53 protein-coding genes, 2 tRNA genes and 1 other RNA gene (1 of these 56 only partly in view) are annotated in these 56,384 nt (G+C 67.2%); 18 read left to right on the top strand and 38 right to left on the bottom strand.

The annotated features are described in order from the left end of the window. The 4 genes in view from coaD to ACSZL9_RS10690 are tightly spaced (at most 24 nt apart) and all read right to left on the bottom strand, a layout consistent with a single transcriptional unit that may run on beyond the window. On the bottom strand, positions 1–13 hold the 5' portion of the coding sequence (gene coaD / locus ACSZL9_RS10705; RefSeq protein WP_446665477.1) for a pantetheine-phosphate adenylyltransferase. The gene continues 488 nt to the left of window position 1, outside the view; only the first 13 of its 501 coding nucleotides appear in the window; the start codon lies at positions 11–13; the stop codon falls past the left edge of the window. Between the two features lie 24 nt (positions 14–37). Then, positions 38–613 (bottom strand): 16S rRNA (guanine(966)-N(2))-methyltransferase RsmD, encoded by a 576-nt coding sequence (rsmD, locus tag ACSZL9_RS10700; protein ID WP_446665476.1) that lies wholly within the window; start codon positions 611–613, stop codon positions 38–40. Then, positions 610–2,820, bottom strand: coding sequence for an ATP-dependent DNA helicase RecG (locus ACSZL9_RS10695; protein WP_446665475.1), 2,211 nt, complete (start codon positions 2,818–2,820; stop codon positions 610–612). The genes rsmD and ACSZL9_RS10695 overlap by 4 nt, the downstream gene beginning before the upstream one ends. Next, positions 2,821–4,371, bottom strand: coding sequence for a DAK2 domain-containing protein (locus ACSZL9_RS10690; RefSeq protein WP_446665474.1), 1,551 nt, complete (start codon positions 4,369–4,371; stop codon positions 2,821–2,823). It abuts the gene before it with no gap. 194 nt (positions 4,372–4,565) lie between these two features. Between ACSZL9_RS10690 and rpmB the strand changes: the two genes are divergently transcribed. Next, a complete protein-coding gene (rpmB, locus tag ACSZL9_RS10685; RefSeq protein WP_166118878.1) occupies positions 4,566–4,760 on the top strand; it encodes a 50S ribosomal protein L28 in 195 nt (64 codons plus the stop codon). Between the two features lie 215 nt (positions 4,761–4,975). Here rpmB and ACSZL9_RS10680 read toward each other — a convergent pair whose 3' ends face one another. The 3 genes from ACSZL9_RS10680 to thiL all read right to left on the bottom strand — a co-directional run bounded on the left by ACSZL9_RS10680 (position 4,976) and on the right by thiL (position 8,085). Next, positions 4,976–5,290, bottom strand: a complete 315-nt coding sequence (locus ACSZL9_RS10680) for a hypothetical protein (protein ID WP_446665473.1) — start codon at positions 5,288–5,290, stop codon at positions 4,976–4,978. A 28-nt stretch (positions 5,291–5,318) separates the two neighbouring features. After that, positions 5,319–6,986, bottom strand: coding sequence for a sodium:solute symporter family protein (locus ACSZL9_RS10675; RefSeq protein WP_446665794.1), 1,668 nt, complete (start codon positions 6,984–6,986; stop codon positions 5,319–5,321). A 124-nt stretch (positions 6,987–7,110) separates the two neighbouring features. Continuing rightward, the gene (gene thiL, locus ACSZL9_RS10670; protein ID WP_446665472.1) at positions 7,111–8,085 is read right to left on the bottom strand and encodes a thiamine-phosphate kinase; all 975 of its coding nucleotides are present in this window, start codon (positions 8,083–8,085) and stop codon (positions 7,111–7,113) included. Between the two features lie 124 nt (positions 8,086–8,209). On the opposite strand from thiL, the gene ACSZL9_RS10665 reads away from it, so the two are divergent. Together ACSZL9_RS10665 and ACSZL9_RS10660 are read left to right on the top strand one after the other, a co-directional pair. Next, on the top strand, positions 8,210–8,443 hold the full coding sequence (locus ACSZL9_RS10665) for an Lrp/AsnC family transcriptional regulator (RefSeq protein ID WP_446665471.1): 234 nt from the start codon (positions 8,210–8,212) through the stop codon (positions 8,441–8,443). A 31-nt stretch (positions 8,444–8,474) separates the two neighbouring features. Then, on the top strand, positions 8,475–8,906 hold the full coding sequence (locus tag ACSZL9_RS10660; RefSeq protein WP_446665470.1) for a DUF3515 family protein: 432 nt from the start codon (positions 8,475–8,477) through the stop codon (positions 8,904–8,906). Between the two features lie 18 nt (positions 8,907–8,924). On the opposite strand, the gene ACSZL9_RS10655 is transcribed toward ACSZL9_RS10660, so the two are convergent. Further along, positions 8,925–10,079, bottom strand: a complete 1,155-nt coding sequence (locus ACSZL9_RS10655; protein ID WP_446665469.1) for a D-alanine--D-alanine ligase family protein — start codon at positions 10,077–10,079, stop codon at positions 8,925–8,927. Between the two features lie 70 nt (positions 10,080–10,149). On the opposite strand from ACSZL9_RS10655, the gene ACSZL9_RS10650 reads away from it, so the two are divergent. Further along, entirely contained in the window at positions 10,150–11,247 is a 1,098-nt protein-coding gene (locus tag ACSZL9_RS10650) for a trans-sulfuration enzyme family protein (protein ID WP_446665468.1), read from the top strand. 29 nt (positions 11,248–11,276) lie between these two features. Here ACSZL9_RS10650 and ACSZL9_RS10645 read toward each other — a convergent pair whose 3' ends face one another. Continuing rightward, positions 11,277–12,278: an NAD(P)H-dependent glycerol-3-phosphate dehydrogenase gene (locus ACSZL9_RS10645; RefSeq protein ID WP_446665467.1), complete on the bottom strand. Its 1,002-nt coding sequence runs from the start codon at positions 12,276–12,278 to the stop codon at positions 11,277–11,279. Beyond that, positions 12,275–13,051: a lysophospholipid acyltransferase family protein gene (locus ACSZL9_RS10640; RefSeq protein ID WP_446665466.1), complete on the bottom strand. Its 777-nt coding sequence runs from the start codon at positions 13,049–13,051 to the stop codon at positions 12,275–12,277. Before ACSZL9_RS10640 ends, ACSZL9_RS10645 begins: the two co-directional genes overlap by 4 nt. A gap of 208 nt (positions 13,052–13,259) precedes the next feature. On the opposite strand from ACSZL9_RS10640, the gene cofC reads away from it, so the two are divergent. Next, the gene (gene cofC, locus ACSZL9_RS10635; RefSeq protein WP_446665465.1) at positions 13,260–13,892 is read left to right on the top strand and encodes a 2-phospho-L-lactate guanylyltransferase; all 633 of its coding nucleotides are present in this window, start codon (positions 13,260–13,262) and stop codon (positions 13,890–13,892) included. A 9-nt stretch (positions 13,893–13,901) separates the two neighbouring features. Further along, complete coding sequence (locus ACSZL9_RS10630) at positions 13,902–14,114, top strand: hypothetical protein (RefSeq protein ID WP_446665464.1); 213 nt, start codon at positions 13,902–13,904, stop codon at positions 14,112–14,114. Positions 14,115–14,235: 121 nt separating this feature from the next. Here ACSZL9_RS10630 and ACSZL9_RS10625 read toward each other — a convergent pair whose 3' ends face one another. From ACSZL9_RS10625 to leuC, 3 genes are all read right to left on the bottom strand, one after another. Then, on the bottom strand, positions 14,236–14,847 hold the full coding sequence (locus ACSZL9_RS10625) for an HU family DNA-binding protein (protein WP_446665463.1): 612 nt from the start codon (positions 14,845–14,847) through the stop codon (positions 14,236–14,238). A 315-nt stretch (positions 14,848–15,162) separates the two neighbouring features. Further along, positions 15,163–15,756, bottom strand: coding sequence for a 3-isopropylmalate dehydratase small subunit (leuD, locus tag ACSZL9_RS10620; RefSeq protein ID WP_446665462.1), 594 nt, complete (start codon positions 15,754–15,756; stop codon positions 15,163–15,165). 20 nt (positions 15,757–15,776) lie between these two features. Next, the gene (leuC, locus tag ACSZL9_RS10615) at positions 15,777–17,177 is read right to left on the bottom strand and encodes a 3-isopropylmalate dehydratase large subunit (protein WP_446665461.1); all 1,401 of its coding nucleotides are present in this window, start codon (positions 17,175–17,177) and stop codon (positions 15,777–15,779) included. A gap of 132 nt (positions 17,178–17,309) precedes the next feature. Here leuC and ACSZL9_RS10610 point away from each other — a divergent pair, with 132 nt between their 5' ends. Further along, positions 17,310–18,056, top strand: a complete 747-nt coding sequence (locus ACSZL9_RS10610) for an IclR family transcriptional regulator (RefSeq protein WP_446665460.1) — start codon at positions 17,310–17,312, stop codon at positions 18,054–18,056. Between the two features lie 13 nt (positions 18,057–18,069). Here ACSZL9_RS10610 and ACSZL9_RS10605 read toward each other — a convergent pair whose 3' ends face one another. Continuing rightward, positions 18,070–18,579, bottom strand: coding sequence for a DUF4188 domain-containing protein (locus tag ACSZL9_RS10605; RefSeq protein ID WP_446665459.1), 510 nt, complete (start codon positions 18,577–18,579; stop codon positions 18,070–18,072). A gap of 88 nt (positions 18,580–18,667) precedes the next feature. Between ACSZL9_RS10605 and ACSZL9_RS10600 the strand changes: the two genes are divergently transcribed. Then, positions 18,668–19,282 (top strand): MerR family transcriptional regulator, encoded by a 615-nt coding sequence (locus tag ACSZL9_RS10600; RefSeq protein ID WP_446665458.1) that lies wholly within the window; start codon positions 18,668–18,670, stop codon positions 19,280–19,282. Positions 19,283–19,294: 12 nt separating this feature from the next. Here ACSZL9_RS10600 and ACSZL9_RS10595 read toward each other — a convergent pair whose 3' ends face one another. The 8 genes from ACSZL9_RS10595 to clpS form a co-directional block, all read right to left on the bottom strand. Continuing rightward, positions 19,295–19,561 (bottom strand): hypothetical protein, encoded by a 267-nt coding sequence (locus ACSZL9_RS10595; protein ID WP_446665457.1) that lies wholly within the window; start codon positions 19,559–19,561, stop codon positions 19,295–19,297. A gap of 10 nt (positions 19,562–19,571) precedes the next feature. Then, entirely contained in the window at positions 19,572–20,177 is a 606-nt protein-coding gene (locus ACSZL9_RS10590) for a histone deacetylase (protein ID WP_446665456.1), read from the bottom strand. Positions 20,178–20,278: 101 nt separating this feature from the next. Continuing rightward, positions 20,279–20,351, bottom strand: a tRNA-Glu gene (locus ACSZL9_RS10585). 61 nt (positions 20,352–20,412) lie between these two features. Beyond that, positions 20,413–20,487, bottom strand: a tRNA-Gln gene (locus tag ACSZL9_RS10580). A 60-nt stretch (positions 20,488–20,547) separates the two neighbouring features. Continuing rightward, on the bottom strand, positions 20,548–21,324 hold the full coding sequence (locus ACSZL9_RS10575; protein WP_446665455.1) for an HAD family hydrolase: 777 nt from the start codon (positions 21,322–21,324) through the stop codon (positions 20,548–20,550). Next, complete coding sequence (gene gltX / locus ACSZL9_RS10570; RefSeq protein ID WP_446665454.1) at positions 21,311–22,840, bottom strand: glutamate--tRNA ligase; 1,530 nt, start codon at positions 22,838–22,840, stop codon at positions 21,311–21,313. The genes ACSZL9_RS10575 and gltX overlap by 14 nt, the downstream gene beginning before the upstream one ends. A 65-nt stretch (positions 22,841–22,905) precedes the next feature. Continuing rightward, on the bottom strand, positions 22,906–23,487 hold the full coding sequence (locus ACSZL9_RS10565; RefSeq protein WP_446665453.1) for a DUF2017 domain-containing protein: 582 nt from the start codon (positions 23,485–23,487) through the stop codon (positions 22,906–22,908). Continuing rightward, positions 23,487–23,789, bottom strand: coding sequence for an ATP-dependent Clp protease adapter ClpS (gene clpS, locus ACSZL9_RS10560; protein WP_446665452.1), 303 nt, complete (start codon positions 23,787–23,789; stop codon positions 23,487–23,489). The genes ACSZL9_RS10565 and clpS overlap by 1 nt, the downstream gene beginning before the upstream one ends. 192 nt (positions 23,790–23,981) lie before the next feature. Between clpS and ACSZL9_RS10555 the strand changes: the two genes are divergently transcribed. The 5 genes from ACSZL9_RS10555 to ACSZL9_RS10535 all read left to right on the top strand — a co-directional run bounded on the left by ACSZL9_RS10555 (position 23,982) and on the right by ACSZL9_RS10535 (position 29,371). Further along, positions 23,982–25,229 carry a nicotinate phosphoribosyltransferase gene (locus ACSZL9_RS10555; RefSeq protein WP_446665793.1) on the top strand — a complete coding sequence of 416 codons (1,248 nt, stop codon included), beginning with the start codon at positions 23,982–23,984 and terminating at the stop codon, positions 25,227–25,229. Between the two features lie 33 nt (positions 25,230–25,262). Then, positions 25,263–25,781 (top strand): N-acetyltransferase family protein, encoded by a 519-nt coding sequence (locus tag ACSZL9_RS10550; RefSeq protein WP_446665451.1) that lies wholly within the window; start codon positions 25,263–25,265, stop codon positions 25,779–25,781. A gap of 197 nt (positions 25,782–25,978) precedes the next feature. After that, entirely contained in the window at positions 25,979–26,581 is a 603-nt protein-coding gene (locus ACSZL9_RS10545; RefSeq protein WP_446665450.1) for a GNAT family N-acetyltransferase, read from the top strand. Between the two features lie 9 nt (positions 26,582–26,590). Further along, positions 26,591–27,157, top strand: a complete 567-nt coding sequence (locus tag ACSZL9_RS10540; RefSeq protein WP_446665449.1) for an isochorismatase family protein — start codon at positions 26,591–26,593, stop codon at positions 27,155–27,157. A gap of 105 nt (positions 27,158–27,262) precedes the next feature. Beyond that, positions 27,263–29,371 carry a HelD family protein gene (locus tag ACSZL9_RS10535; RefSeq protein ID WP_446665448.1) on the top strand — a complete coding sequence of 703 codons (2,109 nt, stop codon included), beginning with the start codon at positions 27,263–27,265 and terminating at the stop codon, positions 29,369–29,371. Here the strand turns inward: ACSZL9_RS10535 and ACSZL9_RS10530 are convergent. Both ACSZL9_RS10530 and ACSZL9_RS10525 read right to left on the bottom strand, forming a co-directional pair. After that, a complete protein-coding gene (locus ACSZL9_RS10530; RefSeq protein WP_446665447.1) occupies positions 29,368–31,206 on the bottom strand; it encodes a bifunctional metallophosphatase/5'-nucleotidase in 1,839 nt (612 codons plus the stop codon). The genes ACSZL9_RS10535 and ACSZL9_RS10530 overlap by 4 nt on opposite strands. A gap of 165 nt (positions 31,207–31,371) precedes the next feature. Then, a complete protein-coding gene (locus ACSZL9_RS10525) occupies positions 31,372–32,604 on the bottom strand; it encodes a homogentisate 1,2-dioxygenase domain-containing protein (protein ID WP_446665446.1) in 1,233 nt (410 codons plus the stop codon). Between the two features lie 100 nt (positions 32,605–32,704). Between ACSZL9_RS10525 and ACSZL9_RS10520 the strand changes: the two genes are divergently transcribed. Next, a complete protein-coding gene (locus ACSZL9_RS10520; protein WP_446665445.1) occupies positions 32,705–33,517 on the top strand; it encodes a hypothetical protein in 813 nt (270 codons plus the stop codon). Then, positions 33,514–34,719, top strand: a complete 1,206-nt coding sequence (gene fahA, locus ACSZL9_RS10515) for a fumarylacetoacetase (RefSeq protein WP_446665444.1) — start codon at positions 33,514–33,516, stop codon at positions 34,717–34,719. Before ACSZL9_RS10520 ends, fahA begins: the two co-directional genes overlap by 4 nt. Here fahA and ACSZL9_RS10510 read toward each other — a convergent pair. Together ACSZL9_RS10510 and ACSZL9_RS10505 are read right to left on the bottom strand one after the other, a co-directional pair. Continuing rightward, the gene (locus tag ACSZL9_RS10510) at positions 34,716–35,567 is read right to left on the bottom strand and encodes an RDD family protein (protein WP_446665443.1); all 852 of its coding nucleotides are present in this window, start codon (positions 35,565–35,567) and stop codon (positions 34,716–34,718) included. The two genes, fahA and ACSZL9_RS10510, sit on opposite strands and share 4 nt — an antisense overlap. A 114-nt stretch (positions 35,568–35,681) precedes the next feature. Continuing rightward, positions 35,682–37,385: an APC family permease gene (locus tag ACSZL9_RS10505; protein ID WP_446665442.1), complete on the bottom strand. Its 1,704-nt coding sequence runs from the start codon at positions 37,383–37,385 to the stop codon at positions 35,682–35,684. Between the two features lie 224 nt (positions 37,386–37,609). Between ACSZL9_RS10505 and ACSZL9_RS10500 the strand changes: the two genes are divergently transcribed. Together ACSZL9_RS10500 and ACSZL9_RS10495 are read left to right on the top strand one after the other, a co-directional pair. After that, a complete protein-coding gene (locus tag ACSZL9_RS10500) occupies positions 37,610–38,131 on the top strand; it encodes a hypothetical protein (protein WP_446665441.1) in 522 nt (173 codons plus the stop codon). After that, the gene (locus tag ACSZL9_RS10495; protein WP_446665440.1) at positions 38,131–38,433 is read left to right on the top strand and encodes a hypothetical protein; all 303 of its coding nucleotides are present in this window, start codon (positions 38,131–38,133) and stop codon (positions 38,431–38,433) included. Before ACSZL9_RS10500 ends, ACSZL9_RS10495 begins: the two co-directional genes overlap by 1 nt. Positions 38,434–38,583: 150 nt before the next feature. On the opposite strand, the gene hppD is transcribed toward ACSZL9_RS10495, so the two are convergent. Next, positions 38,584–39,789, bottom strand: coding sequence for a 4-hydroxyphenylpyruvate dioxygenase (hppD, locus tag ACSZL9_RS10490; protein WP_446665439.1), 1,206 nt, complete (start codon positions 39,787–39,789; stop codon positions 38,584–38,586). Between the two features lie 159 nt (positions 39,790–39,948). Here hppD and ACSZL9_RS10485 point away from each other — a divergent pair, with 159 nt between their 5' ends. Further along, the gene (locus ACSZL9_RS10485) at positions 39,949–40,425 is read left to right on the top strand and encodes an Lrp/AsnC family transcriptional regulator (protein ID WP_446665438.1); all 477 of its coding nucleotides are present in this window, start codon (positions 39,949–39,951) and stop codon (positions 40,423–40,425) included. Between the two features lie 947 nt (positions 40,426–41,372). On the opposite strand, the gene ACSZL9_RS10480 is transcribed toward ACSZL9_RS10485, so the two are convergent. The 11 genes from ACSZL9_RS10480 to ACSZL9_RS10430 all read right to left on the bottom strand — a co-directional run bounded on the left by ACSZL9_RS10480 (position 41,373) and on the right by ACSZL9_RS10430 (position 56,303). Further along, complete coding sequence (locus ACSZL9_RS10480; RefSeq protein WP_446665437.1) at positions 41,373–43,127, bottom strand: DEAD/DEAH box helicase; 1,755 nt, start codon at positions 43,125–43,127, stop codon at positions 41,373–41,375. Between the two features lie 68 nt (positions 43,128–43,195). After that, complete coding sequence (locus ACSZL9_RS10475; RefSeq protein ID WP_446665436.1) at positions 43,196–43,519, bottom strand: DUF3039 domain-containing protein; 324 nt, start codon at positions 43,517–43,519, stop codon at positions 43,196–43,198. Between the two features lie 32 nt (positions 43,520–43,551). Then, a complete protein-coding gene (locus tag ACSZL9_RS10470; RefSeq protein WP_446665435.1) occupies positions 43,552–44,121 on the bottom strand; it encodes a YqgE/AlgH family protein in 570 nt (189 codons plus the stop codon). Between the two features lie 45 nt (positions 44,122–44,166). Continuing rightward, positions 44,167–46,344, bottom strand: a complete 2,178-nt coding sequence (locus tag ACSZL9_RS10465; protein ID WP_446665434.1) for a DEAD/DEAH box helicase — start codon at positions 46,342–46,344, stop codon at positions 44,167–44,169. Between the two features lie 393 nt (positions 46,345–46,737). Beyond that, positions 46,738–48,147 carry a malic enzyme-like NAD(P)-binding protein gene (locus ACSZL9_RS10460; protein ID WP_446665433.1) on the bottom strand — a complete coding sequence of 470 codons (1,410 nt, stop codon included), beginning with the start codon at positions 48,145–48,147 and terminating at the stop codon, positions 46,738–46,740. An 88-nt stretch (positions 48,148–48,235) separates the two neighbouring features. Next, positions 48,236–49,660 carry a Re/Si-specific NAD(P)(+) transhydrogenase subunit beta gene (gene pntB / locus ACSZL9_RS10455; RefSeq protein WP_446665432.1) on the bottom strand — a complete coding sequence of 475 codons (1,425 nt, stop codon included), beginning with the start codon at positions 49,658–49,660 and terminating at the stop codon, positions 48,236–48,238. 13 nt (positions 49,661–49,673) lie between these two features. After that, entirely contained in the window at positions 49,674–51,200 is a 1,527-nt protein-coding gene (locus tag ACSZL9_RS10450) for a Re/Si-specific NAD(P)(+) transhydrogenase subunit alpha (protein ID WP_446665431.1), read from the bottom strand. 103 nt (positions 51,201–51,303) lie between these two features. Then, positions 51,304–52,677: an FAD-binding oxidoreductase gene (locus ACSZL9_RS10445; RefSeq protein ID WP_446665430.1), complete on the bottom strand. Its 1,374-nt coding sequence runs from the start codon at positions 52,675–52,677 to the stop codon at positions 51,304–51,306. Between the two features lie 214 nt (positions 52,678–52,891). Further along, positions 52,892–53,259: a transfer-messenger RNA gene (ssrA, locus tag ACSZL9_RS10440) on the bottom strand. A gap of 366 nt (positions 53,260–53,625) precedes the next feature. Next, complete coding sequence (locus ACSZL9_RS10435; RefSeq protein ID WP_446665429.1) at positions 53,626–54,912, bottom strand: class I SAM-dependent methyltransferase; 1,287 nt, start codon at positions 54,910–54,912, stop codon at positions 53,626–53,628. Next, positions 54,909–56,303 carry an FAD-binding oxidoreductase gene (locus tag ACSZL9_RS10430; RefSeq protein ID WP_446665428.1) on the bottom strand — a complete coding sequence of 465 codons (1,395 nt, stop codon included), beginning with the start codon at positions 56,301–56,303 and terminating at the stop codon, positions 54,909–54,911. Before ACSZL9_RS10430 ends, ACSZL9_RS10435 begins: the two co-directional genes overlap by 4 nt. Positions 56,304–56,384 lie beyond the last annotated feature (81 nt).

Below are 56,384 nucleotides of genomic sequence, written 5' to 3'. Positions count from 1 at the left end.
GGTTGCCGCTCATGCCAGGCACTGTAAATCACCGATCTCAGGCCGTGTCGCCGTCGGGGACGTATTCGGCGAACCAGCAGGTGGTCTCGCCGTAGCGGCGCGGCCCGATCAGCTCGACGTCCTCGGGCCACACCGGCTCCGCGGAGCGACTGGACCGCTCGACGACCAGCACGGCGTCGACGGCCAGGGACCCGTGCCGGACCAGTCCGGCCAGCACGTCCGCCAGCGCCTCCTCCCCCACGGCGTATGGCGGGTCGACGAACACCAGGTCGGCAGGCTGCGACAACGGAGCGCCGACCACTGACTCGACGCTCCCGGCGCGCACCGACACCCCCGCCAGCCCGAGATGCCGCACGTTCTTGTCGATGGTCGCGGCGGCCTTCCGGTCCGATTCGACCAGCAACGCCGACGCCGCCCCCCGCGAGACTGCTTCCAGCCCGAGTGCACCGGAGCCGGCATACAGGTCGACGACGTGGGACCCGGCGATGGCGTCCAGATGCTCCAAGCGACCGAAGACGGCCTCCCGCACCCGATCCGACGTGGGGCGCGTGCCGGACCCGCTCGGGGTCAGCAACCGCCGCCCACCGGCGCTGCCCGCGATGACGCGCGTCATCCGCGCTCCAGGAACGCGGCCTGCTCGTCGCTCAACCGGTCGGCGACCAGCTCGGCCAGGCGAGGGTAGGCAGTCAGCGACGGGTCGGTGTCGACGATCGCGGTCGCGTCGTGCCGGGCGAAGTCGATGAGCTCGACGTCGGACGGATGACTCAACCGCAGCAGCCGCAGCTGGCTGCGGGTGCCGCTCTGCGAGGCGCCGAGCACGTCCCCCTCGCGCCGCAGCGACAGGTCGAGGTCGGCCAGCCGGAAGCCGTCCGCGGTCGCGGCGACCGCCTCCAACCGCTCGACCGTGTCGGGGTTCTCGGTCTCGGTCACCAGCAGACACAACCCGGCGGCCGCTCCACGCCCGACCCGGCCGCGCAGCTGGTGCAGCTGGGAGATGCCGAAGCGGTCCGCGTCCATCACCACCATCGCCGTCGCGTTGGGCACGTCGACGCCGACCTCGATCACGGTGGTCGAGACCAGGACGTCGATGTCGCCGGCACCGAATGCCTGCATCACCGCGTCCTTGTCCTCGGCCGATATCCGACCGTGCAGCATCTCGACCCGCAGGCCGTGCAGCGCGGGCTCCTCGCGGAGGCGTTCGAGCTGCTGGTGCACTCCGATCAGCTCGCGCGGGGTCTCGGGCTCCTCACCCCCGCCATAGGGCTCGAAGTCGGGCGGCGGCTCGCCGTCGAAGTCCCCGGGCACCTCGAGCGAGGCATCCATCGGATCGCCGATCCGGGGGCAGACGACATACGCCTGATGACCGGCGCGGACCTCCTCGGCCACCCGCTGCCAGGTGCGCGCCATCCACGACTCGCGGTTGCCCGGCACGACGTGGCTGGCGATCGGCTGTCGCCCGCGCGGCAACTCGCTGAGCACGGAGGTGTCCATGTCGCCGAAGACGGTCATCGCGACCGTGCGCGGGATCGGCGTTGCCGTCATCACCAACACATGCGGTGGGCGAACCGCCTTCGCACGCAACGCATCTCGCTGCTCGACGCCGAAGCGGTGCTGCTCGTCGACGACCACCAGGCCGAGGTCGGCGAACATCACGTGCTCCTGGATCAGGGCATGTGTGCCGATCACGATGCCGACCGGGCCCGTCGCGATGTCGAGCAGGACCTTCTCCCGCTGCGACTTGGTCATCGATCCGGTGAGCAGCGCGACGCGGGTGGCGTTGTCCGCCCCGCCGAGCATCCCGGCCTGCCCGAGCTCGCCGAGCATGGCGGAGATGGATCGCTCGTGCTGCTGCGCGAGAACCTCGGTGGGAGCCAGCAACGCCGCCTGCGCTCCCGCGTCGATCGCCGCGAGCATCGCGCGCAACGCCACGATGGTCTTGCCGGAGCCGACCTCGCCCTGCAGCAGACGATGCATCGGATGGCCCTGCGCCATGTCGTGCGCGATCTGCTCACCGACCTGCCGCTGCCCGTCGGTCAGCTCGAACGGCAGCCGGGCGTCGAATGCCTCCAGCAGCCCGCCGGACACCGCGGTGCGCGGCGTCGCCTCCTCCTGGCGAGCCTGTGCGCGTCGTTGCGCGAGGACCGTCTGCACGACGAGCGCCTCGTCATACCGCAGCCGGCGCTTGCCGCGCCCCCAGTCGGCGTCCTGCTGCGGGAAGTGCACGTGCTCGTATGCCGCCCGCAGGTCGAGCAGCTTGCGGTCCTGGCGGATGTCCTGCGGCACCGGGTCGTCCAGCTCGACCTGCTCCAGGACCAACCGCATCGTCTGCGTCAACTGCATGTCGGTGACGCCCTTGACCGAGGGGTAGAGCGGGATCAGGCCGCCCCGGTAAACGGGGTCGGTCTCCCCTCCGGTGAAGAGCGTGTATTCCGGGTGCGCGAGCTGCAGGGTGCGCCCGTAGGTCTGCATCTTGCCGCGGAAGACACCGTGTGCCCCCGACACCAGCCGCTCCTCGTGACCCCACGCGCTGAAGAAGACCAACGACGCCTGCTGCCCGTCGGCGTCCTGCAGCACCGCGGTCAGCATCCTGCCCTTGCGACCGCGCATCGGCCGGGTCTGCGCCGACACGATGGTCGCGACCAGCACGGCGTCCTGACCGGGGTGGAAGTCCGACAGCCGCCCGCTCTTGCTGGCGTCGAGATATCGCCTGGGCAGGAAGTCGAGCAGGTCGCCCACAGTCCGCAGACCACGGGCCTTCTCCAGCTTGGTCGCGACCTTGCCCACGACCGGTTTGAGCGAGCTGCTGCGCGTGATCGGCATCTACTCGACCCCGATGGTGAGCAACGGCTCGCCGATCCCGCCGGAGACGTGCGTGACCTCGAGCGCGGCGTGATCGGTCGCGAGCGTCCGGAGCAACCGGTCGATCCGGTCCGCGGCCAGGCCGTCGCCGGTCACCAAGGTCACCAGCTCCGCACCCGGCACACCGTCGATGACCTCCCGGATCTGCTGCATGAGCGCATCATCCCCCGGATCACCGACAACCCTGCGACTGGCGACGCCACGGACGACGTCCCGGGCGGCCGCACAGGACTGGTCGAAGCCGAGGTCCGGGTCGAGGACGGCCGCCGCCGCGAGCGCCTGCGCCGCGTCATGACCCACCGCCACGATCATCCCGTCGTCCATCGCGTCGTCCGCCGCGCTGTCCCCCACTCCGTCGCTCAGCGCGGCCGCCACGTCATACGCCTCGGGGCAGGCACACAACAGCAACGTCCCGACGCGTCCTAGCTGGCCCGTCAGCGCCCGCCGATCACTCCAGTCCGTGATCGCGGTGAACCCGGCGCGCTTGAACTCGTGGGCGACCCCCTGTCCGTGGGTCAGCGCGAGGATCACGAATTCCGGTGTCTGCTCGGCGGATCCGTCCGCGACCTGGTCGGCGAATCGAGTGATCCGGAAACGGTGTGCCCGCCCCGCGTCCACGCCGGCATTCACCGCGGCGGCCACGTCGTCGACGTGCACGTGCACCGAGTAGTGCTCCGGTCCGCCCGCCACCACCAGTGAGTCACCCAGGTCGTGCAGCACCGTCTTCAGCTCACCCACGGCGTCCCCATCTGCCTGCTCCAGCAGGAACATCACCTCGTATGCCGGTCCGTCGACCGGCGCGTCATCGGCACAGTCCACCGGCACATCGGCGGCCGCGCGACTGGTCACCAACCACTCGGGCTCGGCGGACGCATTGACCGCGAGACCGCCGACGCCGTGCACCACGCGTTGCAGTGCTTCGAGCACCAGCAGATATCCCGCTCCGCCGGCATCCACGACTCCTGCGCGGCACAGCACCGGATTGTCGATGCGAGTGCGCAGCAGCGCGGCGGCGGCACCGGCCACAGCCTGATCGATCACCTCGAGCAACCCGGCACCACGCCGGTCGGTCCGGTCTGCGGAGCGCGCTGCGGCGTCCGCCACCGTGAGGATCGTGCCGGGCACCGGCGCCGAGACACCGTCCTGGGCGAGCTCCGCCGCCCGACTCAGCACGCGGGCGAGCTGATGCCCGCCGAGAGCGCCACCGTCCGCAGCGACGACCTCGCTCACGCCACGGGACAGCTGACTGAGGATCACACCGGAATTGCCGCGGGCCGCGGTCAGCATCGCGCTGGCCATCTCCGCGGTCGCGGCTGCGATGGTGTCCGGGGCACGCCGGTCGAGTTCGTCGACGGCGTCGCTCATCGTCATCAGCAGATTGCTGCCGGTGTCACCGTCGGGCACCGGGAAGACGTTGAGGCCGTTGAGCGCCTCTGCGTATGCCGCGAGGTCGGCACGCGCGGTGATGACCCACCGGCGCAACGCTGCCAGGTCGAGGAGTTCGAGCGGCATGGGACGCTGGAGAGCCTTTCCTGGTCGACACGGGCAGCCTCAAGCCTATCCTGGCCCGTCCGCCGGCTCACTCCCCCGTTTTGGAGACCGGACCCCGTCTCGGCTACGATCGTGCAGTTCCCGTATGCGACATGTCTTGCGGCATGCCCGCGGAGCAACTTGTTCTTCAACCATTTACTCCAAGGAGATTCACCGTGGCTGCCACCTGCGACGTCTGCGGCAAGGGACCCGGCTTCGGTCACAACATCTCGCACTCGCACCGCCGCACCAAGCGTCGTTGGAACCCCAACATCCAGCGCGTCAAGGCGCTCGTGGGCGAGGCCGGTGTGACCCCGAAGCGTCTGAACGTCTGCACCTCCTGCCTCAAGGCGGGCAAGGTCAAGCGTTGATAGTCCACGCTGACAACTGACAACGGGTCGTCCCACGTGGGACGGCCCGTTTCTGTATGCCGAGAGGCACTCCTTTGTGCCGAGAGGCACTCCTTTGTGCCGAGAGGCCCCCGGATCCAGGCGAGATCGACCTGAATCCGGGGGCCTCTCGGCAATGGAGGTGCCTGTCGGTGGAAGGGCCGGCGAGGACTACCTCCGTGCGGACGTCACGCGGGTCAGTCGTCCGTCGGCAGGTTGGGGTTGCTCATCTCGGCGGCTGCCTTGTCCCGCTCGAGCTCCACCTCGTCGACCACGATCGGCCGCAGGTAGCACCACAGCGCCATACAGACGGCGAAGATGAACATCCCCAGCCCGCACCACAGGTTGAGGTTGAAGTCGTCGGCCTTGCGCTTGTCCTCGTCGGTGAAGTTGACCAGGCCCATGACGAACAGCACGATGCCGTAGATGCCCATCAGCGCGGCGATGATGTTGCGCACGTCGAACAAGCCGGCGGTGTGCTTGTGCGGATCGGATGTCGTTTCAGCAGTCATGACTCTCAGCTCCTTTCGATCAGACCGGTCAGTGGAAGATGACGTTGAGGATGATGACCATGGCAAGCGAGACGCCGGCCAGCTTCACCGGCGACAGCCACCAGTGGGCGACAGCCTCCTCGGCGTGGTCCTCCTTGGGGGTCAACGACTTCACCAGACCGCGCAGCTCCGACTCCGGCTTCGGTGCCGTGAAGCCGGTGACGATCACGCTCACGATGATGTCGATGACGAACGCGGCACCGGCGCACACGAAGCTCGCGCCCTGCCCGGACAGTCCGATCCAGCCCTGTGAGGCGCCACCGAGTGCGTCCTCGGAGGCGATACCGACGAGCACCGCACCGAGCGTGCCCGCGACCAGGCCGGTCCAACCGGCAGCCGGCGTCATCTTCTTCCAGAACATGCCGAGGATGAACGTCGCGAACAACGGCGCGTTGAAGAAGCCGAACAACGTCTGCAGGTAGTTCATGACGTTGCTGTACTGGCTGGCAAAGGCGGACGTGCCGATCGCGAGCACCGTCGCGCCGACGGTCGCTATGCGCCCGAAGTCCAGGTAGTACTTGTCGTCACGATCCTTGACGACATACGTCTGCCAGATGTCGTAGGACATGACGGTGTTGAACGCCGAGATGTTCGCCGCCATACCGGCCATGAACGCGGCGAGCATGCCCGCGATCGCGACACCGAGCAGACCGTTGGGCAACAGGTCCCGCATCAGGAACAGCAGCGCGTTGTTGTAGTCGTGCTCCCCCGAGCCGGAGAACGCGCCGAGGCCGGCGGCCGCCATACCGGGGATGATGATGATGAACGGAATGAACATCTTCGGGAAGGTGCCGATGATCGGCGCGCGCCGTGCGGAGTTCATGTCCTTGCTGACCATCGCACGCTGGACCTCGACGAAGTTCGTCGTCCAGTAACCGAAGGACAGCACGAAACCGAGACCGAAGACGATGCCGATGACCGACAAGGTCGCACTGCCGAAGTTGGTCAGCCCTTGACCTGGCCACGACTGCATCGGGTCGTGCGCGAAGTTCTGCGCCTGCAGCTTGTCCTTCAGGCCGCCCCAACCGCCGATCTTGTGCATCGCCACCAATGTCAACGGCAGCAGGGCCGCGACGATGACAAAGAACTGCAGCACCTCGTTGTAGATGGCTGCGGACAGCCCACCGAGGGTGATGTAGGACAACACGATGATGGCGGCAATGACCGTGGACAGCCAGATGCTCCATCCGAAGAGCGTGTTGACGATGGTCGCCAGCAGATAGAGGTTGATGCCGGCGATCAGCACCTGGGCGACGGCGAAGCTGATCGCGTTGACCAGGTGTGCCTCCGGCCCGAAACGGCGCCGCATGAACTCCGGGACACTGCGCACCCCGGAGCCGTAGTAGAAGGGCATCATCACCACGGCGAGGAAGAGCATCGCCGGGATCGCGCCGATCCAGTAGTAGTGGAACGTCGCCATACCGATCTGCGCACCGCTGGCGGACATCCCCATGATCTCCGTGGCACCGAGGTTCGCCGAGATGAAGGCGAGTCCGGTGATCCAGGCCGGCAGCGAGCGGCCGGAGAGGAAGAAGTCGACACTGCTGGACACCTGGCGGCGAGCCACCAGTCCGATGCCGATGACGAAGACGAAGTAGAGCGCGATGAGGATGTAGTCGACCGGTCCGGCATCGAGTCTCAACGCGGACGAATCCATAGGCATGGGGCACCTGCGGCTTTCTGTGGGGCCACCGAGCGACTCGATGGGACGCGGCGGATTGCGCGACTCCGCCGAAGACTACTCCGTATGTCACACAATCCAACGTTCGGTGTTGAGCGTTTCAGTCGGTCTTTGCCGAACCGAAATGATCCCAACCCACCCGGACGTGTTCGCGGCCGCCCACGGTGACCCCCGCACCGGCGCCGACGACCCCGATCTGTCGCCAACCGGACGGCACCGAGCCGATCGGGAACGTCGCCAGGAGACTGTGCTCCTCGCCTCCCGTCAGCACGCACTCCTCGGCCTCCGCCGTGTCCAGCGCCGGAGCGAGAGCCTGTATGTCGCCGGCGAGCGCCGCCGGATCCAGGTCGATCCGGACACCACTGGCACGGGCGATCCGGCCGGCGTCCCGCAGCAGCCCATCGGAGATGTCGATCATGGCCGTCGCGCCGGCGTGTGCCGCCCGCGGCCCCTGGTCGTATGGCGCAGCCGGACGACGTTGCGCGAGAACGAGATCCGGGCCCGCTTCCGGCGTGCCACGCTGCAGCAGCACCAGCCCCGCGGCGGCCCTGCCCAGCGTTCCGCACACCGCCACGACGTCCCCGGCACGAGCTCCCGAACGCAGCACCGGTGCGACGCTGTCGAGTTCGCCCAGAGCGGTGATGCTGACCATCCGGACACCCGCGGGTGCCGAGGACAGGTCACCGCCGATCACCGCGGTCGCTGCGGCCTGCGCTGCCGCTGCGACGGCATCGGTGAAGTCGGACACCCACTGCAGCGTCGTGTCCTCGTCGGCGACCAGCGTCACCAGCAGCCCGGTGCACCGACCGCCCATCGCAGCGATGTCGGCGACGTTCTGCACCACGAGCTTGTGCCCCACATCCGCCCCGGTCGACCAGCCGTCCAGCCAGTCCCTGCCGAGCACCATCGTGTCGGTCGTCGCGAGCGCCGCACCGGACCGCAACCGCAGCAGCGCGGTGTCGTCGCCCGGGCCGACCAGCACGTCCCGGCGCGTCGCGAATCTCGGCAGCACCGTGTCCAGGAGTTCCTGCTCCTCCACATCGGCCAGGGTGCGCGGGTCCGGTGAGTGCGTCATACCTGTGGTTTCCACCCTTCATCACCGCTGGAATACCCCGGCACGGTAGCGTTTCCGCCAGACGCGGCGATCGCGCCGGGACCCCGCAGCGCGGGGTTCGCAGACTCACTCGGGAGACTACGCAATGGTTCAGGCCTACATCCTCATCCAGGCGGATCTCGGCAAGGCGACCGCCGTCGCCGCCGCGGTGCGTGAGATCCCCGGGGTGCTGTCCTCGGAGGACGTGACCGGGCCCTACGACGTCATCGCCCGGGCCGAGGCGGAGAACCTCGACGAGCTCGGCTCGCTCGTGGTCGCGAAGATCCAAGAGGCGCCGGGCATCATGCGCACGCTGACCTGCACCGTCGTGCACCCCTGAGGCGAGATTGAGGCGAAGCACAGCACTCCCCATGGCCGTGTGCGCCCTGACGCTCACGGCATCCCTCGCGGCGTGCGGTGATGACACTGTCAAGGCGACACCGGCCGACAACGCGTCAAACCCGTTGTGCGCCAAGGTAGCTCAGCACTGGCCGACGACTGTCTCCAACCAGAAGTCGCGCAAGGTGAGCACCGACTCCCCCACCGTCCACGCATGGGGTGACCCGGCGATCATCGCGCGCTGCGGAGTGACGCCTCCGCGTCCGACGTCCACCGGCTGTGTCTCCGTTGACGGCATCGACTGGGTCGGCAGCAAGCTGTCCGACGGCGGCCGTTATGTCACCTACGGCCGCACGCCGGCCATCGAGGTGCTGGTCCCCACCAAGTACAACTCCCTGCCGCCGCTGGGTGCGTTCACGGCCGCGGCGAAGCAGATCAAGCAGGGCCCGCACCGTTGCAGCTGAGGCTTCGGGCCTGACCCGTCAGCGCAGACCGACCCGCCGTTCCAGGGCCAACTCGATGAGCTCGGTGATCAGCGACGGGTAGTCCAGGCCGGACTCCGCCCACACCCGCGGGAACATCGACTGCGGGGTGAAACCGGGCATCGTGTTGATCTCGTTGAGCATCAGGCCACGGCCGGGCTCGTAGAACCAGTCGACCCGCGAAAGCCCTTCACAGCCAGCGGCTTCGAACGCCTTCACCGACAGCTCGCGGATCTCCTCGGAGACCTCGGGCGGCAGGTCGGCCGGGCAGCTCAGCTGCGCATCGGTGTCGAGGTATTTCGCCTGGAAGTCATAGAACGTATGCCGGTCCCCGGTCACGGTGATCTCGCCGACCTGACTGGCTCGTGCGGGATCACAGCCGTGTCCCTCGAGCACGCCGCATTCGACCTCGCGGCCGGCGATCGCCGCTTCGACCAGCACCTTCGGGTCCGACTCGCGTGCGGTCTCGATCGCGGCTTCCAGGTCCGCGGGCTCGTCGACCTTGACCACGCCGACGCTGGACCCGGCGCGGGCGGGCTTGACGAAGACCGGCATACCCAGGCCGTTGGCCGTCTCCAGGCAGACGGCCTTGTCACGTCGCCATTCCTTGTCCGTGATGACCACATGGGGACCGACGGGCAGTCCCGCAGCAGCGAAGACGACCTTCATCAACGCCTTGTCCATCATCACCGCGGAAGCGGACACACCGGACCCGACATAACGGGTGTCGGCGAGCTCGAGCAGTCCCTGCAGCGTGCCGTCCTCGCCGAACGGCCCGTGCAGCAGCGGCAGGACCACGTCCACCGCCGTGAGCCGGCGCGGTGGTTCGTTCGGCGGGAATATCATCACTTCACGCGCGGCTGGGTCGGTCGACAACACGGCGGTCGTCTCACCGTGCACGCTCGGAGTGTGATCGGCGGTCAGCCGCAACGGCTCCGGGTCGTCCGCGACCAGCACCCACCTGCCGTCCTGGGAGATCCCGATCGGCACGACGTCGAAGCGGTCGCGATCGATCGCGCTCAGCACACTCGCAGCAGTCGCGCAGGACACAGCATGCTCACTGGAGCGACCGCCGAAAACAATTGCGACAACGGGCTTCCGGTGGGGTTCGTCGGCCGCTGCGTGGAGTTCGGGGGCCGGGCTGTTGTCGTTCATCGCCAGCAGCCTAACCGTTCGGCCGTGGACGCTCAGGTTGCCCGACGGATCGGCGTGGCAGGGTGTGCGCATGCCAGATCAGCCCATGAGCAACGCCACCGATCACCACGCCCTTGCTCCGGCCACCCGCCTGGTCGGTCTCGGCCGCCCGGCCCGCGCGCCCGGGGCACCCGCGGGGCCGGGGATCGAGCTCAGCTCGACGTATGTCGCCGGTGAGGGCCCGACCTACGGCCGCTTCAGCAACCGCACGTGGGAGTCGCTGGAGCGGGTCCTCGGCGACCTCGAGGGCGGCGCAGCACTCAGTTTCGCCAGCGGTATGGCGGCCATCAGCGCCTGCGTCGACCTGGTGCCGCACGGCGGGGTGATGGTGCTGCCGCAGCACGTCTACAACGGCAGCTCGTCCCTCGTCGACCAGTTGGCCGAGGCCGGGAGGCTGACGGCCCGCCGTGTCGACCCGGCGGACACCGCGGCGACGGTCGCGGCGCTGGACGGCGCGGACATGATCTGGCTGGAGTCGCCGACCAATCCGATGTTGGAAGTTGCCGATCTGCCGACGATCCTGGCAGCGGCCGGGCAGCGCGGCGTGGTCTCGGTGGTCGACAACACCTTCAACACCCCGCTGCTCGCCCGCCCTCTGGAGTTGGGGGCAGATGTGGTCGTGCACTCCGTCACCAAATACCTCGCCGGCCACTCCGATGTGGTGCTCGGTGCGACGGTGACCGGTGACGACGACCTGCTGGCCCGGCTGCGCAACCACCGCACGTTGCACGGCGCCATCCCCGGCCCGCACGAGGCGTGGCTGGCGCTGCGCGGCATGCGGACACTGCACCTGCGGATGGAGCGCGCGTGCGCCAATGCCGCCGAGCTCGCGACCCGACTGGCCGAGCACGACGCCGTCGCCCGGGTCCGCTACCCCGGGCTGGGCGCCATCGTGTGTCTCGAGCCCACCGGCGGTCAGCCGGCCGCCGAGCACATTGAGCAGAGCGTCGAATTGTGGCTTCCGGCAACGAGTCTCGGCGGTGTGGAGTCGTCGCTGGAGCGCCGTCGGCGGCACGCCGGTGAGCCGGAGAGCGTGCCGGACGCACTCGTCCGACTGTCGGTCGGTGTCGAGGACGTCGACGACCTGTGGCGGGACCTGGACGCGGCGCTGCGCAGTTTCAGCGCCTGACCGCGGGCAGATCGGGCAGATCGGCCCGGTCAGTTCGTCTCGTGCTTGCGGGCACGGGACATCAGCGGTCCGACGACGTCCTGCGGCGCGCGGCCCTCGTGCACGACGGCGGTGACGTTCTCCACGATCGGCACGTCGACGTCGACTCCCTGCGCCAGCTGCAGGATCGACTCGCACGACTTCACGCCCTCGGCGGTCTGCTTCGTGCTGTCGATGACCTCCTGGAGCGACAGGCCCTGTCCCAGCCGGTAGCCGAAGGTGCGGTTGCGCGACAGCGGCGACGTGCAGGTCGCGACGAGGTCACCGACGCCGGCGAGACCGAGGAAGGTCTGCGGGTCGGCGCCCAAAGCTGTTCCGAGACGGGCGGTCTCGGCCAGCCCGCGGGTCAGCAGCGTGGCCATCGTGTTGTTGCCCATGCCCATGCCGGACGCCATGCCGACGGCGAGCGCGATGACGTTCTTGGTGGCTCCGGCGATCTCGGTGCCGACGACGTCGGTGCCGAGATAGGGGCGGAAATAGCCGGTAGCACTGGCTTCCGCGACCTTCGCCCGGGCGCGCGGACTGGCCGATGCGACAACGGCCGCCGCCGGCTGCCGGGCAGCGATCTCCTCGGCGAGGTTCGGCCCCGACACCACGACGATCCGGTCCGGCTCGATCTCACCGGCCTCGGCAATGACCTGGCTCATGCGTTCGCCGGTGCCCAGCTCGATGCCCTTCATCAGGGAGACCACGGGTGCGTCGGACGGCAGTGACTCGCGCCAGTCGGCCAGGTTGGTCCGCAGCGTCTGCGACGGCACCGCCACCACCACGATCTCGGCACCGTCCAGGGCCTCGGCGTATGACGTCGTCGCCGAGACTGCTTCCGGCAACACGCGATTGGCCAGGTAGCCGGAGTTGACGTGATCGGTGTTGATCTCGTCGACGATCTCTGCCCGCCTGGCCCACATGCGGACTGTGCAGCCGGCATCCGCCATGATCGCGGCGTATGCCGTGCCCCAGTTGCCGCCGCCGAGCACTGCCACCCGTGTCATCGATCACCCTTCGTCTCGGTCGGTCGCCCATCGCGGCCGCCCCCTCGCGCAGGCGTCTGCTTACGCGGGTCGAACCGGGTCTGCGGCGCGCTCTCGTGACGGACACCCTCCAACAATCTGGTGATCTCGTCCATCAGGCGGTCGGTCGCCACGCGCAGCTTCTGTCCGTCGACCGGCCCGTCCCGCAGGTCGTCGAGATCGATCGGCGGACCGGCCACGACGTGAACCAGCTTGCGGGGAAACAACTTCGGAACCTTGTCGCGGTAGGGCCACATCATCTCGCGGGTGCCCCAGATCGCGAGCGGGAGCAGCGGGACGTTGCCCTCGAGCGCGAGCCGCGCGGCACCGGACTTGCCGACCATCGGCCAGAAGTCGGGTTCACGGGTGATCGTCCCCTCCGGGTAGACACAAACGCATGCGCCACGCTCGAGCGCCGCAGTGGCTGCCGACAGCGCCGACGTCGCCCGGGACGTGCCTCGATAGACGGGGATCTGTCCGGTGCCGTTCAGGATCTGCCGCACGCCCGGTGGCTTGAACAGCGATGACTTAGCCAGGTAGTGCGGTGCCCGGCCGTGCTCGACGAGAAAGTGAGCCAGCGGGAAGTGATCCATGTTGGAGATGTGGTTCGCCGCCGCGACGAAGCCGCCTTCCCGGGGGATGTTCTCCGCACCCGCCCAGTCGCGCAGCGTGATGCGTTGCATGACCGGGTAGAGCGTCGTGATCACCTTGGAGTACATCGGCTCGATGTTCTCGGTCATCGGGGGACGTGACACGAGTGCTGGCTCCTTCTCATCAGTGCGCTCGGCGGGCTCGCTCGGCCTGGCATCCCGGTCCGTTCCGGGCGAGCGTCATACCTCGCACGCGACGCACGCGACATTACCTGCTTCCACCTGTCTGAGCCTGTATCTAAACCCACCACGCCGTCGCCGCGGAAGTGAGCCGCCTCCCGGTCGCAACCGGGACGGATGAGAACATCATGGCGTGGAGTCCACAGTCACTTCGACCTGGCGCGTCATCGTCCCGGTGAAGCACAGCGCCCGAGGCAAATCCAGGTTGCGCCCTCCGGCCGGCGTCCAGCGACAGGACCTCGCACTCGCGATCGCGCTCGACACGTTGCAGGCCGTCCTCGACGTGGTGCCGGCCAGTCAGGTGTTCGTGGTGACTGCCGACCCCGAGGTCCGTTTGCAGATGGGCGAGCCGGGCGCGGTCCTGGTCGACGACCCGAGCCGCGGCCTGAATGCCGCTGTGGCCGCAGGCATTTCGGCAGTCGCTGCGGTGGCGCCGCACAGTCCCGCGGCGGTCCTGCTCGGCGACCTGCCCGCACTTTCTGCTCGAGAGCTGACCGACGGGCTTGCTGCCTGCGCTGCGACGGAAGCTGCGATCGTCCCGGATCACGAAGGCACCGGCACGGTGTTGTTCACCCACCACGACGTCTCCCGTCTCGTCCCGCGTTTCGGCACCGGCTCCGCCGCACGCCACGCCCGGGCTGCGACGACGCTCGACCTGGACCTTCCGCGGCTGCGCACCGATGTCGACAACGACGCGGCTCTCGACGTTGCCCGCGGCCTGGGTGTCGGGCCATGGACCCGACGTCTGCTGGACGACCGGCCGTAGGCTGCTGCCATGCAGGCGACGATCCACACCTTCGACGAGGAGACCGGCACCGGCGCGGTCCTGACCGACAACGGACGGTTGCTCACGGTCGAGCACTCGACCTTCGCCAAGTCCCACCTGCGCCATCTGCGGGTCGGCCAGCGGGTCAGCATCGAGGTCGACGGAGGTGGCGTGAGCCGTCTCTGGATCGAGGGCATCGGCACCGGGCAGCGCATTCGCTGAGTCGTCGGGCCGACCCTGACGGTCGTCCCTGACAGACACGGACGGGCCCTGACGGATACACACAGACCGGCGACCCGTCCCGTGCACAACGGGTGGGCCGCCGGTCTGCGGTGATGCCGTGTCAGCGGCGCGATGCGCGCTTTGCCGTGGTCTTCTTGGCCGTTGCCTTCTTCGCGGTGGTCTTCTTCGCAGCGGTCTTCTTCGCCGGAGTGACCTTCTTCGCGGTGGTCTTCTTGGCAGCCGCCTTGGCCGGGGTGGCCTTCTTCGCGGTGGCCTTCTTGGTCGTCGTCTTCTTGGCAGCCGCCTTGGCCGGGGTGGCCTTCTTCGCGGTGGCCTTCTTGGCCGTCGTCTTCTTGGCCGTCGCCTTCTTGGCCGCGGACTTCTTGGCGGCCGTCTTCTTCGCCGGCTCAGCAGCACTCGAGGCGCGGCCACCGGCGTTGCCAGTCTTGGGCAGCGACCGCGGGTTGGCGACGACAGTCTTGAATGCGGTGCCAGGCTTGAACTTCGGCACAGCGGTCTTCTTGATGCGGACGGTCGTGCCGGTCCGCGGGTTACGTCCGGTGCGGGCGGCGCGAGAGATCTTCTCGAAGGTGCCGAAGCCGGTGATGCCGACCTTGTTGCCCTTGGCGACCTCGCGGATGATCGCATCCACGACAGCCTCCAGAGCGTCGCTGGCTGCCTTCTTACTGCCGAGACGAGTTTCCAGGCTCTGGATGAGCTCTGCCTTGTTCATGGGTCGTATCCCCTTCAATGGTGCCGGCTTCCGACCGGGCGTCCGGTGTGATTCCTCAAGCTGACGCTCGATTGGGAATAGACGGTATGCCCACCACGTCCAGTCGGCAACCAGCAACGCCGCTCTATTCGCCCATGGCACAACAGCTTTGGGCGGTCCGAGGCTGCCTTGTCAAAGGCTCTGGCGGCAGCTGCACAACGTGGGTATCGAGGACCACAGTGCAACGCTGATTCGCCAATTCGATTACATGCCAAGACAATTCACGCGGGTGCCCCATTTGGGACACCCGCGTGAGGGGGTATGGCGCAAAAGCCGTCAGGCAGTCTGAGTCGTCGGCTTCCAGCTCGGCCGGACGTTTTCGAAATTTGTGATCTGATCCGCGTGTCGCAGCGTCAGACTGATGTCGTCCAGACCCTCCAGCAAGCGCCAGCGAATGTAGTCGTCAACCTCGAAACCGAAGGTGTGCTCACCTGCCGACACGAGCCGCTGCTCGAGGTCCACCGTGACCTGGGTGCCCGGCTCGTTCTCCAAGAGCTTCCAAAGCAATTCGATGTCTTCCTGCCGAAGCTGGGCCGCCAACAGCCCTGCCTTGCCGGCGTTCCCGCGGAAGATGTCGGCGAAGCGTGAGGAGAGGACCACCTTGAAGCCGTAGTCCATCAACGCCCAGACCGCGTGCTCACGCGACGATCCGGTGCCGAAGTCAGGACCGGCAACAAGCACCGAACCATGAGTGAAATCAGGGTTATTCAGCACAAACGTCTCGTCACCGCGCCAGGCGGCGAAGAGTCCGTCCTCGAAGCCGGTCCGGCTGACCCGCTTCAGGTAGACCGCCGGAATGATCTGGTCGGTGTCGACATTGCTGCGCCGCAACGGAACTCCGACTCCGGTGTGCTGGGTGAACTTCTGCATGTCTGTCGCTCCTCGTCGGCTCAGTTGGTGGGCAGGTCGGCCGGCGCGGACAGCGTGCCTCGCACGGCCGTCGCCGCGGCGACCAGCGGGCTGACCAAGTGGGTGCGCCCGCCTTTGCCTTGTCGTCCCTCGAAATTGCGGTTAGACGTCGAAGCGCTGCGCTCCCCCACGTCCAGCTGATCCGGGTTCATCCCCAGACACATCGAGCAGCCGGCCAGCCGCCACTCGGCACCGGCGTCGGAGAAGACCTTGTCGAGTCCTTCGCCCTCGGCTTGCAGTCGCACCTTCGCCGAGCCGGGCACGACGAGCATCCGCACACCGTCGGCGACCTTGCGCCCCTTGATCACGGCTGCGGCGGCGCGCAGGTCCTCGATCCGCCCGTTGGTGCACGAGCCGAGAAACACTGTGTCTACAGCGATTTCGCGCAGCGGCACACCGGGCGTCAGACCCATGTAGTCGATCGCGCGCTGCGCGGCCGCCTTCTCGTTCTCGCCCGCGAAGCTCTCCGGGTCCGGCACCGACGCCGACAGGGGCAGACCCTGGCCGGGGTTGGTTCCCCACGTGACGAACGGCGTCAAGGAACTTGCGTCGATGTCCACCTCGGCGTCGAAGACCGCGTCGTCGTCACTGACCAGGCCGGACCAGGCCTCGACAGCGGCGTCCCAGTCAGCGCCCTCGGGGGCGTGCTCGCGGCCCTTCAGGTAGGCGAAGGTCGTCTCGTCCGGTGCGACCATGCCGGCACGTGCTCCCGCCTCGATCGACATGTTGCACATCGTCATTCGCGCTTCCATGGACATGTCGCGAACGGCCGACCCGCGGTACTCCAGCACGTAGCCCTGACCGCCGCCGGTGCCGATCTTGGCGATCACGGCCAGGATGATGTCCTTGGAGGTCACGCCGTCGGGCAGCGTGCCTTCGATGTTGATCGCCATGGTCTTGAACGGACGCAACGGCAGCGTCTGGGTCGCGAGCACGTGCTCGACCTCGCTGGTGCCGATCCCGAACGACAGCGCTCCGAAGGCGCCGTGGGTCGATGTGTGACTGTCGCCGCAGACGATCGTCATACCCGGCTGGGTCAGGCCCAGTTGCGGGCCGATGATGTGGACGATCCCCTGCTCGGCGTCCCCCATCGGGAAGAGGCGGACCCCGAACTCCTCGCAGTTGGTGCGCAGCGTCTCGACCTGTGTCCGGCTCACGGGGTCGGAGATCGGCCCCGGAGTCGTCGGGACGTTGTGGTCCTCGGTCGCGACGGTCAGGTCCGGGCGCCGTACCTCACGGCCGGCGAGGCGGAGTCCCTCGAAGGCCTGCGGACTGGTCACCTCGTGGATCAGATGAAGGTCGATGTAGAGCAGATCCGGCTCGCCGTCGGCATGCCTCACGACATGTTGTTCCCAAACCTTCTCCGCCAACGTGTTTCCCACGTCGGATCCTCCTTCATCGAGCGTGTTCCGGGGGCGTGGATTCGCCTCGGAGTGCCTGTTACCGAACGAGCCTGACCGCGAAACACGCCCCATGGACTTGCGTCTCGCGGAATGAGACGTCAGTATCAGTGCATGGACAACTCTAGCGGTGTCGGCGTTCTGGACAAGGCTGCCGTTGTGCTTTCCGCCCTCGAAGCCGGCCCGTCAACCCTCGCCCAACTGGTCGCACACACCGGACTCGCACGCCCCACGGCCCATCGACTGGCCGTCGCACTCGAGCACCACCGGTTCGTCTCCCGAGACGTCCAGGGACGATTCATCCTGGGTCCGCGACTGGCCGAACTCGCATCCGCCGCCGGTGAGGACCGGCTGCTGGCCGCCGCCGGGCCGGTGCTCGGCGCGCTGCGCGATCACTGCAGCGAGAGCGCACAGCTCTACCGCCGGCAGGGTGACCAGCGCATCTGCGTCGCCGCGGCGGACCGCCCGATGGGATTGCGCGACTCGATCCCCGTCGGCGCCACGCTGACCATGCAGGCAGGTTCCGCAGCGCAGATCCTGCTCGCTTGGGAGGAGCCGGACCGGCTGCACCGTGGCCTGCACGGCGCGAAGTTCACCGCCACCATGCTCTCGGCGGTGCGTCGTCGCGGCTGGGCGCAGAGCGTGAGCGAGCGCGAGCAGGGAGTGGCGTCGGTGTCCGCACCGGTGCGCGGCCCGTCCGGGCGCGTGATCGCAGCCGTCTCGATCTCCGGACCGATCGAGCGCGTCTCGCGTCAGCCCGGCCGACTGCACGCCGGCACCGTGGTCGCGGGCGCGAACAAGCTCACCGAAGTGCTGGCACGCGCGCACGCTGCGACCCAGCGCCGCGGCGAGTCCGCCTGACCCGCAAGAGCTCTCAGCTCGCGAGCGGCCCGGCCGACGAGGCCAGCCGCTCGCGAGCCGTCCGCCCACGACGAGCGAGCGGGACGGCACCGGTGGCACCCGCCAGTCCCCAGTCGGTGACGTCGCCGTATGCCGACTCGTGCCCACCTGCCGGGACGGCATACGTCTCGTGCCAGATGCCGATCCCGTCGCGTCGTGACGACCGCTGAGCCCGCCGGTAGTAGTCCAACCACGCCGGGCGGTGCTCGCGCTCGCCGCTGGCGGCATAGCCGTAGAGGTCGTCGATGCTGCGCCAGTACTGCACCGACACCGGACCCCGCGGGCCGACGCAGTTGTAACCGCCGAGGAAGCCCAACCAGTCCTCCTCGCCGGCTTCCGCGCATGCCTTGTTCCGGTGCAGCTCCTGCTGCATGCGCGTCATCGCCTTCCCGATGCGCGCCCAGCGGTCCACCCGCCAGGGCTTGCCGACCGTCATGCCGATCAGGAAGACCACCAGCTCACCCTCGTGCGCGTGCGTGCTCATGCGTGGTTTCATCCCGGCCCCTCGGTTCATTGGATAGTCCGACTCTCCAATATTGGCGAGTCGCACTATCCAATGTCAAGATCGAGGCATGCTGATCTCCGAGTTGTCCGATCGGACACAGGTGCCCGTCGCGACGTTGAAGTACTACCTACGAGAAGGACTGCTACCTGCCGGCACCGCGACGAGCCGGACCCGGGCGTCATACGACACGACACATGTCGACCGCGTCCGACTCATCCGGGCACTCATGGAGAGCGGCGGGCTCAGCCTGAGCCGAGTGCGCCAAGTGCTGGAGACCCTCGACGGTCCACCGGTCGACCGGCACGATCTGCTCGGGACCGCGCAGCGTGCGATCACTCCCCCGCTGCCGGAACGTCCGGATGACGAATGGACACAGACCGCAACGCAATTCGTCGCCGACCATGGTTGGCAGGTCGACGATGACGAACCACTGCTGGTGCTACTCGGCGAGCAGATGCGCACTCTTGCATCTGCCGAACCCGAGCTTGCCGACGAGGCGCTCCTCGCGCGCTACGCCGGTGCTGCCGACGCACTGGCGGAAGTCGACTTCTCCGTGGTGCCCGAAACGCCGGCCGACGCCCTACGGCGCGTGGCTGTCGGGACGGTGCTCAGCGACCCGGTGATCCTGACCCTGCGCCGACTCGCGCAACAGGGGCTCAGTGCGCGGCTGTCGGGTCGTTGATTGCGGAGACCGCTACCCGTGAACGCCGTTGTACCACTTGTCGATTGCGGCCACACTGGTGGCGAGATCGGCACCGGTGCTCTGCCGATAGAGCTTCACCGCGAGGACCTTCTTGTGCTTGGCGATCGCCACCCCGATGGCCACCCGCGCATCGTGCGACAGGCGCAGATCGAATTCCTCGATGCGGTCCGCGCTCACGTTGCGGCCGGCACCCCGGCGCGCGAGCATCACACAGACCACCGCAGCGACCACCACGAGCAGCACGACCCACATCCACACGCGGCAGAGCCTACTGGTCCTCGTGGGCGGACCCGCGGCCACTGATCAGGCTCGCGATGTATGCCGCCGCCTCCTCACGCGACAGCCCGTGGGTCGCGATGAGGCCGCGCTCGATCGTCGCCGCGTATGCCGCCGACGGTGGCTGCTCCACCGGACGCAGTGCCGTCGGGAACGTGAAGGTCACCACCGGTTCACCGTCAATCTCGCCGGCGAGCAGGACCCGGTCGTAGAGGCGGTCACCGCGACCGTCGTCAGCGGTCCATCGGCCGTCGGAGACCACCGCGTCCAGCGGCACGTCATCCCCGACGGGCAGATGCCGCTCCTGGGACCACACGTCCGAGAACTGTTGCGCGGTCAGGCGATACGCCGTGGCACGCGACGGGCCGTCGGCGCTCGGATCGTAGAACGCGATGCCACCTCCCCACACCGAGGACTCCCCGCCGAACAACACCCGACCCGGCAACTCGGCCTCCCGGCATCCGGTCGGCATCGCGGTGTCTCGGCAACCGGTGTAGGTCCGTCGAGCGCCCTCGGGACGGCCGCCGCTGATATAGCAGTCGAACCGCTGCGGAGACAGGTTGGATCCGTACGCGGCATACCAGACGTGTGAGGACATGTCCCGATCATCGCGCAGCACACGAGCTCCGGGGCAGCCGGGCACGATGACGAACAGCGAAGCGCCCGAGTCCTTTTCGGACTCGGGCGCTTCGCCATTTGTGACCCCAGCGGGATTCGAACCCGCGTTACCGCCGTGAGAGGGCGACGTACTAGGCCGCTATACGATGGGGCCGCGGCTGGTGAAACCATACCTGCTAGCAGGCGATTTCACCGAATCGACGATCTCTCGCCGATGGCTGGGGTACCAGGACTCGAACCTAGACTAACTGAACCAGAATCAGTCGTGCTGCCGATTACACCATACCCCAAGGGGGTATCACTCCCGCCTTCGGTCGAAGCCGCCCGACGAGGTGAACCGAGGTGAGACATTACCCGGTCGACCGCGCTGCGCCCAAATCGGGCAGCTCCAGGACCCCATCGCCCGGTCGCAGCTGATCCAGTGATGTGATCACCGGCACATCCTCGGCCTTCGACAACGGGGCGGTAGCGCCGCGCTGGATCCAGATCGGATGCAGCCCGGCGCCGCGTGACCCCTCGATGTCAGCGGCCCATTCGTCGCCGATGTATGCCGTCTCGGCCGGCTCGGAACCCAGCTGCTTGCAGGCGTGCCGGAAGATCCGAGGGTCCGGTTTCCCGAAGCCCAAGGTGTCGCGGGTGACCACGACCGCGAAGCTGTCGGCCAACTCGTTGGTCGCCAGCTTCGGTTCAGTGACGTCGGCCGAGGCGTTTGTCAGCGCACCTACGGCAAGCCCCGCCGTCCGGCACGCTGCCAGGAAGGGCAGCACATCGTCATACCGCAGCTGGTGCTGCAGGAAGTGCGGGCGGAAGGTGCCCTCGAAAATCTCGGTCGCGCCGTCCGGCAGATCGACCTGATAGTGCTCGGCGACCTCGGCCAGGCGGCGCGAGCGCATCTGCATGAAGTCCAGCTCGCCGGAGATATAGCGGTGGAAGTAGCCACCGGGGTCGCGCCGGAAGCGCATCCCGGCCTCGCCGTGCCAGTCCGGCGGCTGGGTCGGCCAGACGGTCGCCATCGCGGACCGGCCCGCAGCGTGCATGGCGGCCGTCGTGTCGAGCAGGGTGTCGTCGATGTCCACCAGGACAGCGCGCACCGGCAACTGCACCGGCAACGCGTCAGAGAGTGGCACGCAGGGCCTTCAGCCGGGCGATCGTCGATGCCTTGCCGAGGATCTCCATCGACTCGAAGAGCGGCGGTGAGACCCGCTGCCCGGACACTGCGGTGCGGATCGGACCGAACGCCAGCCGCGGCTTGATGCCCAGTCCGTCCACGATCGCGGCCCGCAGCTCCGACTCCAGCCGCTCGGTCGTCCACTCGCGACCGCTGCCGTCGGGGTTGCCGATGGCACCGCTGATGGGCTCAAGCGCGGCGATGGCCGCGTCGAGCACCTGGGGAGCGCTCTCCTTCAACTGCTTTCGCGCGTCATCGGCGATCTCCAGCTCGTCGTCCGCGACGTAGAACGGCGCGACGAGCGCGGCTGCCTCGGTGAGCAGGTTGATGCGGGTCTGGATGAGCGGGACCAGCTCGTTCAGCCGCCCCAGCTCGGGCAGCGACGCCGGCTCCGGCATGGCACCGGCGCGCTGCAGGAAGGGCAGCAGCCGCTGGGCGAGGTCCTGCTCGGACAGCTCACGCATGTAGTGCCCGTTGAGCCAGAGCAGCTTGTCGAGGTTGAAGACCGCGCCGGCCGGGTTGATCTTGTGCCACGCGAAGTTCTTGCTGAACTCCTCGAAGCTGAACGTCTCGCGCTCCGTGCCGTCGTCCTCGATAATCGGCGGATGTCCTTGCAGCGCAAGGAAATTGACCAGCGCCTCAGGGAGGTAACCCTCGTCCCGGAACCAGGTCAGCTTGGCCCACGGGCTCTTGCGCTTGGAGATCTTGGCCTTCTTCTCGTCGCGCAACAGCGGGATGTGCGCGAACTGCGGCGGCTCCCAGCCGAGCCACTGGTTGAGCAGGATGTGCTTGGGGGTGGAGGAGATCCACTCCTGCCCGCGCACCACATGGGTGATCTCCATCAGGTGGTCGTCGACCACGACCGCCAGGTGGTATGTCGGGAAGCCGTCCGCCTTGAGGATGACCTGGTCGTCCGGCTTCGGGGCCTTCGTCGGACCCATGATCAGGTCGTCGAACGCGAGCGGCACGTCGTCCGGGACGAGCATCCGCACAACCGGTGTCTCGTTGAAGCCGGGCAGCTGGGAGCGCTCCTCCTTGGTCTTGCCCAGGCACATCCGGTCGTAGCCGGTCGGCTGCTTGGTCTTCTGCTGGACCTCGCGCATCTCCTTCAGCCGCTCGCTGGAACACCAGCAGTAGTAGGCGTGTCCGTCGGCGATGAGCTGGTCGACATACGGGCGGTAGGTGTCCAGCCGCTCGGACTGCTTGTATGGCGCGAACGGCCCGCCCTTGTCCGGGCCCTCCGCCCAGTCGAGGCCGAGCCAGTGCAGCGTGTCGTAGAGCTGCTGCTCGCTGTCCTCCTGGAAGCGCGTGCGGTCGGTGTCCTCGATCCGCAGGATGAAGGTGCCACCCTGCTGACGCGCGAAGGCGAGGTCGAAGATCGAGACGTATGCCGTGCCGACGTGCGGGTCACCGGTGGGTGACGGTGCGACGCGTAGACGGGGTGTGCGGACGGATTCGGGCGATGCGCTGCTCATGATGGTCGAATCCTATTGCCCGACGAGATCACCCCACGGAGGAGTCGGGCTCTTCGCGGGGTGGTCTAGAGAAGTGCTCCGGCCAGTGACTCCTGCATCCAGGTGAGGAAGTCGTAGTAGAGACCGACGACCAGCCGTGGGTCCTCGGCGGCATCACCGGCGGCGTTCGCGATCTCCTGCTGCAGCCGGTCACTGTCCTCATCGGTGCGCAACCGCAGCCGCTCCCCCAGCGCCAACCGGACGTCGGCAAGGCCGATGAGCAGCGCCTGCGCCTGCCCCTGGTCGAGCTCGAGCTTGTCCCGGGTGACCGGCTGGTCGAGCGCCTCGATCGCGGTGGTGAGCGTCGCGACCTTGCGCTGTCGCAGGCTGTGCTCGGTCAGGGCCCGGAACTCCGCAGCGACGTCCTTGTCCCCGCGGTGGCCGTCCGGCAACAGCCGGGCCAGCACCGGGTCGCGCTGTGCGAGCTCGTCGGGGTCGGGTCCCTGCCCGATGCCGGAGAAGAGGTCTTCGACCGGGTCCCCGCCGAATCCGCCGCTCGGGGTGAGCAACTCACGGGTCTGGTCGAGCAGTTCACGCATGATCGCGCGTTCGTTGCGGTCGAGCCGGGCGACGACGCGTGAGCCCTTGCGCTTGAAGGCGGTCGCCATCAGGAGTCCTTCTCGAAGGTCGCCCACAGGCCGTATCCCTGCATGGCCTCGGTGTCGGTCTCCATCCGCTCGCGCGGTCCGCTGGAGACCACGGCGCGCCCATCCGTGTGGACTGCCATCATCAGTTTCTCGGCCTTCGCCTGCGAGTAGCCGAAGTAGGTCTGGAAGACCCAGGACACGTACGACATCAGGTTGACGGGGTCGTTCCAGACGAGCGTCACCCACGGCTGGTCGGTCTGCTCGGTCGCCTCGGCGTCGAGGTCGACGTCGGGTGAGGCATGCTCCGGAGGTGCTACAGACACGCCCTCAACGATAGGCAAGAACCACCGGGTATGACGACACTGCCCTGTCCCCCGACGCGTAGCGCTGCCGTTGAGCGTCGTGGACACCGAGTCTCATCAACACCGAATCTCATCAACGACGTTAGAGTGACGCACGTGACGACAACCGCGGGCGCGTCCACCGCGCTGCTGACCGACCACTATGAACTCACGATGCTCAGCGCGGCGCTGCGGGACGGCACCGCCGGACGACGCAGCGTCTTCGAGGCATTCGGACGCAGGCTGCCGGACGGACGGCGCTATGGCGTGGTTGCCGGCACCGGCCGGCTGCTCGATGCCCTGGCCGATTTCCGCTTCGGCGACGCCGAGCTGGCCTTCCTGCGCGAGCACCGGGTGGTCGACGAGCAGACCCTGGACTGGCTGGCGGCATACGAATTCAGCGGCGACATCTGGGGGTATGCCGAGGGCGAGGTCTACTTCCCGGGATCGCCGATGCTGGTCGTCGAGTCGACCTTCGCCGAAGCGGTCGTGCTGGAGACCCTCGTGCTGTCGATCCTCAACCACGACACCGCGATCGCGTCGGCTGCCAGCCGGATGACGGCCGCCGCCGAGGACCGCCCGTGCATCGAGATGGGCTCCCGCCGGACCCACGAGGAGTCGGCCGTCGCGGCCGCCCGTGCGGCATACATCGCGGGCTTTACGACCACCTCCAACCTCGAGGCAGGCCGCCGCCACGGTGTGCCGACGACCGGCACCGCCGCCCACGCCTTCACTCTGCTGCACGATGACGAGCGGGCAGCGTTCCAGTCGCAGGTCGACGCGTTCGGGCCGGGCACGACACTGCTCGTCGACACCTACGACGTGCCGACCGCGGTGCGGCTCGCCGTCGAGATCGCCGGGCCGCAACTCGGCGGTGTTCGCCTCGACTCCGGCGACCTGCTGCAGCAGGCCCGGGAGGTCCGCGAGCAGCTCGACTCGCTCGGCGCGACCGAAACCAAGATCGTCGTGACCTCCGACCTGGACGAGTTCGCGATCGCCGCGCTGCAGGCCGGCCCGGTCGACGGTTACGGCGTCGGCACCCAGCTGGTGACCGGATCCGGTGCTCCCACAGCGGGTTTGGTCTACAAGCTGGTCTCCCGCGAGAACTCCGACGGCACGATGGAGGGTGTGGCCAAGAAGAGCAAGGACAAGCTCTCGATCGGCGGCCGGAAATTCGCACTGCGCCGCCGCAACCCGAGCGGCATCGCCGAGGCGGAGGTCATCGGCATCGGCAGCCCACCGGTCGACGACGGTGACGACCGGTCGCTGCTCGTGCCGCTGATCGAGGGCGGCAAGCGGGTCTACACCGCTTCGCTGGCGGACGCGCGTGACCGGCACACCGCGTCCCGGGACGAGCTGCCGCCGACCGCCCGGCAGATGTCGCGCGGCGAGCCCGTCATACCCACGCAATACCAGCAGTGACTGATGAGCACTGAACGAGAACGAGAGGACTCCATGACCACCATCGAGCTGTTGGACGGCGAGGCTGCCGATCCGTACGCCGATCGCATCTTCGCCTTGTATGACGCCGTATTCGGCAGGTTCCCGGACAAGGCGGACTGGCGCGAGCAGCTCTTCGACCGCGACCGCGTGCGGGACGGCTACCGACTGGCGCTGGCGCTCGACGGCGACCGCGTGCTCGGCTTCGCCTGGGGCTACCGCGGCGAGCGCGGCCAGCACTGGCCCGACCTGGTCGCCCGCACGCTGCCGGAGCTCCCGGCCGAGTGGGTGCGCGATCACTTCGAACTCGTCGAGCTCGCAGTCGATCCCGACGCGCGTCGCACCGGCCTCGGCGGTGGCCTGCACGACGCCCTGCTCGAAGGATTGACCGGACGCGCACTGCTCGGCACGACCCTCGCCTCCGACGACCCCGCCCTGCGCCTCTACAAGTCACGCGGGTGGAGCACCCTGGGGCACCTACAGGACAACCGCCAGGTCATGGGCGCCTACCTCCCGTTGCCCAAGCGCGGGTAGCCAAGCTGCTCGGGGCGAGGCATCCCATCAAGATGGTCGAGTAGGGCGAGGCACGCCCAACAAGCTGGTCGAGTAGGGCGAGGCACACCCAACAAGCTGGTCGAGTAGGGCGAGGTACGAGCCCGTATCGAGACCACCACCCCAGCGGTTCCGCCAACTTCCAGCACGGTGGCCGCGACCGCCCTACGGTGAAAAGCATGAGCACCGACACGAAGTTCGACGTGCGCCCGCTCAACACCGAGACGTGGCCGCTGTTCGATGCACTGGTGCAACGGCACAACGGGATCTTCAGCGGCTGCTGGTGCGTCAAGTTCCTGCCCGAGCGGGAGGGTCACGAGCCGGGCTACGACGGCAACCGTGCATACAAGAAGTGCGTCGTCGAGGAGGGCACCAACCACGCGGCGCTCGTCATACACGAGGGCGAGGACGGCCCCGAAGCCATCGCCTGGGCGGAGTACGGCGCCCCTGAGGAGTTGCCCGACATACATCACCGCAAGCAGTACGACGCAGAGAAGGACGGCGATCCGGACTATCGGATCACCTGTGTCTTCGTCGATCGCAGATTCCGGCGGCAGGGCGTCACCGAAATCGCGATCCGCGGCGCGCTCGACCTCATCGCGCGGGACGGCGGTGGCGTGGTCGAGTCCTATCCGCACGATCTGACGCACCAGACCAAGAGGATGTCGTCGTCGTTCCTCTACAACGGCACCCGGCGGCTCTACGAGCGGCTCGGCTTCAGCTACGTCCGGCCGAAGGGTCTGAAGAACTGCGTGATGTCGCTCGAGGTGCCCGCGTCGTAGGCTGCCGCCATGGCACGCGCACTGGTGATGGTCGACGTCCAGAACGATTTCTGCGAAGGCGGCTCGCTCGCCGTGGACGGCGGCATCGCCGTCGCCGAACGCATTGCTGCGTATGTCGCGGAACGTCGCGACGACTACGCGCACCTCGTCGCAACTGCCGACTGGCACATCGACCCGGGCGGCCACTGGTCGGAAACCCCTGATTTCGTTGACAGTTGGCCGGTGCACTGCGAGGTGGGCACACCTGGGGCAGACTTCCGCACCGAGGTGCAACCCGTCGTCGCGCAGGTCGATGCGGTCTTCCGCAAGGGCCAGTACGAAGCGGCATACAGCGGCTTCGAGGGCGCGACCGAGGATGGCGCCGGGCTGGCCGACTGGCTGCGCGACCACGACATCGACGAGGTCGACGTGGTCGGCATCGCGACCGATCACTGCGTGCGCGCGACGGCACTCGATGCGGCGAAGGCTGGCTTCGACACGCGCGTCCTGGTCGACCTGACCGCAGGAGTCGCCGCCGACTCGACGGCACGGGCACTGGACGAGTTCCGCGCTGCCGAGATCAGCGTTCTCACCTGACCGCAACAAGGCCACGAATCGTGGCTTCGGTCAAAGGTGCGATCCGGGGAACATCCGCTCATCATCAGTGGTTGAGACGGTGCTGTCACCGCACGAGAGGACCCCGTGAGCGAACCGACCAGCCGCCATACCGATGCACTGAACCAGGAACAACAGCTCGTCGACGATGCCTACCTGCGCAGGGACGAGCTGCTCCACGAGGTCGAGCAGGACCTCGAGACCACACCACGCGACGCCGTCGAGGCTGCGCGATTCACCACGTTGCGCCGCAGGCGCGCCGACCTGCGGTATGCCGAGACCGGCCTGGTCTTCGGCCGGCTCGACTCGACCGACGGCACCACCCGGCATCTCGGCCGGGTCGGCCTGCCACACCCGGATGGCGATCGCGAGCCACTCGTGCTCGACTGGCGGGCGCCCGCGGCGCGTGCCTTCTACACGGCCACTCCGCTCGATCCGCAGGGTCAGCAACGTCGCCGCCACATCCGCACCGAGGGCCGCGCTGTCGTCGGGGTGGACGACGAACCTCTCGACAACGCAACGGGTTCCGGTGAGCTGGTCGGTGAGGGTGCGCTGCTCAACGCGCTCTCCGCGCGACGCACCGGACGCATGGGCACCGCAGTCGCGACCCTGCAGCGCGAGCAGGACGACATCGTGCGGGCTGCCACCGACGGGCCGCTGATCGTGCAGGGCGGGCCAGGCACGGGCAAGACGGTCGTCGCGCTGCACCGCGTCGCCTACCTGCTCTTCAACGACGCTGAGCTCGCGAGCGAGGGCGTGCTCGTCCTCGGGCCGTCGCGCCGGTTCCTGGACTACATCGCCCAGGTGCTGCCCGCCCTCGGCGAGACCGCCGTAGTTTCTGCGACGTGCGAGACGTTGCTGCCCGAAGTGTCCGTCGAGCGCGACGAGTCACGACAGCTCGCGGAGATCAAGGGCCGCGCATCCTGGCAGCGGGGGCTGGCTGACTACGTGGCGTCGCTGGTCCCGGCCCCGTCAGACCTCGACTTCGTCGTCGACGGCGAACGACACACGTTGCCGTTGCATCGCATTCGCCGTGCCGTCGACTCGGCCGTGGCAGGTCGCGACGTGCACTCGGCTCGGCGGTGGTTCGTCGAGAACATCCACGACCTGCTCACCGATGCCGTCGTCGAGCAACACGAAGCACTGCTCACTTGCGTCGAAGAAGGCCTGGAGGACATCCTCGACCGCGTCGATGCGGGACTGGCCGCGTCGGACGACCGCGGGGTGCGCACCGCGGCGTCCAGCGGCGAGGTCGACGGCACGCTCAGTGACGAGGACGTCGAGCGGCTGCGCAGCCGAATCACCAATGACCGCAACATCGCTCGCGTCATCGACACCTTCTGGCCGGTGTATGGCGCCCGCGCCACCCTGCAGCGCCTGCTGCACGACGAGGGACTCCTGCAGCGTTTCGTGCCCGACCTGAGCGCCGACGAACGTGCCATCGTCAGTGCCGAGCCGACGCAGCTCTCGCCCGGCGATATCGCGCTGATCGATGCCGTCGCGGAGCTGCTCGGGCCCACCGAGGCGACGGCCGACCAGGGCGAGTTCCTCGCCGACCGCGCTGCAGCGCGACGCGACTGGGCCTACGGCCACGTGGTCGTCGACGAGGCGCAGGAGCTGTCCGCGATGCAATGGCAGATGGTGCTGCGCCGTGTGCCGTCGCGGTCCATCACCGCGGTCGGCGACATCGACCAGACGGAGGCGCCGCATCGGCATACGTCATGGGAGGAGGCAGTCGCGCCCGTGTTCGGAAACCGTTGGCGGCGTGGCGATCTCACGATCTGCTATCGCACACCGCGAGAGGTCATGGCGTTGACAGCTCCGGTGCTGCAACGTGCCGGGAGCCGCAACGACCCGCCCCGCGCCGTGCGCGACTCGGGCGTCGAGCCGTGGGAGGTCGCCGTCCGCGACGCCACGCTGGGCGACGCCGTCGCCGAGCATGTTGCCGCGATGACCGATCGGTGGGCGGGCGGCACGGTGGGTGTCGTCACGTCGACCGAACGCGTCGAGGCGTTGCGCGCACGGCTGCCGGGCGCCGTCGTGCTCGCCGCGACCGAGGCGAAGGGGCTGGAGTGGGATGCCGCCCTGGTCGTCGACCCGGACGGCATCACCTCCGAACCCCGCGGCTGGAACGGCCTGTATGTCGCGCTGACCCGTTGCACGCAGGAGCTGGGTCAGCTGCGCCCGACCGGTTAGTTGACCTCGATCGGCGTCGACCCGGACACCAGCTTCCAGTCGACCTGGTGGAAGGTGGCCGGGTCGATCGTCTTGTTCTCGGTCACCCAGTCGATGATCAACTGACGAATCTCGTTCTGCCGGTTGTAAACAACCTCTGCCGTTGTCACGTCCGGGAAGCCGCCACCACCGGACTGGCGGTAGTTGTTGATCGCAATGACGAAGGTGTCGCTGTCGGCGACCGGCTTGCCGTCATACGCCAGGTCGCGGATGCGGCTTCCGGCAGGCACGCTGAGGTCGATGTCGTAGGTCAGTGCCGCGTCGAGCCCGCCCATGACGTCGTAGTTGTAGTCCGGCGTGCCGTTCGGTGAGGTCGGGGTCTTGGCGTTGGTCACCTCATCCATGTCGAACGGTCCGGTGCCGCTGACCTGCTGGAAGTAGGTGGCCGACGTCTCCAGGTAGGCCTTGACCTGCTTGCCGGTGAACTTGATGCCCAGCAGCGTGTTGTCGTAGATGTAGAGGCCCGCGACGTCGCGCACGGTGACGTCACCCTTGGGGATCACCGCGGTGCGGCTGAACGGCGCCGCGATCGACAACACGGGCGTCGACTCGTCTGCCGTGGCCGCAAGACCCGCCTTGACCGCCTGTGCCTGCACCAGATTGATGAAGTCCACGGCGGCGGCATCCTCGACGCAGGCCCGTGCGCCGCTCATCGTCTCCACGCAGGTGCCGATCACGCCGTTGACGTAGGTGCGCACCTTCTCGTGCGGGGTGCGCAGCAGTGCAGCGACCGTCGGGTCCTCCGGTGCGGTGTTGGAGTTGAGCAGAGTCGCTGCCGAACTCGCGACCTCCCACTGGCCCTTGGTCTTGCGGAGGCCGATGTCCATCACCGTGACGCGCTCGCCGAAGCACAGCGGCTCGGACAGGAGGACCTGCTTGCCGGTCTTCTCGTTGGTCACGAAGCGTTGCGGGATCTCTACGTGGGCGTGCCCGACCAGGATCGCGTCGATGTCCGGAACCTGTTGCGCCAGAAGGGTGCTCGCGTTCTCCGGGTAGGGCAGCGCGTCACCGTATGACGACGACGTGTCCGCACCCGAGTGGCACGACACGATCACGATGTCGGCCCCGGCCTTCTTGACCTCGGGCACGACCTTCGCGGCCTGCTCCACGATGCCGTTGAACTTCACCTTGCCCTCGACGTTCGCCTTGTCCCAGATGGCGACGCCAGGCGTCACCAGGCCGACGATGCCGACGGTCACCGGCTTGTGACCACGCACGTGGATGCGCTTCAGCGTGTATGCCGGAAAGGCGGACTTGCCGGTCTTCCAGTCCAGCGCATTGGCGCCAAGCAGCGGGTGGTGCAGTTGGCTCTGGAAGGTCCGCAGCAGGTCCATGCCGTAGTTGAACTCGTGATTGCCGAGGGCAGCTGCGTCATACCCGATCTGGTTCATTGCCAACGCCATCGGGTGGATGACGCCCTTGCCGATCGGGTCGATCTTGGCGTAGTAGTACGCCAGCGGCGTGCCCTGGATGGTGTCGCCCGCGTCGAGCGTGATGCAGCTGTCGGCGCCGCGCTCCTCGCGCACCGCCTGGATCAACGTGGCGCACTTGGCCGCGCCGACGTCGTTGTGCGCGGCGTCGTCATACTCCTTGTCGCTGAAGTAGTCCCAGTTGTAGACGTGTCCGTGCAGGTCGGTCGTGCCGAGCACGGTCAACCGCAGGTTGCCCTTGCCTCGACCACCGGGGACCGCCTGCGCGGCCGGCGCGTTCACGGCACCGACCACACCGGCACCTCCGATCATCGTCATCGCCAGCAGTTGGCGTCGGCTCGTGGCATGTCGGACAACGGGGTGCATGAAATCTCCTTCAGGGGTGGGACACCGCGCGGATCACGCTCGGCAACTGCACCACGCTAGCCGCGATCGAAAGCGAAATGTCCGTTACGCCGTGCCGAACCCGGACTGACAATGTCCTGCCAGGAGTGCGTTCCACCGCACCTCTGGCAGGACACAAATCACTGTTCAGCGCTTGCCGCCGACCCAACTCCAGGCGTATTTGCCGTCGTCCACCGCACTGCCGGCCTCACCCAACTCCATCGGCCGGAAGGTGTCGACCATGACCGCGAGCTCGTCGAACTCGTGCACGCCGATCGACTTCTCGTAGGCGCCCGGCTGCGGACCGTGCGCGTGACCGCCCGGGTGCAGCGAGATCGAGCCCTTACCGATGCCGGAACCCTTGCGCGCCTCGTAGTCGCCGTCGACGTAGAACATGATCTCGTCGCTGTCGACATTGGAGTGGTAGTAGGGCACCGGGATCGACGCCTCGTGGTAGTCGACCTTGCGCGGCACGAAGTTGCACACCACGAAGTTCGTGCCCTCGAAGACCTGGTGCACGGGCGGCGGCTGGTGCACCTTGCCGGTGATCGGCATGAAGTCGCTGACGTTGAACGCATAGGGGTAGAGGCAGCCGTCCCAGCCCACGACGTCGAGCGGGTGGTAGGGGTAGGTGTAGATCGTGCCGACGATCTTGCCGCCGGTCCCCCGGTGCTTGACGTAAACCTCTGTGGGAGCTTCGGATTCGGCACCGATGTCCTCGGCGAGCAGCGGGCCAAACGGGCCGCGCAGGTCACGCTCGCAGTATGGCGCGTGCTCCAGCAGCTGGCCGAAGCGCGACAGGTAACGCTTCGGCGGTGCGATGTGCGAATTGCCCTCGATCGCATACGCGCGGAATGCCTCGGTGAAGCCCTCGTCCCCCGAAACCACCGGCAACCAACGGTGCGTCGTCGCACGCGGCACGATCAGGTAGTCACCTTCGGCCACGTCGAACGCCCCGAAGACCGTCTCGACGCGCGCGGCACCGCGCTCGACATACACGCACTCGTCACCGATCCCGTTGCGATACCAGGGACTTGGCGCATCGGCGACGACATACGAGATGCGCACGTCGCCGTTGCCGAGAACCAGCCGTCGCCCGGTGACCGCGTCGACACCGGTGTCGGCCTCGCCGAACAGATCGTGCAGTTTGAGGTGACGCGGCACCAGCGGATGATTGGGCTGCGTCTCCAAGGACCGGGCGAACTCCCACGGCTGGGCGTCCGAGATCGCCGACGGCAACCCCCGGTGATAGAGCAACGACGAGTCGCTGGAGAACCCCTCCTCCCCCATCAACTCCTCGTAGTAGACGCTGCCGTCCGGCCTCCGCAGCGCGGTGTGCCGCTGTCTCGGCAGCTGTCCCATCGATCGGTAGAACGCCATTGTTCTCCTTCTTCCCGAGGCTCGTCCGAAGCACCGACTCCGTGTTGCCGACGCACGACCGGTGGCGAGTGCGGCCCGGGTCGCTGGCTACGGTGTCATCATGCCCAGTCTGCCCACCCGCACGCTGTTCACTCAGTTGGTCGACGACGCAGCCGTCTTCCCACCGGGAAACTTCTCGCTCTCCGAGGCTATCGACCGGCGCTCCGCCCGTCGCGGCACCCCGGCATCGGATTTCGTCGGTCCGCTGCTGTTGCCACCGCGATTGATCGACGAGGCGCTCGAGGACCACAGCGGGCTGGTGATCGCAGTCATCGGTCGCAAGGAGACACCGATCGCGCAGGTCGTCGAAGCCGCGGGCCAGGTCGCCGACGCGTCCGGTCATGCACTGGCCGGAGTCGAGGTCGCCGCGGTCGACGGCTGGGAGCGGGTGCTCGACCTGGAGGTCCCCGTCGCCGTCGAGGTGCCGGCCGGTGCTGCGGGCCGGGAGTTGCTGCCCACCCTCGCCGAGTATTCCGGGCAGGTGGTCGCCAAGCTGCGCACCGGCTCGACCCCGACGACAGCGGTGCCCTCCGCGGCGGACACGGCGGCGTTCATCGCCGAGTGCGTGAATGTCGGGATCGCCTTCAAGCTGACCGGCGGCCTACATCGCGCCATCGCACACACCACCGACGGCGGGGACCAGTTCGGCTTCCTCGGTATCCTGCTCGGCGTCCACGCAGCCCTGTTGGGCAACGACGTGGTCGCCGCCCTCACCACCCGGGACGCCACGTCGGTCGGCGACCAGATCCGGGCACTCTCCGAGGCCGACGCCGTGACCATCCGCAACGTCTTCACCAGCTTCGGCTGCTGCGACGTGTTGGACCCGATCCACGACCTGGCCGATCTCGGCCTCGTTCCCGAAAGGACGATATGAACGCCGTCGCCAACGAGCCCTGGGGCATCGACAACCTGCCGTATGGCGTGGCAGACACACCCGACGGCGGCGCGCAGGTCGTCACCCGCCTCGGCGATGACGTCATCGAACTCGCGACGCTGGCCAAATCCGACAACCAGCGCAAGTGGGCCCGCACGTTCGGGCAGAGCTCGCTGAATCCCTTCATCGCACAAGGGCATTCGTCCTGGAAAGCTGCGCGCGAGTGGCTGCACGCGATCCTGCAGGACGACGCACGCAAGGACCTGGTCGCTGCCGCGACGAAGCCGCTGGGCGACGTCGATCTGCACCTGCCGGTGGACATCGCCGACTACGTCGACTTCTATGCCAGCGAGCAGCACGCCACCAACGTCGGGTCGATCTTCCGACCGGACAGCGACGCACTGACCCCCAACTGGAAGCACCTGCCGATCGGCTATCACGGCCGCTCCGGCACGGTAGTGGTCTCCGGCACGGACATCGTGCGGCCGGTCGGCCAGCGCAAGGGCAAGGACGACCCGGCGCCGGTCTTCGGTCCGTGCGTGCGACTCGACATCGAGGCCGAGGTCGGCTTCGTCGTCGGCGGCGAGACCGAGGTCGGCACTCGTGTCTCGGTCGACGAGGCCGGCGAGCACCTCTTCGGTGTCGCACTCTTCAACGACTGGTCGGCTCGCGACATACAGGCGTGGGAATACGTCCCGCTCGGTCCGTTCCTCGGCAAGTCGTTCGCTTCGTCGCTGAGCCCCTGGATCACCCCGATGGCGGCTCTGGAAGCGGCGAAAGCAGCTCTGCCCACTCAGGATCCGAAGCCATTGGACTACCTGCAGGGCGAGGGCGCCTTCGGTCTGGACCTCGAGCTCGAGGTGCGTCTCAACGACACGGTGATCTCGCGCCCGCCGTACAAGGAGATGTATTGGAGCCCGGCGCAGATGCTCGCGCACCTGACCGTCAACGGCGCCAGCCTGCGTGACGGCGACCTCTTCGCGTCGGGCACCGTCTCCGGGGACTCCCCCGACCAGTGCGGCAGTCTGCTCGAACTCGCCTGGAGCGGCACGAGGCCGGTGAAGTTGTCCGACGGCACGACCCGCAGCTTCCTGCAGGACGGTGACACGGTGACCATCACGGCTACCGCCCCGACCGCCGGTGGCGGACGCCTCGCGCTCGGCGAGGTGACCGGGCGGGTCACACCCGCACGCGAGGGTTAACGACCAGCGTGTTTCCCGGCGCGCACGACATACGTCTTGGCGGCCTTGTCGTGCAATGACTGGGCGCTCTTGTCGCCGAGCGGCACGAGCCCGTCGACCAACCCGAAGATCGTGCCGAGGGAGGAGACGAAGGGCACCAGTGAGGTGATGTTGCTGACGCCCTTGACGACGGCGCGGATCCCCGCGGTGCTCAGGTCCGGTGCGTCGGTCGACTTCGCACCACGCACCCTGATCCCGCAGATCAGGTGCCCGATCGTCTGGCCACGCCACGCGACGAGGGCGATCTCGTAGATCAGGTAGAGCAGTAGCGCGACCAGCGGGAACTGCCACGGGACGTCGTAGATCGCGTCGGGCACCGGCGGCTGTGCGGTGTTGTTCTCGGCCGCGGTGACCAGGTCGTCATACCAGTCGGTGATGGTGGTGACCCACGGCTGCAGCCACTGCCAGGTGACCACGACGGTGACGATCGACAGCAGGATGTTGTCGATGATGTAGGCGAACAGCCGCCGCCACCAGGACGCCGTCGGCTCGCCGTCCGGCGCGGTCTTGACCGGCTGGGCGAACTGCTGCCGGGTGTATGGCGACGGCGTCTCGCGCGACTGCTGCGTCGACTGATAGGTGCGCAGCTGCGGACGCTGGCCGTAGCCGCCCGCGGCCTGGGCCTGCTCGGCGGCTCGGCGACGCTCCTGCTCCTCTTCGTACTGTCGCTTGGCGTCGCCGATCCTGGACTGCTCCAGTCCTGGCTTGACCTTCGGCATCGTCCGATCGCTCCACAGGATGCCGTCCCAGTAGCGAAGTAGGTCAGGGTCCTGGGGGTCGTCATACCAACCCGACGCGCGTTCGCTCATGATCTGCTCATCCTCTCATTCGGCAGCTCAGTGCCCCGGGGAGGCACCGCACACGAACACGCGCCTCCCTCCCCGCACTGTGGGGAGGGAGGCGCGTGTGCGGTATGGCGCGGATCAGCCCTCAGGGGCCAGCTTGTCCGCGTCTTCGTCGATGATCTCCTCGGTTTCGTTGAGGATCTCCTCGACTCGCTTACCCGGCAGCTGGCAGTACCAGGCCAGCGCGAGCACGATGACCGTCAGGATGATGTTGGCGACAATGCCGCCGTTGAAGCCGTAGACGTCGGCCTGGCCGGCTTCCTTGTCGTCCGAGCCGGAGTAGCTGCCGAGGTAGCTGACCAGCAGGATGCCGGCGAACCACACCAGCACCCACCAGCCGTACTTGAACTCCAGCTTCGGCGCCCGGCCCTTGTCCATGACCTGGAAGATGCCCAGGAAGATGTAACCGATGGCGACGGCCGCCATCATCTTCCACACCTGGTCCCAACCGGCCCAGTACATGATCAGGTTGGTTGCCAGCAGCGCGAGCGGGCCGACGACCCACGGCGCCTTGGCACGGTAGGGGCGCTCCATGTCCGGCAGCTGCTTGCGGAACGTCAGCAGTGCGATCGAGCCACTACCGAAGGACAGCACGGTCAGCGAGGTGACGATCGAGACCAGCGACTGCCAGCTCGGGAACGGCAGGAAGAAGATGCAACCCGCGACCCAGGCCAGGATCAGGCTGACCCATGGCACACCGTTGTTGTTGACCTTCGCCAGTCCGGCGGGGGCGTTGCGGTTGCGGCCCATCGCGTAGGACATACGCGCGGTGACGCTGGTGTAGATCAGGCCGGTGTCGCCGGGGCTGATGAACGCGTCGGCGTAGAGCAGACCGGCCAGCCAGCCCATCCCGAGGAAGGTGGCCATCGCGGCCAGCGGGCTGAAGTTACCCGCATCGGTGCCGACCTCAATGGCGTTGCCGACGCCGGACCAGCCGTTCTCGGCAAGTGCGGACGGGTCCAGAGCACCGATGAAGGCGATCTGCAGCAGGATGTAGAGAACACCACAGATCAGGATCGAGCCGATCAGCGTCAGCGGGACGTTCTTCTTCGGGTTGTCGGTCTCACCGGCCAGCTCAATGCCCTGGCGCCAGCCGAGGAACGAGAAGGCGATACCTGCGGCCGGAATGGCCTCCATCGCACCCTTGATGCCGTTGGGGGCGAATCCGCTGCCGTCCTTGACGGTGGCGGAGAAGTTGTCCATGTGGAAGGCCGCGATCATGATCGCCGCAATGACCAACACGATCATGATGAGCTTCCACCAGACCAACACGTTGTTGATCCGGGCGAACCACTTGACGCCGAGGAAGTTGATCAGCACGAAGAGGCCGAGCATCAGGATCGCGACGACCAGACCCGCAGGCTTCAGCGTGCCGTTCGGGTTCATCAGCCAGTGGACGTATGACGCCGCGTAGGTCAGCACGGCCGAGACCTCGACCGCGGCGACCGACGCACACGCCAGCCAGGTGATCCAGCCGAACGAGTAGCTGGCGAACGAACCCCATGCATAGTGCGGGTAACGCGCGACACCACCACTACGCGGCATCATCACCCCGAGCTCGGCGTAACTGAGGCCGATGAACAGGAACATGATGGTGCCGACGATCCACGACAGAATCGCGGCGGGGCCGGCGAGGCTGGATGCGTGCAGCGAGCTGAAGAGCCAACCGGACCCGATGATCGAGCCGATGGCTGTGAACAGGAGTCCGACGGTGCCGAACTCCTTCTTGAGATGCGGGTCGTCACCCGCGACGTTATCTACCTTCTCGGTACCGACGCTCATAGCTGTGCATCATCCCTTTCGGCTCCCATGCACGATGCGATTTTCCTGTCATGCTCCGCCGAGCACCACAACCTGTGAACTGTGACACACTCCGAGAGCGTTAGCACGGTAGTCGCCCAAAGTTTTGAATGGTCAAGCGGCACACCGAAGTTGTGCCAAATTGAGATCTGGGAACGCAGGCTCTACTCCACCCATGGGGGTGACTGCCGAGTAGGCTCGCACGCATGCTGAAGCTGATGCTCCTGCTGCACCTCGTGACGGCGATCTTTGCTGTCGGACCGCTCGTGCACGCCGTCACCACCGCCTCGCGCGGCCTGCGTCGGGGCGACGGCGACGCTGTGGAGTCGTCCGCCCGGATGGCGAAGATCTACTCGATCGCCTCGGTGCTGGTCGTCGTCTTCGGCTTCGGGCTGATGTCCCAGAAGCGCCGCGGCAAGGAGCTGGCATCCTTCGGCGACACGTGGATCTGGCTGTCGCTGGTGCTGTGGGCGGTGGCGATCGTCGTGACCTTCGTCGTCATCGTGCCGTCGCTGGACCGGGCAGCCGAAACCCTCCGCGCACCAAGCGAATCGGGCGACGAGCCAAGCCGGTCGAGTAGCCCGGAGGAGCGCAGCGGAGGAGGGCGTATCGAGACCAGCGCGGCCGCCGTGTCGTCATACACCGCACGCGTGGCAGCCTCCGGCGGCGTCGTCGGCATCATCTTCGTGGTGATCGTCGTGCTGATGGTCTACCGGCCGGGCAGCTGATGACGCCCGCCGAGGTCGCCGACTTCCTCGCGACGCTGCCCGGTTGCAAGGAGAAGGGCACGTCCGCCAGGCCCGGCTGGTATGTCGCAGGGCGCGTCGTCGCCCGCCTCGTCGCGTCGGACGAGTTGATGATCCGGTGCGACTTCGCAGTGCGTGACCGACTCGTGGCGGAGCACCCGGAGACGTTCGGCATACCGCCGGCATACGACGCGCACATGAAGGTGCAGGCGATGCTGACGGGCGACGCGGACGCCATCCGGTCGGCGCTACGGGCCGCCTGGCAGATGCAGCGCAGCGCCTGACACCGGCGCCCGATCACGTTGCAGGACAAGCGTTTCCAGGCCGGACAGCCATCGGCCACGACCGCTGCTGCGGTCGTGGCCGATGCCTCTTACGAATCTCGCCGGGCGGCACATGGGGGGCATAGCCACCCGGCGTGATCCGAAGTCTTCTCAGAGGTTGCCGCGCTTGTCCTGCTCGCGCTCGATCGCCTCGAAGAGTGCCTTGAAGTTGCCCTTGCCGAAGCCGAGCGACCCGTGCCGCTCGATCAGCTCGAAGAACACCGTCGGCCGGTCGCCGAGCGGCTTGGTGAAGATCTGCAGCAGGTAGCCGTCCTCGTCGCGGTCGACCAGGATGCCGCGCTTCTGCAGCTCCTCGACCGGCACCCGCACCTCACCGATGCGAGCGCGCAGCTCCTCGTCCTCGTAGTAGCTGTCCGGCGTGTTGAGGAACTCAACACCGTTGGCACGCAACGCATCCACCGACTTGATGATGTCACCGGTCGCGACAGCGAGGTGCTGGGCGCCCGCGCCACGATAGAACTCGAGGTATTCGTCGATCTGCGACTTCTTCTTGGCGACGGCCGGCTCGTTGAGCGGGAACTTCACCCGGTGGTTGCCGTTGGCGACGACCTTGCTCATCAGTGCCGAGTAGTCCGTGGCGATGTCGTCACCGATGAACTCGGCCATGTTCACGAAGCCCATGACGCGGTTGTAGAACTCGACCCACTCGTCCATGTGCCCGAGCTCGACGTTGCCGACGATGTGGTCCAGCGCCTGGAAGAGTCGCTTGGGCTGACCCTCCTTGCGCTCGATGGTGGAGGTCTGCGCGACATACCCCGGCAGGTAGGGGCCGTCGTACTTCGACCGGTCGACCAGCGTGTGGATGGTCTCACCGTATGTCGCAATGGCACCGATGCGGACGGTGCCGTGCTCGTCGGTCATATCCTCCGGCTCACGGACGACCGTCGCGCCGACCGAGCGCGCCTGGGCGATGCACTTGTCCACGTCAGGGACCTCGAGCGCGATGTCGACGACACCGTCGCCGTGCTTGCGGTGGTGCTCGATCAGCGGGCTGTCGGGGTCGACCGCGCCGTTGATGACGAAGCGGATCGAGCCGCTCTTGAGCACGAACGACTTGTGGTCGCGGTTGCCGGTCTCCGGACCGCTGTAGGCGACCAGCTCCATGCCCCAGGCGCTCTGGTAGTAGAGCGCGGACTGCGTGGCGTTGCCCGACACGAAGACGATCGAGTCCCACCCGGTCACCGGGAACGGGTCCTTGTCGGCGTCGTAGTCGACCAGGCCCACCAGTTGCTTCAGCTGCTCCATGTCCTGGCCGGCAGCGAGTTCATCGGGTGTGAGGTTCACAGTCGTTGTCATGGGTTCACTGTGCTCGCGGTCACATGACTCCGCAATCGGACGATAGTACGCTGATCAGGATGCACAATCTGCTTGGCAGATCTCGTGTCACACTGAGCATTTTGCACACCATCGACCGAAGCCTTATTGGCCGAAGCCTTCCTCAGGAGCTGCACCAACGTGTCGACCGTCGACGATCTTGATGCCCGTCTGATCGCGCTGCTCAGTGACCAGCCGCAGATCGGCGTGCTCGGCGCCTCTCGGGAGCTGGGAGTCGCGCGCGGCACGGTGCAGGCGCGACTGGACAGGCTGCTCGAGCGGGGCGTGATCTCGTCGCTGGCCCCGACGGTCTCCCCCACCGCACTGGGTTATCCGGTGATGGCGTTCTGCACCCTGCAGATCCAGCAGCGCAAGGGGCGCCAGGCCGTCGTCGACCACCTCGGCGGCATCCCGGAAGTGCTGGAGGTCCACACGATCACGGGCGGCGGCGACCTACTGGCGCGCGTCGTCGCGCGCAACAACGCCGACCTGCAACGCGTGATCGATCAGATCGTCGAGACCGGGCTAGTCGTGCACGCATCGACCACGATCGCGCTCGCCGAGCTCGTCGCGCACCGCACCCTGCCGCTGGCTCGAGAGGCAGCTGACCGGCGCTGATCGAGTAGCGAGGAACGAGCACTCAAGGTGATCGAGTAGCGAGGAACGAGCACTCAAGGTGATCGAGTAGCGAGGAACGAGCACTCAAGGTGATCGAGTAGCGAGGAACGAGCACTCAAGGTGATCGAGTAGCGAGGAACGAGCACTCAAGGTGATCGAGTAGCGAGGAACGAGCACTCAAGGTGATCGAGTAGCGAGGAACGAGCACTCAAGGTGATCGAGTAGCGAGGAACGAGCACTCAAGGTGATCGAGTAGCGAGGAACGAGCACTCAAGGTGATCGAGTAGCGAGGAACGAGCACTCAAGGTGATCGAGTAGCGAGGAACGAGCACTCAAGGTGATCGAGTAGCGAGGAACGAGCACTCAAGGTGATCGAGTAGCGAGGAACGAGCACTCAAGGTGATCGAGTAGCGAGGAACGAGCACTCAAGGTGATCGAGTAGCGAGGAACGAGCACTCAAGGTGATCGAGTAGCGAGGAACGAGCACTCAAGGTGATCGAGTAGCGAGGAACGAGCACTCAAGGTGATCGAGTAGCGAGGAACGAGCACTCAAGGTGATCGAGTAGCGAGGAACGAGCACTCAAGGTGATCGAGTAGCGAGGAACGAGCACTCAAGGTGATCGAGTAGCGAGGAACGAGCACTCAAGGTGATCGAGTAGCGAGGAACGAGCACTCAAGGTGATCGAGTAGCGAGGAACGAGCACTCAAGGTGATCGAGTAGCGAGGAACGAGCACTCAAGGTGATCGAGTAGCGAGGAACGAGCACTCAAGGTGATCGAGTAGCGAGGAACGAGCACTCAAGGTGATCGAGTAGCGAGGAACGAGCACTCAAGGTGATCGAGTAGCGAGGAACGAGCACTCAAGGTGATCGAGTAGCGAGGAACGAGCACTCAAGGTGATCGAGTAGCGAGGAACGAGCGTATCGAGATCCCGCCAACCCGCCTGGCCTACTTCTTACGACCGACGAACCAGTTGCGGATCATCGTGATCCGCTCGCTGACCTCCTCCGAGGAGGCCCGATCCAGAGCCGGCCCGCCGCACTTCACCCGCAACTCGTGGTGCACGTGCGCGTGCGGCTTCCCGGACTTCGTCGAGTATGCCGCGACGAGTTTGTTCAGCTCTTTGCGCTGGGCCGCCAGCGCACGGTGCGCCGCCACCGGCTGATCATCCTTCGGCTTCTTGCGGCCGGTGCGCAGCTGCTTGTCCTGCCGCTGCCGAAGCAGGCTGGTGACCTGGTCAGGCTCCAAAAGGCCTGGTAGCCCTAGGTATTCCTCTTCCTCGTCGCTGCCGGCGACCGCGCCCAACCCGAACTGCTGGGCGTCGAACATGACGTGGTCGAACTCCGCCTCGGACTCCAGCGCCTCGAACTTCCCCTCGAGCTCACCGGAGGCCGACTCCTCGCGGTTGGCCTCCTCGAGCAGACCTTCTTCCTCGTCCCAGATCGAATCCTCAGCCTTCTCAGGCCGATCCAGCGCGTGGTTGCGCTCCTTCTCCATCGAAGCAGCCAGCTCCATGATGGTGGGCACCGTCGGCAGGAAAACCGTCGCGGTCTCGCCACGGCGCCGAGCCCGCACGAAGCGGCCCACGGCCTGGGCGAAGTAGAGCGGCGTCGAGGTCGAGGTGGCGAAAACCCCCACGGCCAGGCGTGGCACGTCAACACCTTCGGACACCATCCGGACGGCCACCATCCAGCGGTCCTCGGACTGAGCGAACTCCTCGATCCGCGAGGACGCACCGCTGTCGTCGGACAGCACCACGGTGGGCCGAACCCCGCTGACCTCGTGGAGAATCCGCGCGTAGGCACGGGCCGCCGTCTGGTTAGACGCGATGACCAGACCACCGGCGTCCGGCACGTGTCGACGCACCTCGGTCAATCGCTTGTCCGCCGCCCGGAGCACCGCCGGGATCCATGCGCCGGTCGGGTCCAGTGCGGTCCGCCATGCCGCGGCGGTGGCGTCCTTGGTCAGTGGCTCACCGAGCCGTGCAGCGATCTCGTCGCCGGCCGACGTGCGCCAGCGCATCGCCCCGCCATACGCCATGAAGAGCACGGGACGGACGACGCCGTCACGCAGCGCGTCGGCGTAGCCGTAGGTGAAGTCACTCGCCGAGCGACGGATGCCGTCGGGCCCCTCGTCGTAGCGGACGAACGGGATCGGTGCGGTGTCGGACCGAAAAGGCGTGCCGGTCAAGCAGATTCGTCGCGTCGCCGACTCGAATGCCTCGCGCATGGCATCGCCCCACGACTTGCTGTCACCACCGTGATGCACCTCGTCGAGGATCACCAGGGTGCGTTTGGCGACCGTCCGTTTACGGTGCAGCGCCGGTCGGCTGGCCACGCCCGCGTAGGTCACCGCAATGCCGTGGAAGTCGGCCGAGTGCTGCTCCTGGGCGTTGGTGAACCGCGGATCGATGTGTATGCCGACCCGCGACGCCGCATCCGCCCACTGGGTCTTCAGGTGCTCGGTCGGGGCAACGATCGTGATCTGCTCGATGATGCCGCGTTGCAACAGCTCCGTCGCCAATCGCAAGGCATAGGTGGTCTTGCCGGCTCCGGGCGTCGCAACAGCCAGGAAGTCACGCGGCTGCTCGGCGAGGTAACGGTCCAGCGCCGCGGCCTGCCAGGCACGAAGTTTGCCCGCGGTCCCCCACGCCGCCTTCCCTGGAAACGCCGGTGAGAGTTGCGAAGCGGCGGAGGTACTCATAGGCCGCCAAGGCTAACCTCCACCACCGTCACTGCCCGGACGCGGGGCAGGTCCTTGCTGCGACGACCTCAGCCCTTGTCGTCGCCACCGTCCTGCGGCGGGGTGATGCCTTCGTAGATCTCCTTGCAGGTCGGGCAGGTCGGGAACTTCTCCGGGTCCCGGCCCGGCACCCAGACCTTGCCGCAGAGCGCCGTCACGGGCTCACCCGACAGCGCGCTCTCCATGATCTTCTCCTTGCGCACGTAGTGCGCGAACCGCTCGTGATCGCCCGGATCCTGCAGTTGCTCCTGGCTGTCGGTGCGCTCGCGCTCCAGTGTCGCCGTGGAAGTGCTGGGAAGGCTCGGAGCCGCCTCCGGGGAGGACAGCCGATCCGGTTCGTCAAGGGTGCTCATGCCACCCCATTGTAGTTGCGGGTGCGATGACGTCAGTTCAGATCCGGGTCGGCCGGGAAGGTGACCGCGAAGGAGACGACGCTGCGTTGCCGCCGCAGGATGCGCTCCCACAGCTCGGCGGGGTCACCGCTGAAGGGGTCGGCGGTCTGCGCATTCACGACGAACCACAGGCCTTCCTCGATCTCGTCCTCGAGCTGCCCGGCGCCCCACCCGGCGTAGCCGGCATAGATCCGCAACCTGTCCACGACCGGGGCGATGATCGGTGGTGGCGCGTCGAGATCGACCAGGCAGATGTCACCGAAAAGGGCTCGTATGCCGAGTGACTCGTCCTCGTTGCCGTCCGCCGAAGCCAACGCCAGTGCGGTGTCCAACGACACGGGTCCGCCCTGGAAGATGCAGTCGGGAGCCGTCACGTGCTCCTGCCAGCCGGGCAGCACGGAGTCCACCTCGGCCCCAAGGGGTCGGTTGAGGATCAGCCCGTGGGCTCCGTCCTCGTCGTGATGCAGGATCAGGACCACGCTGCGATTGAAGACGTCGTCCTCGACGACCTCGGACTCCTCCCTCGGCACTGCGACGAGGAGCTGTCCGGTCAGGTCGGTCACCCGGCCATTATGGGTGACCGACCTGCGGAACTGTGTCGACCCGAGTCAGCGCGTCGAACGCCCGCGCTGGAACCGGTCCCGGCCCCCGCGGTTGCCGTCCCGGCCGCCTCGGTAGCCACCGCGACCACCGCGATCGCCGTAGCGGTTGTGCCCGCCGCGACCTCGATCGCCATACGACCGGCCACCGCGTGATGCGCGGGGCGGGCTGATCAGGCGCTGCAGATCGGCCTCCGAGATCGGCGCGCCCTCGGGCGTGCTGCCACCGGTGGCGCGGATGACGTCGTCGCCGGGACGAGCGCTCTGCAACTCGATCTCGACCCCGGCCGCGTCCAGCAGGCGCTGCATGGTGCGGCGCTGATGCGGCAGCGCCAGGGTGACGACGGTGCCCTTCTCACCGGCACGCGCGGTGCGACCCGCACGGTGCTGGTAGTCCTTGTGATCGGCGGGCGGGTCCACCTGGAGCACGACGCCAACGTCGTCGACGTGGATGCCACGGGCGGCGACGTCGGTCGCGACCAGCACCGGGACCTTGCCCGACTTGAATGCCGCCAGGACTCGGTTGCGCTGCCCCTGGTTGAGACCGCCGTGCAGCGACGCGGCCAGGACACCCTGGTCACGCAACTCGCCGGCGACACGGTCGGCTCCGAGCTTGGTCCGCACGAAGACCACGGTGCGCCCCGGTCGGTTCGCGACCTCCGCCGTCACCAGCTTCTTGTGGCGCGGCTCGATCAGCAGCGCGTGGTGGTCCATGCCGGTGATCGAGGAGGTGCCGTCGTCAGTGGCGTGCTCGACCGGGTCGGTCAGGTAGCGCTCGACCACGGTGTCGATGCCCCGGTCCAGCGTCGCGGAGAACAGCAGTCGCTGGCCGTCGGTGGGCACCTCGTCCAGGATCTGCTCGATCGCCTCCAGGAAGCCCATCTCCGCCATGTGGTCGGCTTCGTCCAGAACCGCGATCTCGACACGGGACAGGTCGGCCGCGCCGCGCTCCATCAGGTCGATCAACCGGCCCGGGGTGGCGATCAGCAGGTCGACACCGCGCTCCAGCGCGGACAGCTGCGGCTCGTAGGGCATGCCGCCGGCGACCAGCTTGTGCCGCAGGCCGATGACGTGCACGAGCGGCTGCAGGGCGTCGCTGACCTGCATCGCCAGCTCACGGGTGGGCACCAGAACGATGGCCCGCGGCTGGCCCGAGCGCGCCTTGCCGCCCTGCGCCAGACGGGTCAGCAGCGGCAGCCCGAAGGACAGCGTCTTGCCGGACCCGGTCCGTCCACGGCCGAGAACGTCACGCCCGGCGAGTGCATCCGGGATCGTGGCGAGCTGGATCGGGAACGGTGCCGTGATGCCGTCGCGGGCGAGCCGCTCGACCAACGACTCTGGGAGGCCGAGGTCGGCAAAACCGTTGCCCTCCAACGAGATCGGCTCGGTCGGGCGCTCCTGGCGCGGAGCGGACTGCATCGCCGTGTCGCGGGCGGCGTTGTTGCGGGAATTGTCGCGGAAGTCGCGACGAGGGGCGTCGAAGTCCCGGCGTGCCGGGCGCTCGCGCCGGTCGTCACGTCGGTCGCCACGGAACGACTCACGGCGGTCACCGCGGCGGTCGTCGTGCCGGTTGTCGTGTCGATTGTCGTGTCGATTGTCGTGGCGGTTGTCACGGAACGACTCGCGCCGGTCGTCGCGGTTGAAGCTGCGGCGCTGGTCGCGGTCGCCATACCCACGTCGGTCGTCACGCCGGTTCTCGGACCGGTTGTCGCCGTATGCCGGACGACGGTCATTGCGGTCGTTGCGGTCGTTGCGGTCGTTGCGGTCATTACGGAAGGAGTCGCGACGGTTGTCACGTCGGTCATCGCGGCGCTCGTAACCGTCGCGTCGGTCGTCTCGTCGGTCGTAGCCGCGGCTGTCGTTGCCTCCGCGCCGGTCGTCACGCCGGTCGAAGCCGCGGTTGTCACCGTTGCGGCGGTCGTTGCCGCGTCGGTCGTCACGGCTGAAACTGCGGCGGTCGTCGCGGTCGTGTCGGGGGGCGCGGTCGTCATACCGGCGGGCACCGTCACGACCAGCACGGTCGGGCCGCCCGGGGCGATCGTTGCGCCCCGGCCGCTCCGAGCGGTCCGTGCGCTTGGGCCGGTCGCTGAACTCGCCGCGCGCCTTGCGCGCGCCGGATCGCTTCGCCTCCAACTTCTGGGCGCGGGTCCAACGCGCCTTCTTGCCGTCCATTGCCTTCTTGGGCATGCGTGATTCCTCAAGGGTTGATCGGGTGCTGCTGAGCACACCTGCGGGGACAGGCAGACCGCATCGCCCGTGTCGAATCGCTCGAGTCGAAACGAGTGTCGCGCTGCTCGGGGGTCCCTCGCGCCGGAAAGATCTCGGCGCTCACAAAAGGAAATCAGCAATGAACGCAAGATCGCGTAGATAACTCTTCAACGGTAGCGGACGGCGCGAGTGCTCAGCAAAACGAGAACGCCCCCCGCCGCGTGATATTCGACTCACTGCGACCGGCGGCGTCGTGCACAACCCTCAACGGTCGAGGCTTACGCACCCGAAAACCGCCAGACCCCGCGCATAACCCTCAACGGTCGCGGCTTGTGCGCAAAGGAGGCGCTGGGCGCGGCTACTCCCCTTCGCCTACTCGCCTTCGTCGGCGCGGACCGCATCGGCCACCGCACGGGCGACCACGGTCGACACGTCGGGCTGGAACACGCTCGGGATGATGTATGCCGGGTTGAGCTCCTCGGGCTTGACGACATCCGCCAGCGCGTAGGCAGCCGCGAGCATCACATCGATCGTGACGCGGGTGGCCGCGGCGTCCAGCAACCCGCGGAAGACGCCGGGGAAGATCAGCACGTTGTTGATCTGGTTCGCGAAGTCACTGCGCCCGGTGGCCACGACGGTCGCATGCTCGGCTGCGGCAGTGGGGTCGACCTCGGGCTCGGGGTTCGCCAGAGCGAAGACGATCGCGTCGTTCGCCATACCTGCGATGTCGTCGCCGTCCAGCAGGTTGGGCGCGGACACACCGATAAAGACGTCGGCGCCGCGCACCGCGTCCTTGAGCGTGCCGGTGACCCGACTCGGGTTGGTCGCTGAGGCGAGCTTGGCCAGGTCACTGCCCGGTGCCGCTTCGATGTCGGCGCGCCCGGGTTCGACGACTCCGTTGATGTCCGACAGCACGATGTCCTTGGCTCCGGCCGCCATCAGCAGCAACGCGATGGCCGTGCCGGCGGCACCCGCGCCGGACTGCACGATGCGCACGTCGGAGAGCTCCTTGCCGACGACGCGCAGGGCGTTGCGCAGTGCCGCGAGCACCACGATCGCTGTCCCGTGCTGGTCGTCGTGGAACACCGGGATGTCGAGCTCGTCGCGCAGTCGGCGCTCGATCTCGAAGCAGCGGGGCGCGGAGATGTCCTCCAGGTTGATGCCGGCGAACTCCGGAGCGACCGCCTTGACGGTGCGGATGATCTCCTCGGTGTCCTTGGTGTCCAGGCACAGCGGGAATGCGTCGATGTCCGCGAATCGCTTGAAGAGGGCCGCCTTCCCCTCCATGACGGGCAGCGCCGCGAGCGGGCCGATGTCGCCCAGGCCGAGCACAGCAGTGCCGTCGGTGACCACAGCCACGGTGTTGCGCTTGATCGTCAATCGCCTTGCGTCCTCGGGGTTCTCGGCGATGTCGAGGCAGACGCGCGCCACGCCCGGGGTGTAGACCATCGAGAGGTCGTCACGGTTGCGGATCGGGACCTTGGACTCGATCTTCAGCTTGCCACCGAGGTGCGCGAGGAACGTCCGGTCGCTGACCTTGTGGATCTCCACGCCCTCGACCGCACGCATCGACGCCACCAGCTCCGCCGCGTGGTCGGCGTCCCGCGCCGCGGCGGTCACGTCGATCGTCATCCGCGCGTTGTCGGAGTGGTTGATGTCCAGCGCGGTCACCAGCCCCCCGTTGCGCTCGACGGCGCCGGTGAGCTCACTCACCGCGGTGGTTCGGCCGGGCAGATCGACGCGGACGGTGATCGAATTGGACACGGAAGGCAGCGCGCTCATCCGGCCATTCTTGTGTGTCGGTGCACCCCCGTGTCAGCGGGGGTGCACCGACTTCACTGTGAGCTTCGTCGCGAGGTCAGTCGCGGGCTCACCGCAGCCCGGCGATGATCGAGGTGACCTGGTCCTTCGCGTCGCCGAAGAGCATTCCCGTGTTGTCCCGGTAGAACAGCGGATTGGGCACTCCGGCATACCCCGACGCCATCGATCGCTTGAGCACGACGACGTCCGCGGCCTCCCACACCCGCAGCACCGGCATACCCGCGATCGGCGACCCCGGGTCCTCTGCGGCGGCCGGGTTGACGGTGTCGTTGGCGCCGATCACCAGCACCACATCGGTGCCGGTGAAGTCGTCGTTGATCTCGTCCATCTCCAGCACGATGTCGTAGGGCACCTTCGCCTCGGCCAGCAGGACATTCATGTGCCCGGGCAGCCGGCCCGCCACCGGGTGTATGGCGAACCGCACGTCGATCCCCTTGTCGCGCAACGCCTTCGTCAGGTCTGCCACGCCATACTGCGCCTGCGCGACGGCCATGCCGTAACCGGGCGCGATGACCACCGAACTCGCAGCGGACAACAACTCAGCGACCTCGTCGACCCTCGTCTCGCGGTGCGTGCCGAGGTCACCGGCCTCCGAAGGGCCGGCTTCGATACCGAAGCCGCCCGCGATCACCGACAGGAACGAGCGGTTCATCGCCTCGCACATGATGTAGGACAGGTAGGCACCCGAGGAGCCGACCAACGCACCGGTCACGATCAGCAGGTCGTTGCTCAGCAGGAAGCCGGATGCGGCAGCAGCCCATCCCGAGTAGCTGTTGAGCATCGACACCACAACCGGCATGTCACCGCCGCCGATCGACGCGACCAGGTGCAGCCCGAGTGCGAGCGCGAGGATCGTGACGACGATCAGCAGCCACAGTTGCGGTTGGATGCAGAACCACACGGTCAGTGCGACGAAGACGACCAGTGCGCCGAGGTTGAGCAGGTTCTTGGCCGGCAGCACCAGCGGCTGGGACTTCATCCGGGCGGACAGCTTCAGGAACGCGATGATCGACCCGGTGAAGGTCACAGCACCGACGAAGACGCCGATGAACACCTCGGCGTGGTGAATCCCCAACGTCGACAACGAGTCCAGGTGTGCTGCCTCGGCACCGTGCGCGTCGTGCTCGACCTCCAGGTAGCCGTTCCAGCCGACCAGCACCGCAGCGAGTCCGACGAAGGAGTGCAGCAGCGCGATGAGTTCGGGCATGCCGGTCATTTCGACCACGCGAGCGCGCCAGAGACCGATCGCGGCACCGATCAGCATCGCGACGACCAACAGGGCGAGACCGGAACCCTCGATGTCGCGGTCGATGGCGAGCGCGATCGTGGCGCCGAGCGCCAGCGTCATACCGGCGATGCCGAAGGTGTTGCCCACCTTCGCCGTCTCGTGTCGGGACAGCCCGTCCAGCGCGAGGATGAACAGCAGTGCCGCGACGATGTATGCCGCGGACGCAGCAGTAGCAACGGAAATCATGGTGTGCCGCCCCTTATGACCGGGTGAACATCGACAGCATGCGGCGAGTGACCGCGAAGCCGCCGAAGACGTTGATCGACGCCAGCAGGATGGCTGCGAACGAGATGCCGGTGATCACGGTGTCGTGCTGCCCGATCTGCAACAGCGCACCGACCACGATGATCCCGGAGATCGCGTTGGTCACCGACATCAGCGGCGTGTGCAACGCGTGATGCACGTTGCGGATGACGTAGTAGCCGATCACGATCGCCAGCGCGAAGACCGTCAGGTGGACGGTGAGTGCCTCCGGCGAGAACGCCAGCAACACGAAGAGCACGACCGCGGCCCCGAGCACGCCGGCCAGCCGCCGACCCGGTGTCAGTGGTTGCTTCTCCGGCTCGGGCTCCGGCGGTGGAGCTTCCTTCGCCGGTGCGGGAGCGGCCGACACCTCAACCGGCGGTGGCGGCCAGCGGGACTCGCCGTCCCGGGCCACCAGGATGGATCGCTGGACCACGTCGTCCTCGTCCAGCGTCAGCTGCCCGTCCTTGCCGGGCGTGAGCAGCTTCATCAGGTTGACCAGGTTGGTGCCGTAGAGCTGGGAGGCCTGGGCGGGCAGCCGGCCCGCCAGGTCGGTGTAACCGATGATCGTCACGCCGCCGTCGGTGGTGACGACCTCACCGGCGACCGAACCCTCGACGTTGCCGCCGTTGGACGCGGCCATGTCGACGATGACACTCCCAGAGCGCATCGTCGCGACCATGTCTGCGGTGATCAGTCGCGGGGCCGGTCGCCCCGGGATGAGCGCCGTGGTGATGATGATGTCGACGTCCTGCGTCTGGTCGGCATACAACTGCGCCTCACGCGCCTTGTAGTCGTCGCCCATCTCCTTGGCGTAGCCAGTAGCCGACACCTCGGCGTCCGGGTCCTCGATCGAAAGATATTCGCCGCCAAGGGATTTCACCTGATCGGCAACCTCCGGCCGCGGGTCCGTCGCGCGCACGACCGCGCCCAACGACACCGCCGTGCCGATCGCGGCCAACCCGGCGACACCGGCACCGCACACCAGCACCTTCGCCGGCGGCACCTTGCCCGCAGCGGTCACCTGTCCGGTGAAGAACCGGCCGAACTCGTGCGCCGCCTCCACGACCGCGCGGTAACCGGCGATGTTCGCCATCGACGACAACACGTCCAACGACTGCGCGCGCGAGATCCGGGGCGCCGCGTCCAGCGACAACGCGGTGATCGGCCGACTCGCCAGATCCTCGACCAACTCCGGGTTGGTGCGCGGACCGAGTATGCCGACGACCGTCGCTCCCTTGTTCAGTTCGTCGAGTTGATCCGCGGTCAGGGCGTTAACGCCGAAGACTATGTCCGCGCCCAGCGCCTCTCCGACCTCGGCTCCCGCCTCGGCATACGCCGCGTCGGTGAAACTGGAACGCTCACCGGCGCCCGGCTCGACCGTCACGTCATAGCCGAGCCCTTGCAACTGGCGCACCGTCGCGGGTGTGGCCGCAACGCGGGTCTCCCCGGCTGCAGCTTCCTTGACGACTCCGATCCGCATGCATGCTCTCTCTCAGCTGGGGCCCCCGTTTGCGACATCGTAGGTGCACCCGTCCACCCTTTGGGAAATGAATCCCGAGCATTGAGAACGCTTCCAGGACTCCCTATCGGCGTGATCGGGCTACCGGATACGAGAAACGGAAGGTCCCGTGCGGGTCGTGGCGCAGGTGTATGGCGTCCAGGCGGGCTCGCGTGCCGTCGTCCCAGGCGTTGCGCACGCCCTGCTGATCGCTGCCGTGGAAATTGATCAGCGTCCCTCCGGCGGACCACGGCTCGAGGGCGTGGGTGACGGCACGGCACGACGCCGGGGTGGCCTCGGCGAGTTGCGGCGGCAGCGGCCCGACGGCGTAGACGTTGAACCGTGCGTCACGACCCCCGACCGCGTTGTCCACCAATGGTTTACACGAGACAGCGCCGGCGAGATGCCGCAGCTCGGCCACGATCACTGGTGTGTCGACGCCCGGGCCTGCGACTGTGAGCAGGGCGTCGACCGCAGCTGCCGGAAGGTCGGACAGGAGGCTGCTGGTGTCCCACGCCGGCAGCGGATCCGCGGGGTCGCAGTGCACCGAAGCAACGGCTTGATACGGCGTGACCGCAACGGTGTCGATCAACACTGGTGCCACGGCGCGCATCGGCGCGAACGCGCTCTCCCCGGCCTCCGCGTCGCCGACATACAGGTATCGGACGTGCACGGTGAGCCGGCTGCGCAATGGCTCAGGCACCCCCGGCTTGTCCGGCAGCCGGAGCAGAGCGACCGAGCTGTTCGCCTGCTCGGGCAGTTCCACCACCCAGTCACGCCACGCGTGCAGGACCGCAGCCGCGTGCTTACCGTCCATGAACAGCCCGCCGCCGTAGTAGGTCGGGACCGGCATCAGCCCGAACTCCAGCTCCGTGACGACGCCGAGCTGACACTTGCCACCGCGCAAGGCCCAGAACAGGTCGGGATCGGAGTCGGCGGTCACCTCGCGCAGCACCCCGTCAGCGGTGACCAGCTGCACCCGCCGGACGTGGTCGGCCGCGAAGCCGTAGGTGCGGGCCATCGGACCCATACCTCCGCCGAGGGTGTAGCCCACTACCCCGACAGTCGTCGACGAGCCGTTCAGCGGTGCCAGTCCGTGCGGCCCGGCAGCATCGATGACCTGTTGCCACTGCACCCCCGCTGCGACGGTCGCCGTCCTGCGCTCCGGATCGATCCGGGTCGCGGACATCGCCGAGGTGTTGATCAACATGCCGCCGTCGGCGGGCACCACGGCGCCGTGTCCGGTCGCCTGCACTGCGATCGGCAGGCCACGCGCGACTGCGAAACCGACGGCTCGCACGACGTCATCCGCGCACGCGGCCGCGACAATGACGTCGGGGCACTGGGCCACCGCAAGATTGAACCCGGAAGTCATCGCCTCGAAGCCGGGATCTGCAGGCAGCAGCACCTGTCCGGCGATGGACTGCTGGAGGGATTCGGTCATCATCACATCGAGCATCTCCGGCTCCTCTCGCGAGGCGACGCCACGCGGCGAACTCAGCACGGGACTCGTGCGATCTCCTGGAGTATGACGACGCGTGCGATCCGAGGCCGAAATCTTGCGCGACGGGCTGCTTCGCGCACGAAAACACGGCAGCAAAACACCGCAGCAAAAAGCCGCAGCCACGAGTCGATCGCTCATGGCTGCGGCGTTGCTGTGAAAGATGATTCGCTCGTGGAGGTGGCGGGAATCGAACCCGCGTCCGCTGGTCTCGAGGCAAGGCTTCTCCGGGCGCAGTGCGCTATGGATTTTCTCGGCCCCAGGGCTCGCACGCACACGTTCCCTGACAGGCCCAGCCGAGTAAGAGTCCCGTGCCGCCCCTCGGCGTGACGACACAGCAAGTCCTCTAGCTGACGCCAGACACTGAGTCGAGAACTAGCTCAGGCTGACGGACTTCGGAACTCGCTCAGGCGGCGAGGGCGAAGTCGGTGCGCTTTGAATTGGCACCTATTGGTTTTGCACGGAGCGTTAACGAGATAACCGTGCATCCTCGGCCCGCTTCCCCTACGACGGCGATCAACGTCGAAACCGATCACCCCCATTGGTTTTTGATTTGCCTCCTCCTTCGCGTGCGACCTCGTACCTCGGTCGTCCGCTCCATCGTCGGCAAATCGTTCATGACTGACATTCCGGCAACTCCTCGTCACCCGACCTCGTTCCTCGGTCGTTCGACGCATCGTCGACAGAACGTTCATGCATGACTGACCTTCATGTGCTCCGGTCAGTCGGCGAACCATCTCTCACTGTTCAGTTATGGGCTGAAGCATACGGTCCAACACTGCGCTACGCGAACCGATTCCCGGGCGCACGCCGAGTGACGGTGAAACCGTCGAGTGACGGTGAAACCGTCGAGTGACGGCGTCATACGACCGTCACTCGGCGAGGAAGCCGTCACTGGCAGATGTGTCAGACCCCGAAGTTCGGACGCAACGGGTAAGCCCCGCGTCCGTCCGGGGCGATCTTCTCGCCGAGCACCTGGTGCAGCTGGATGTGGTTGCGCTCGAAGCCGATCGACGAACCGGCGAGGTAGAGACCCCACACGCGGGAGACCTGCTCGCCCGCGTCGCGGACGCACTCGTCCCAGTTCGCGGAAAGGTTCTTGCACCACGCGCGCGTCGTCCGGGCGTAGTGCTCGCGCAGGTCCTCGGCGTGCCGGATCTCGAAGCCCTCGTCCTGCATGGTCGACACCACCGTGCCGACGCCGGTGATCTCGCCGTCGGGGAAGACGTAGCGGTTGATGAACCCGCCCTTGGTGAGCGCCGGGGCCCTGTTGTCCGGGCGGGTGATGCAGTGGTTCAGCATCCGCCCACCGACCTTCAGCCGGTCGTAGTTGAACTTGAAGTAGCTCGGGTAGTTCTTCACGCCGATGTGTTCGGTCAGTCCGATGGAGCTCACCGCGTCGAAGCCGGTCTCGGTGATGTCGCGGTAGTCGCCGTGCCGCACCTCACCGCGGTCGTCCAGTCCGCACTCCTTCAGGTGCCGTTGCGCCCACGCCGCCTGCTCGGCCGACAGGGTCACACCGACAGCGGTGACGCCGTAGTGCTGCACGGCGTGCTTGACCATCCCGCCCCAGCCGCAGCCGATGTCCAGCAGTCGCTGGCCAGGCTTGAGGTCGAGCTTCTTGCAGACCAGGTCGAACTTGTGCTCCTGCGCCTCCTCCAACGTCGCGTCCGCGGCCGGGTAGCACGAGCAGGTGTAGGCCATCGACGGGCCGAGCACCAACTCGTAGAACTCGTTGCTCACGTCGTAGTGATGGTGGATCGCCTCGGCGTCGCGCTTGCGCGAGTGGCGCAGCCCGCGCAGGCCCTCGGCCATCCGGCGCCACTGCGGAGCGGACTCCTGAGCCGGCAGCTCGGGCACCCGAAAACTCTTCCAGCCCAACGACTTCAGGATGTCGGCCATCTCTCCCGCCGGCGGACGCTTGGCGGAGAAGTCGTCGAGGAAGAGGGACAGGAAGTCGTAGGGATCGCCCGGGTCGATGCCCTCGACGATCAGGTCGCCCATGATGTACGCCCGCGCCAGGCCCAGCTCACCGGGAGCCGTCACCAGGTAGCGCAGCGCACGCTCGTTCGCGATGTCGATCGTGACGACCGCGTTCGGGTCACCACCGGTCGAACCGTCATACGCCTTCACCGCGAACGGCACCTCGGTGCCGAAGATGCGGTCGGAAATTTCACCGATGGTCAGCGTCACCGCCGCTTCACCGCCTTCGTGTAGAGGTCGGGCAACCGCCCGGCCGGGTCGTACTTCTCCTTCACGTCATGGAGCGTGTCGCCGCCGTAGAGGTCCCAGAAGGTGTCCTCGTCGTAGTAAACATCGCTGTAGAGCGACTTGTGCCCACCCATGTCGTGGACGACTCGCTCGATGTCCTTGTTGACGTCACCGTCCGCGCGTCCCGGCGTGATCTCCACCGTGGACCAGAAGCCGACGTTGACGTACTGCTCCCCGCGCTTGAGCGGATAGAGCGGCCAGGGCTGCTCACCGTGGTCGTGGTCGCGAACGGCCAACGGGCACAACCAGATCGGCTCGATCGGGACATTGTCGAGGAACCAGTCGAGGAAGTCCTCGGTGCGGTCCAGGGAGATCTCGACGTCCTGCACGACCCGCTCGCGCGGCAGCTTGCCGCGCTTGGCGTCGACCTTGGCGATGTAACCGTTGTTGTTCTCCCAGCGGATGATCTTGCTGTAGACGTCGCTGCGCAGCAGCGACTTCGGCACCACCCGCCGGAACGCCGGCCGCTGCACGAAGAAGGCCCTGCTGCACCAGAACCAGTCGGTGTCCCACCGCCAGATGTAGTCCAGCGTCGTCAGGTAGTCCTCGCTGCGCTGCTGGATCGAGCGGTAGTAGATCTGCTGGCCGGTGTAGTCCGAGGTGTATGGCGCAGAAGCCGCCCAACCACCGAGCACCAGGTAGCTCTCGTCGCGCGAGAACACCACGCCGTCAACGAAATCGACCGACTCACCGTCGTAGGTGCGCTCGCGCAGCACCTCGCGCAGCGTGTCGATCAACTCCCGCAGCGTCCCGAAGCGCACATGCCGCAGATGGACGTATGGCGCCACCCGCTCCAGCTTGATCTTCAGCCGCACCGAGTAGCCGAGCGAGCCGTAGGAATTGGGGAAGGTGCGGAACAGGTCGGTGTTCTGCTCGTCACTCGCCGTGATGATCTCGCCGGCCCCGGTCAGCACGTCCATCTCGATGAGCGACTCGTGCGGCAGGCCGTTGCGGAACGACGACGACTCGATCCCGAGCCCGGTGACCGCGCCACCGAGGGTGATCGTGCGCAGTTGCGGCACGACATACGGCATGAGTCCGTAACGCAGGGTGGCGTCGACCAGATCCTCGTAGGTCGTCATCCCCTGCACATCGGCAGTGCCTGCGCGCGGGTCCACTTCCACTACGCCGTTGAGGCGCGAAACATCAAGTCCCGGAACGGGATTCGCCTCGCGGGGACGGAAGAGGTTGGACGTCTTCTTGGCCAGTCTGACCGGTGCGTCCGGGGGCATGGACGCCAGTTGACGTTGCAGGTCCTCGACCGCCGCTCGATGCTTCGCCCAGCCGACGATCTCGCCGCGTGCACGCGCCACTACTTCCTCCAGGACCGCACTGTCAGATTGCGCCCAGCAACCTACCCCCTCACCCCTTTCGCGCGACCGTCACCCTCCATA

This window comes from Flexivirga sp. B27 (assembly GCF_052905685.1).
Note: the sequence above shows the minus strand (reverse complement) of the source record. Positions and strands in the feature narration are given on the sequence as shown.

Coding starts and splice junctions, on each gene's coding strand:
- rsmD (WP_446665476.1), bottom strand. CDS start 613: ATGACGCGCGTCATCGCGGGCAGCGCCGGTGGGCGGCGGTTGCTGACC.
- ACSZL9_RS10695 (WP_446665475.1), bottom strand. CDS start 2,820: ATGCCGATCACGCGCAGCAGCTCGCTCAAACCGGTCGTGGGCAAGGTC.
- ACSZL9_RS10690 (WP_446665474.1), bottom strand. CDS start 4,371: ATGCCGCTCGAACTCCTCGACCTGGCAGCGTTGCGCCGGTGGGTCATC.
- ACSZL9_RS10680 (WP_446665473.1), bottom strand. CDS start 5,290: ATGACTGCTGAAACGACATCCGATCCGCACAAGCACACCGCCGGCTTG.
- ACSZL9_RS10675 (WP_446665794.1), bottom strand. CDS start 6,986: ATGGATTCGTCCGCGTTGAGACTCGATGCCGGACCGGTCGACTACATC.
- thiL (WP_446665472.1), bottom strand. CDS start 8,085: ATGACGCACTCACCGGACCCGCGCACCCTGGCCGATGTGGAGGAGCAG.
- ACSZL9_RS10665 (WP_446665471.1), top strand. CDS start 8,210: ATGGTTCAGGCCTACATCCTCATCCAGGCGGATCTCGGCAAGGCGACC.
- ACSZL9_RS10660 (WP_446665470.1), top strand. CDS start 8,475: ATGGCCGTGTGCGCCCTGACGCTCACGGCATCCCTCGCGGCGTGCGGT.
- ACSZL9_RS10655 (WP_446665469.1), bottom strand. CDS start 10,079: ATGAACGACAACAGCCCGGCCCCCGAACTCCACGCAGCGGCCGACGAA.
- ACSZL9_RS10650 (WP_446665468.1), top strand. CDS start 10,150: ATGCCAGATCAGCCCATGAGCAACGCCACCGATCACCACGCCCTTGCT.
- ACSZL9_RS10645 (WP_446665467.1), bottom strand. CDS start 12,278: ATGACACGGGTGGCAGTGCTCGGCGGCGGCAACTGGGGCACGGCATAC.
- ACSZL9_RS10630 (WP_446665464.1), top strand. CDS start 13,902: ATGCAGGCGACGATCCACACCTTCGACGAGGAGACCGGCACCGGCGCG.
- ACSZL9_RS10625 (WP_446665463.1), bottom strand. CDS start 14,847: ATGAACAAGGCAGAGCTCATCCAGAGCCTGGAAACTCGTCTCGGCAGT.
- leuD (WP_446665462.1), bottom strand. CDS start 15,756: ATGCAGAAGTTCACCCAGCACACCGGAGTCGGAGTTCCGTTGCGGCGC.
- ACSZL9_RS10610 (WP_446665460.1), top strand. CDS start 17,310: ATGGACAACTCTAGCGGTGTCGGCGTTCTGGACAAGGCTGCCGTTGTG.
- ACSZL9_RS10605 (WP_446665459.1), bottom strand. CDS start 18,579: ATGAGCACGCACGCGCACGAGGGTGAGCTGGTGGTCTTCCTGATCGGC.
- ACSZL9_RS10600 (WP_446665458.1), top strand. CDS start 18,668: ATGCTGATCTCCGAGTTGTCCGATCGGACACAGGTGCCCGTCGCGACG.
- ACSZL9_RS10590 (WP_446665456.1), bottom strand. CDS start 20,177: ATGTCCTCACACGTCTGGTATGCCGCGTACGGATCCAACCTGTCTCCG.
- gltX (WP_446665454.1), bottom strand. CDS start 22,840: ATGAGCAGCGCATCGCCCGAATCCGTCCGCACACCCCGTCTACGCGTC.
- ACSZL9_RS10565 (WP_446665453.1), bottom strand. CDS start 23,487: ATGGCGACCGCCTTCAAGCGCAAGGGCTCACGCGTCGTCGCCCGGCTC.
- ACSZL9_RS10555 (WP_446665793.1), top strand. CDS start 23,982: ATGCTCAGCGCGGCGCTGCGGGACGGCACCGCCGGACGACGCAGCGTC.
- ACSZL9_RS10550 (WP_446665451.1), top strand. CDS start 25,263: ATGACCACCATCGAGCTGTTGGACGGCGAGGCTGCCGATCCGTACGCC.
- ACSZL9_RS10545 (WP_446665450.1), top strand. CDS start 25,979: ATGAGCACCGACACGAAGTTCGACGTGCGCCCGCTCAACACCGAGACG.
- ACSZL9_RS10540 (WP_446665449.1), top strand. CDS start 26,591: ATGGCACGCGCACTGGTGATGGTCGACGTCCAGAACGATTTCTGCGAA.
- ACSZL9_RS10530 (WP_446665447.1), bottom strand. CDS start 31,206: ATGCACCCCGTTGTCCGACATGCCACGAGCCGACGCCAACTGCTGGCG.
- ACSZL9_RS10525 (WP_446665446.1), bottom strand. CDS start 32,604: ATGGCGTTCTACCGATCGATGGGACAGCTGCCGAGACAGCGGCACACC.
- ACSZL9_RS10520 (WP_446665445.1), top strand. CDS start 32,705: ATGCCCAGTCTGCCCACCCGCACGCTGTTCACTCAGTTGGTCGACGAC.
- fahA (WP_446665444.1), top strand. CDS start 33,514: ATGAACGCCGTCGCCAACGAGCCCTGGGGCATCGACAACCTGCCGTAT.
- ACSZL9_RS10510 (WP_446665443.1), bottom strand. CDS start 35,567: ATGAGCGAACGCGCGTCGGGTTGGTATGACGACCCCCAGGACCCTGAC.
- ACSZL9_RS10505 (WP_446665442.1), bottom strand. CDS start 37,385: ATGAGCGTCGGTACCGAGAAGGTAGATAACGTCGCGGGTGACGACCCG.
- ACSZL9_RS10500 (WP_446665441.1), top strand. CDS start 37,610: ATGCTGAAGCTGATGCTCCTGCTGCACCTCGTGACGGCGATCTTTGCT.
- ACSZL9_RS10495 (WP_446665440.1), top strand. CDS start 38,131: ATGACGCCCGCCGAGGTCGCCGACTTCCTCGCGACGCTGCCCGGTTGC.
- hppD (WP_446665439.1), bottom strand. CDS start 39,789: ATGACAACGACTGTGAACCTCACACCCGATGAACTCGCTGCCGGCCAG.
- ACSZL9_RS10480 (WP_446665437.1), bottom strand. CDS start 43,127: ATGAGTACCTCCGCCGCTTCGCAACTCTCACCGGCGTTTCCAGGGAAG.
- ACSZL9_RS10475 (WP_446665436.1), bottom strand. CDS start 43,519: ATGAGCACCCTTGACGAACCGGATCGGCTGTCCTCCCCGGAGGCGGCT.
- ACSZL9_RS10465 (WP_446665434.1), bottom strand. CDS start 46,344: ATGCCCAAGAAGGCAATGGACGGCAAGAAGGCGCGTTGGACCCGCGCC.
- ACSZL9_RS10460 (WP_446665433.1), bottom strand. CDS start 48,147: ATGAGCGCGCTGCCTTCCGTGTCCAATTCGATCACCGTCCGCGTCGAT.
- pntB (WP_446665432.1), bottom strand. CDS start 49,660: ATGATTTCCGTTGCTACTGCTGCGTCCGCGGCATACATCGTCGCGGCA.
- ACSZL9_RS10450 (WP_446665431.1), bottom strand. CDS start 51,200: ATGCGGATCGGAGTCGTCAAGGAAGCTGCAGCCGGGGAGACCCGCGTT.
- ACSZL9_RS10445 (WP_446665430.1), bottom strand. CDS start 52,677: ATGCTCGATGTGATGATGACCGAATCCCTCCAGCAGTCCATCGCCGGA.